The organism is Orrella marina, from assembly GCF_003058465.1.
Taxonomy (GTDB): Bacteria; Pseudomonadota; Gammaproteobacteria; order Burkholderiales; family Burkholderiaceae_B; genus Algicoccus; species Algicoccus marinus.
Genome location: NZ_CP028901.1, coordinates 807,401 through 864,416, shown reverse-complemented (window position 1 = coordinate 864,416; position 57,016 = coordinate 807,401). Strand labels below are relative to the sequence as shown.

The window sequence follows — 57,016 nt, the reverse complement described above, 5'->3', positions numbered from 1 at the left end:
CGTCCTTTCGAATGAAAGAGAGACTGAAAAGTGAAATGGAAATGAGCACCTGGATACCGTCTATCAGTACGGCACAGCAAGCCGAAGCCAGTGCTCAGTGAGTGCAGTGAGCACAGTGGGTGCAGTGAGGGGGTTTGGTGTGCGGCGTACTGTGTACGGTTAGGCGCTAAACGTTGAATCGCCGAACTTGACTGCCCGATGCCAGGCGTTCGAGACAAAAGTGCAGAACAAAAGCATCTCGCCCTTCATCTGCTGTCAGGGCTGACTCGACGGGACGCAGCAAGACAAGTACGGGGAAACGCTGGGAAGCAAATCGAACCCAGGGGAACTGAAGGGCATCGGTGGGGGTTGAGTGGATCAGGAGACTGTAGCGATTCAGGGAACCTGGGTACAGGGGTACAGGGGTACAGGGCAATCCATTGTGGATCTAGATCGAGTTTGCATTCGGCCAGCGCCAGACCGCAAACAGTTCAGGCATTCGCCCAAAGCCACGACACACACCAGTCACATCCATCTCAGTTGCGCCAGGCAACAGGCGGACCCGGAAAACAGTGTCGAGACCTCTTCTCGATACACGCTGCTTCAGGTTCACGCTAGTGCTGATGCCGCACGGACTGGAGTTGCACGGACGGTGTGATGGTGTGATGTGGGCGTCGCTGGTCAGACAGCTTGCCAGACAATTTGCCAGGGTTTGATCGCACTACCCTGCGCATTACTACCGTCTTGATGCTTGCAGATTGTGAGACAGCACAATGGTTGCCTCCCAGTCTGCAAGCAGTCAGTCATGAGTCGAGAGAAGATTGCAAACGAACGCAATCAACAGTCTGACTGGCTTCAGTCACGGTATGACTTGTCGCGTCTGTCGAGCATGCGCAGCATTGCGGGCCACTCCATCAGACCATACGGACGACGGGTCTCGGGCTTGTAGAGATGCACGGTCTTCTCTACGACAGCCGGATCCGGCATGTTCAGCTCCGTGTTGCACGACATGGCATCGACCTGCGCCTTGCAGGCCATTTCCAGCCAGTACATCTTGTTGAATGCCTCGGCCACATTGGGTGCTGCGACCAGCAAGCCGTGGTTACGCAGGATCATGGCATCACCCTGCCCCAGATCGGCCACCAGGCGTGCTCGCTCATCCAGATCGACAGCCGGACCTTCGTAGTCGTGATAAGTGATGCTCCCACAAAAGCGCATGGCCGTCTGGGTCAGTGGCAACAAACCACACTTGAGCGCAGAGACTGCCATGCCTGCTCTGGAGTGTGTGTGAATCACACAACCGACATCGTGACGGGCGCCGTGCACCGCACTGTGAATGACGTACCCGGCCCGGTTCACACCGTAGTCCTCGTTCGGGTTCAGAATCACATCCCCCTCGAGATTGATGGTGATGAGGCTCGACGCAGTGACCTCTTCGTACATGAATCCGAACGGATTGATCAGGATTCGCTCCTCATCTCCCGGCACACGCAAGGTGATATGGTTGTAGACCAGGTCACTCATGCCAAACATCGGCATCAGACGGTAGCACGCGGCCAGATCGACGCGGGCCTGCCACTCTGCCTCGGAAACCATGGAGCGTACATCTTCCAGTACGACGTTATTCATTGGTGCATTCATGTCATCCTCTCAAAAATCAGATACTCATTCAAATCAAATCGGGTGAGTCCCGTTCAGGTCAGTTCACTCGGTTCTTCCTGCCGATCAAACCATCACTTCACGAACATCAGCGAGAACTGCGGCACGTAGGTCACCAGCATCAACACAACCAGCATCACCAGAATCTGGGGCCAGATCGCTCTGGAGATGGCCAGCAGACTCTGGCCACTGACGGACGCACCCACAAAGAGGCAGTAGCCCACAGGAGGGGTCGCCATACCAATGGCCACGTTGGTCACAATCATGGCGCCAAAGTGGATCGGATCAATGCCGAACTGATTACCAATGGCGATCAGCATCGGCCCAAAGATCAGCATGAGCGCAACCTCGTCCATGACTGCCGCCAGCAAAAAGAAGCCCAGGTTCAAGAGCAGCAGCATCACCCAGGGCTCGGCCACCAGTGAGCCCATCAACGCAGCGAACTTGGTGGCCAGTTGCTCCTGCGCCACGATGACACCGAGCCCACCTGAAACCGCCACAATCGCCATCACCACTGCGCTGACCTTCATGGCGTGCAGCATCACAGCGGGCAATTCACCCCATGCGAGCTTTTTCTCGATGAACACGCCAACGATGAAGCTGTAGAGACAGGCCACGGCCGCGGCTTCGGTCGGTGTAAAGATCCCGCCGTAAATGCCACCGAGCACCAGCACAGGTGTGAGCAATGCCCAGATTCCTTTACGCAGAGCATCTTTGACTTCGGCAAACGTCGCTTTTTCCAGGCGGGGAATGTTCTCCCTGTGCGCGCGCCAGAGCACAAGCGAGGAGAGTCCGATCGCGAGCGCAAGGCCTGGCACGATTCCGGCAAGGAACAAGGTGGCAATTGACTGTTCGGCAATCACCCCCCAGATGATGAAGGCAATCGAGGGCGGAATCAGAGGGGCGAGTACACCGGTACTGACCACGAGCGACGTGGCATACGCCCTGGAGTAGCCCCGCTCTGCCATCGCCGGAATCATGGCTGACCCAATCGCTGCCGTCGTAGCCGGTGCCGAGCCAGAGATCGATGCAAAAATGCACGAGGCGACAATGGTGACATGTCCCAGTCCACCCAGGAGATGCCGGACAAACACATCGGCCACGGCAATCAGACGGCGTGACAGACCGCCGCGCAACATCAGCTCACCGGCCAGCATAAAAAACGGAATACCCAGCAGACTGAAAGACTGTGAGCTGGCCACCAGTGTCTGTGGCAGCAGCATACCCGGCAGGTCCACTGCGATGAGAACCAGCACAACGGCCATCCCGATGGCGAATACAAACGGAAACCCGAATATCACCATGCCGGTAAAGCCCAGCGTCAAAATCCAGATCGCCTCGGTCATGACCTGCCCTCGCTACGCTCGAGTCGTCTGGGATCAAACAACAGTTCCAGACTAAACAAAAAAATCAGTACACCACTGACAGGCGCTGCGCTATAGAGCATGGTGATCGGGTACGCAATTGCAGCTGAGGTGGAGCCCACCATCATCAGGCAGTACTCCACCCCCATCCACGCCAGATACCCGCCAAACGCGGCCGTACAGAGATCAATGAAACGCTCCAGCAACTGGTTGCCCAGCCTGGGCAACCAGTTCAGAATCAGATCCATGCGCACGTGAAACGCTTCGCGCACCCCCACTGCCAGCATCAGCAACATGCTCCAGCTAAAAAACAGCAAAGCGAGCTCCTCGGACCAGGAAGGTGGGCTATTGAACACATAGCGCATAAACACCTGGTACAGAATCGAGAGTGTCATCCCCAGCCCCAGCAACACGACAATGCCTTTGACCAGCAAGGCAATCGCCGCATTCAAACGCTGGAGCACCCTGTAGAGGACCGAGAGCAGCGTCTGCATTTACTGAACCTCGACCAGTGCCTTGTCCAGGATCTCTGCACCGATCTGTGGACGGAACTTCTCATACACCGGCTTGACCTTCTCGCGGAACTGGGCGGGATTGCCAATCTCGTTAACCTGCATACCCTTGTCGGCGAGCACACTCACCAGTTTCCTGGCAGATTCGTCGCTCACGATGCGTTGCTCTTTGGTGGCCACTTCGGCTGCCTTGACGATGGCATCACGCTGCGCAGGCTCCAGACGGTCGAGCCAGCGTTTGTTGAACAGGAACTCGATCACCGAGAAGGTGTGATTGGTCAGCGACAGATACTTGGTGATCTCGTATGACTTGGTAGAGTCAATCACCGACAGAGGAATCTCCAGGCCATCCAGTGCGCCCTGCTGAACAGCAGTGTAGGTCTCGCCCCAGGCCATCGGAACGGGATTGCCACCGAGCGATTCGTACATACCGATGTACATCGGACTTTGCATGACACGGTACTTCACACCCGAAACGTCTTCCGGCTTGCTGACCGGGCGCACGTTGTTGATCATGTTGCGGAATCCGCCGCCCATGTACCCGAGCACCGCAATGCCTTTGGATGCGAGTTTTTCGGCCAGCATGTCACCGACTTCGCCATCGAGCAGATCGTATGCCTGATTCGAGGAGGCATACAGGAATGGCAGATCGTTCAACAGGAACGCGGGTTCGATCTGGGCAGTCACGGCATTGGTGATGATGGCGGCCTGGGCGGTCCCCATTCTCAAGCCTTCGAGAAGTGCTTTCTCGTCACCGAGCTGGCGGTTCGGGTAGAACTGCACGTCAAACACTTTGCCGGCCGGATCTTGCTCGAGTGCCTTGGCAAACGCCCGGGCACCGACTGCGTACGGGTCAGTCGGACCGTCGGTGGTGGTCCAGCCGAGCTTGATGGGAATCTTGGTTTGCGCTGCAACCTGAACGGGTACGCTCAAGACTGCACAGACTGCTGCCAGGGGCAAGAGTTTTGTGAAAAGTTTCATGGTTATGTCTCCTTTGTGTACGACTGTGATGACTGAACTGAAGATTGATCGATTGACTGATTGTCTGGCGCTTGCATCCATTCAGACGAAACCGAATGGATCATCCATGCCTGCTATGAGAATCTCCGGGGCCGCCAACAACCGCTATCGGCTGCCACGAGCACGATGAAGCAATCCGTGAGCGGTCAGACGCGATGGCCGACTGACATGGATCGCGAGCCCGTGATGCAGTGACGCAGTGACATCTGGTCAGCTTCGCCTTAATCCGACCAGTACAGTCGGGTGGGGTTATCGACCAGTATCTTCTGACGCAGCTGAGGGTCTGGCAACCAGTCAAAAATCAGGTCGACCAGATCCCCGTCGTTTGGCATGGCGTCGATATGCGGGTGCGGCCAGTCGGTTCCCCACACAGCGCGATCAGAGTTAGCGTGCAGCAGAGCGTCGATAACCGGACGCAGATCCGGGTATTTGGGCATCTGGTTCGACGATCGATACGGGCCGGACAGTTTGAGCCACGCCTGACCTTCACGCATGAGGGCCAGCAGATCCTTGAAAGGCTCACTCGAAATCAAGGCATCGGCTGGAGCGTAGCCGAGGTGGTCGACTACGACTGACACACCGCGATCGGCGATCCGCCTGATCAGTCCTGGCTCCTGAAGCAGCGGTGCAAATACCTGGGCATGCCAGCCCAGCGGCTTGATCTTGTCGATGATGGTGTCGATGTCCTGATCTGACGGGCCATTGGCAAACGCACGGTTGATCCGCGTTCCCCGGGTCCCTAGCGCATGCCAGCGCTCCAGGCTGGCGGCATCGACGTTTGCAGGCGCAACCGCCACGCCGCGAAGCCAGTCCTGATTGGCAGCCATGAACACTTCATAGCTTGAGTGATCTGCACCATAGACGCTCGGATGCACCAGCACGCCACGGTCAACGCCATACGCCTTGCACATCCGGCGATAGTCTTCAATGGTCGCAGGTGTCGGTACATAGGCGGCAGCCGACGACACAGGGAACCGTTCAAATTCCTGAAAGAAATGAAAGTGGCAGTCGCAAGCGCCTTCCGGAAGGCGCTCACGTGCTGGCCGAAGATCTGCGTCAAAAGGTAAGTAACTCAATGTCCCCTCTCTTTGTTATGCCCATCGCGTCAGCTCTGTGTCTCTGTGTTTCTGTGAGCGGCGATGGATTCGTTTGTACGCACGTCAAATGAAATCGGTAGAGCTGCCCGTTCGCCTGGGCAATCCGTGCTCAGGCAATCCCTGTCTGGCAAACATCGCCTCAGGTTGATTTTTCTCAAACACCGCCCGGTTTCTGTGTGCACCGAATCAATTTCATGTGCTAAACGATACCTGTCTGTCGAACTAAAATCCTACACATTCTGACGCACCCTGTCACTAAAGTTTCAATATGTGAAACTTCTCATGAAGAGACTTCAGTCCCTAGGGACTAACCCTGATCGGCTTACCGTATAAGCGGACAGGCTCCTGGCTTCATCGCCGAGCGCAATTTCCCGCGCACTACTGCTATTGATAGCCTTACGGGCACAAGTCGCGACGATACCTTTGCTGGTGACAATACAGGCGCTTCGGCAACTGTTACGGCCGGTGATCAGATTGACGGTGTCGCTGGAAACGTCACCTTCAATTACTACGGCGCCGCGGCAGCTGTCGTTCCGCCTCAAATGAAAAACGGCGCAACTCTGAATCAGTACGCTCCGACAGCAACTACTGGTTTGAATATGTCGGCAGTGGCAGGGCTTCAAAATGTCAACGACATAAATTCGGTTTTTGGTGCGAATAACCTGACTGGCCTATTTTTGGTCGCCAGTCGAGAGCTTGGGTTTAATAACGTGGCCCAAGACGCCGCTCAAACTGTCACCGCTAGTTTTGGCACTTCTGCTACCGCAGCGATACAGAACTTTAGCAATGGCTCCAACACTGGCACTGTTAATCTTGACGGTGCAGCAGTCAAGACTCTGAACGTTGAATCTGCTGGTAGCAAGGCAAACACGGTAGACGGCCTGGGTAGCACCTGGCAGCGGGTGTTGTTAACCTGCTTCGCCTTAGGCAAGAGGAGACGGATGGCGAATGGGTGTTCCCGAATCCGAAAACAGGGAAACCGTACCACTCATGCCAAAACGCGTGGGATACCTTTCGTCGCAGGGCTGCCATGCCCGATCTCAAGATGCATGATCTGCGGCACACATTTGCCTCAATGATGCTCGACAGCGGTGCAGATATCGCGGGCGTACAGCATGCGCTGGCACACACGCAGCTGAAGACCACGGTGGTTTACCTGCATCTGACAGAAGCCCGAAAACGGACATACACGAACGCAGCAGCACAGGCCACCGGCGTTTCGCCTGATTCATCTCAATCCTGATTTCTGCCCTCCTGGCCACCCAGGAAGGTTTTTTGATACGCATCTATGGGAACACCAGACGATAGTTTTTCAGGTCTTCCTCAAATGCATGGCACTGTTTCAGAGCCTGGTACAGCTCAGGCCGGGGCCTGGCGTAGTCAAACGCGGCTGTCCAGGCCTGGATGCGAACCATTGCGCGGACATAGGGCGCGGCGTCAGCGTGGCTCGACAGGCTTTTCAGCGGCAGCAGATAATCTTCGCGGTACACCGTTGGCACAATGATGCGCGACTGACCAGCGGCGCTCAGCATGCAGTTCATCGCCAAACGGGCAGTTCTGCCGTTGCCATCCTTGAAAGGGTGAACCTCAGACACCACGAACATCGTCATCAAGGCGCGGGCCAAGGCAGTTTCAAGTGCTTGAATCCGCTCAAACCCTTCCCGCAGCGTACCTTGCACCAGTTCACGAGCGACGAACAGAGTGGACCCCGTCTGATTGTTTTCGTTCTTCCATTCCCCAGGATTCTTGTCAATGCGAGACCGCATCACCAGCGCGTTGACGCTTTTCAGCCAGAGGAGAAAATCGTCGCTCGTGCGGGGCGGCTGGTCGCGCCAAGGCGGCTGCATCGCCGCCTGAAACGTACCCAGAATGTCATGAGAGTCTTCCGCCCGGTTTGGAATGAGCTTGCCCTCAAAGACAATTTCCTCGGCTTCGCTCACCAAAAACGTGGTGCCTTCGATGTAATTTGAAAAGTAAGACTCGAAGAAAGCGAAGTTCCCGCGGGCGGTACCCATTTCTGCGCCAGCGGCGACTTCCGGCAGGGGCTGCGCTCGCAGATAGCTGAAGAGAGCGTCGAACAGCACGAGGCGGTCGGGGTCATAGGGGCGGCCAGCGGCCCGAGCGAGCGCCTGCTTGCTGTGCAGTTTCCTGTTGTCGTAGGTGCCCTGCAATGCGCCCATGATGCCGTCCAGGCGTTTGAACTCCTTTTCCCGCCCCATCTTGACAGCCAGGGTGCGACAGGTATCTCGCAGCTGGTTGAAGCGATGTTCCCCTCGGATGGACAGCAGTTTGTCCAGCTCGGACTCCAGAGCGTACCGTGACAGCACACGCTCGCTGACACCGCGCCCCGTCGCCAGATTCTCCAGTATCCAGCGGGGTTGGCTGGCTAGGAAGAGCCGCTTATAGGGTGTATCGCCGTCGACCGCTCCCGGCCCCGGAATCACTTTGATCGTGAGCCCAGGCAGCTCGATTGTGCGCGCCCGGTTGCCGCGAGTGACATACAGGGATCCCTCAAAAGGCTTTGTGTCGTAGCCACTGCGATAACTCAATACCCCGTCTGGCAGAAGGTGGCTGACAATACTGGACCAATGACGCAAGACCACCATTTGCGCAGGGCTCGTCAGGTCACTGGTGTAGACCCCCGCATGCAGCTTTCGAAGCTGTCCTGAACTCGCCATCCGGAGAACGGCGCGGTCCGCTGCAGGGTCGCCTGCCCCTGTAAAAAGGATTTCCGGGAGGAGACTGTCGGCATTCTGTCCGATTGGCATGCTGGAATCGTTCGTTTTGTCTGAAATTTGATCTATTGTTGCATATTTTGTCTGAAAATATGATGATTCATCTTTATGAGATATGTCGGATATCGTGTCGACTCCTCGACAGGACAAGGCAGTTTTGTCTGAAAAATGTCTAATTCATCAGTTTTTTATCGGAAATTCTGTTGATTTTATTGTTTATGGCGATTTTCTGACGAGGAAAGTCAAGGTTGCTGACTTGCTGACCAGCGGACCCGGATGCCCCCTGTCAGGGGTATCGGAAGCCTTTGAGCCGCTTTTGGTCAGCGCAACTGAAGACCACGGTGGTTTACCTGCATCTGACTGAAGCCGCTCGTACGAAACCCACGCCAGCATCTACCGCAACCACCTGCAGCATGTTTTCGGCGGTCTGCGGCTCGATGACAGCGCACAGGAGGTAGTTCTGGAGTTCTGAAGTTCTGGAGTTCATCAGTTCCATGGCTACCAGGCACGTAACGTTCATGAATGCTGGTAACCGCACGCAGCCTGAGGGCACCGTGAAGCGCATCATGATTTTGCCCAGACGCATCGTGAACGAGACGGTTACTGAACCACCCCATGGCTAAAGCCAGGGGCTTGCGCTCACAGTTGCTCAGGTCACGTATCAGATCGCAGACTCACACCTGCCGTTTGCTCGATGAGCTGTGCAATGGCCGTGTGATCCCGATCCCCCATGCCTGCGGACACCCCCATCTTCCAGAGCTCGTTCACTGAGGACGACACCGGCATGGACAGTCCGGCTTGCTGGCCCATGCCCAATGCGATCCCGAGGTCCTTGGCCATCAGAGCCATCGTGAAACCGCGGTCGTATCGACCCGACAGGATCTGCTGCGGAAACTTCACCTCACTGGACGCACTGCGTGCGCTACCTTGATTGATCACTTCCAGCAGGCGCTCTGGATCAAGACCCATTCGCACACCGAGCGCCATCGCTTCGGCTGTGACAGTCAGTGTTGTCGCTGTGATCAGGTTGTTCAACGCTTTGGCAGTGTGGCCTGATCCGATCGGACCCACATGAACAATCACTCGTGCAAGCACCTCAAGGGGCTCACGCACTCGCTCCAGGACGGTCATGTCGCCACCGACCATGATCGTGAGCGTTCCCGCCTGGGCTCCGGAAATCCCGCCAGTCACAGGCGCATCCAGCATCGCCACACCCCGCTCGGTGAGCTGTCTCGAGATCGCCCGGGTAACATCCGGCAGCGAGCTGGTCATGTCGACCACCACACTGTTGCTGCGCAAGCCATCGATCAATCCACCCCCGGATACGCCACCCGACGCGGATGGCTGGCCCAGAACGACCTTCTGGACAACATTCGCATCTGGCAGCACCGTCAGGACGACATCCGACTCGCTCGCCAGTTCTGCAGGCAGTCTGAACCCCCTTGCACCCAGTTTCTCAAACTGATCAAGCACCTCATCCCGGGTGTCACAGACCGCCAGGTCAAAGCCTGCCTCGATCAGACGTTGTGCCATCCGGGCTCCCATGTTTCCAAGCCCGACCAGTCCTACTCTCATTTCACGCTGCCGATCCATCGGCTGTTGATCCATCTTTTGCTGTTCCATCTTTTGTTGATTCCATGTTTTGTCGTTCAGCCGTCTGACTCAGAGAGTTGCCCAAGGCTCAAGCCTGGGCATGCGGAATCCGGACAACCAGACCGTCCAGATCGTCAGTCACCTGAATCTGACAAGTCAGTCTCGAGTGTGCATTGGTGTCGAGTGCGAACTCGAGCATGTCTTGCTCGAGGGCACGAATGGCCGGAAGTCGTTCGGCCCACTGGGGATCGATATAAGCATGACAGGTAGCGCAGGTACACGACCCCCCACAATCTGCTTCGATCCCGCGCACGCCGTTCTGAACAGCCGCCTGCATCAGCGACTGACCGGTCACAGACGTGACTGACTTTTGCTGTCCGTCGGGTTCAATAAATACAATCGTTGGCATTGCCAAACTCCTCGTTAAATGCTGTTTCACCTTTTACGCAACTGCCTGCTGCAAGGTCGTTGCTCTCCTCACGGCTGCACGTCGTGTTGTGCAATGACTGGTTCAGTGTTCTGTAAAAAGACCTGTCACAAAATGAGCTGTACAAGAAGACACTACCCAGGCTCACCGACCCCTGCCCCGGATTGCAGCAGACTGAGCGACGACAGGGGGATCGCTGGATCAGCGAGATCCTCAGGCATTGGACTGAGCCCGGCGGCAATCCAGCGCTTGCCCAGCATGAACGCCCTGGCATCATTGAATGCATCGACTGCAATCAGTGTCTGGTTCCTGAAGTACCAGACACTTGAGATCACCCCCGGCGTCAAGGCTGTTGTGTGGTCGGTATGGTCGGGATGGACAGGGTCAGCCGTGTCCGCCTCTTTCTGCACTCGGGGCCGCACGACCACATGCGTGTATCCCGTATTGAGCCCGGCCATCTGAAGTTTCAAGTCGTATTGATCCGACCAGAACCAGGGCAAGGCGCTGTAGCCCTTCGGGCGCTCCATCAAGGTGTGAGCCGCCACATCGGCCATTTCAAGTGCATTTGGAACCGATTCCAGACGAACACGACGACCTTGCCATGCGAAGTTTGCACAGTCTCCAATCGCCAGGATGTGTGGATTCGACGTACGCAGTCGTTCATCGGTCACAACGCCGTTATCAATTACCAGATCGACCATTCGTGCCAGATCAACAGACGGTGTCACGCCGATGCCAACCAGCACCTGATCAACCATCAGGCGTTCCCCCGAGTCCAGAATGGCCGCAGTTGCACACATTGCCTGCGTTTGTGTCTGCATGTCCGCGCCTTTGGGGCTCGTTTCAAGGCACTTGAGCCCTGTTGATGTCAGGATTCGCACGCCGCGAGACTGATGCATGCTCTGCAGAACTTCTGCGGTTTGTGCGCAGGCAACGCGACTCAGGATTCGATCAGAGTTTTCGATCAAAGTGACCTGCATTCCGAGATCCCTGGCCACTGCAGCAGCTTCCAGCCCGACATACCCCCCACCAACAACCAGAAGGTGCTGCCCAGGCATCCAGGCATCGCGCAGCCTTCGTGCATGGTTCAGGTCTCGCAGTACATGAACATTGGCCAGCTCACCTGTGGCGCCGACCTGAGAACTCGTGAGCATGCGAGGCCGCGATCCAGTCGCAAGAACCAGTCTGCCGTAGGGAAGGATTTCGCCGTTTGCCAGATGTACGAACTGGTTGCGTGCGTCGATATCGGCGACACGCACACCTGATCGCAGCGTAATTCTCCGCGATGCATAGAGATCAGGCGCCTTCAGATGCAGCGCCTCATCTGCAACATCAGACAAGAGATACGCTTTGGACAAGAGCGGTCTGTGATACGGGTGATGCGGCTCTTCGCCGACCAGCACGACATCGCCCTCATACCCCAGGTCTCGCAACCGGAAGGCAAGGGCGGTGCCCGCATGCCCGGCGCCGATGATGATGGTGGAATCACTCATGCGCGCGGCTCTCCACTCAACGCCACTCGACCGGTCATCCGCCCCAGCTCGCTGGATTGCTTCTGTCCGTGCTGTGCGATTCGCTGTGCTGACATCTGTTGCATCGTCTGCACTTTCATTTCTCTCATCGCTTTCATTTTTCACCTCTCTATTGCCAGACACCCCATGGATCAGTCGATCAACCGGGCAGTTCATCCACAGGCTGTCCGGATGATCCGGTGATGCCGAGGCTCGCGTTCGTCTGGTCGTGCCGGATGCATGGGCATCCGTGTCGGCGTCGGCGCTGGCGTCAGTGCCAGCGTGACGCCTGTTACATGTTCCGCTACTCAAAGCGCGACAAACACCTCACCGTCCCGGACGGTCACGGGATAGGTCTTGACCTTGGCGTCGCTCACCCCGAACAGACACTTTCCGGTCTCGATGCTGAACTCCCAGCCGTGCCATGGGCACTTGAGAATCTGGTCCTGCATGCCATAGTTCAGTTCGCCTGCACAAGACGTGGGCAGCATGGTTCCATCGATCGTGCCAAAGGCCAGCGGTGCGCGTTTATGCGGGCACATGTTCTTGAAGGCGTAAACCGTGTCTTGCGCGCGCATCACACCAATCGGTCTGCCCTGCACCTCCAGGGCCAGGCCGGTGCCGTGGGGGATGTCATCAATGTGGCAAAGTCTGTGTTCCATTCCAGTCTCCTGATCGTCTCGGGCGGCGTCACGCCGCAGGTTTCAAGTTAAAGAGCTCGGCCGCGTTGTCATGAAAGACCTTCTGGCGAAGTTCAGTGGACATGGACGTGAACGTGGTCTGCGGGTAGTCCGAATCCCAGTGGGGATAGTCAGTGCTAAATAGCAGTGTCCGGTCCGCGTGCATCATCTCCAGGATCTGATCGAGGTATTCATCTTTCTCGGGTTCCTCGACTGGCTGGCTGGTAAACCGCACGTGGTCCAGCACGTATTGACTGGGCGGTTGTTCGAGCCAGGGCACTTCCCTGCGAAACTGTTTCCAGTTCTGATCCACTCGCCACAGCATGTGCGGCACCCAGCCATAACCGAACTCGGCTGCAAGCAGCTTCAGTTTCGGGAACCGGATGAATACCCCTTCAAACAGGAGACTCGCCAGATTGCCGATCGCGATCTGCGGAAAGCTGGTGTGACGCTCGATGTATGTACTTGGAACACCACCGGCAAACGACGCACTGGTCTGAAACGCCCCTTCAGTTCCGGTGGGATGGATGAAGATCGGCAGACCCATCTCCTGGGCTGCTTCGTAGATCGGGTAGTAATGCGGGTTACCCATCAGGATGTTCATGAGTGGCATATAGACTGCAACCACTTCTGGCAGGCCACCAACCCTGCGAATCTCGGCCGCAGCCGCAACTGGATCATGGACAGCCACACAGATCGCCAGCCGGTAGCGGCCGTCAACCGGCAACCAGCGATCGATGAAGTAGTCATTGAACGCGCTCGCCAGCACCGTGGCTTCAGCGGCATTCGGGTAGGCCACCAGCTTGCCCGCCTGAATCGAAGACAGCACGGCATACTCGATGTTGAGTTTGTCGAGATGGTCCTCGCGCAGAAAGTGTGGGCAGGAACCCCCCGGCTCACCGGCTGGCGTGGTCGTATCCTGGCGAATGGACGTGTTCCCGGCCAGTGGTGGACGCAAGGGATGATCGGGCAGGATGGCTCGCTTGCCATCAAAACGCTTTTGCCAGCTGTGACTCATGTAGGGCTTGAGTCCTTCGATGTCACCTGGCACCCAGGGATGCACATCGGCATCAATGATCTGAAGATCCTGTTTCACAATACACTCCTCTTCGAACCGGCGAAAAAAGCAATCAGACTATGCAGGTAGCAGAGTTGAGGGATGATAAAAACCGGTTTCCCACACTACCGTCGATCTGCAGACACAAAAGCCGGCAAATTCAACCTACCTCTCTCAAACTGCTCTCATCCCGATTCATTTCTGTTGTTTGTGAAATGATGGTACGCTCCGGTTCTCGTTCGGAAAATCTTGAATATCAAGCAGGGGGTTTCAGCAAAACCGAACGCTGGAGGGTTGCTGAAGGCAAGAGACCGGGATCAGGATCGAGAATGGTGTTGCCGTTGCTGTTGCCGTTGTCGTTGTCGTTGCCGTTGCTGTTTCCAGACCCTGGGCGAGACTGCTGCGACGAAACACGCACGTCACCGAAACACGCACGTCAACGCAACCATGCCGTGTGACATTTGAAGACGGGCGTCTGCCCGATGGAACCTATCATGCATTTTGAACTGTCTGATCTGCGTATTTTTGTTGCCGTCGCACAATCTCCCAGCCTGACACAGGGTGCGAAACGTGCACACTTGTCGGTTGCCGCCACCAGCGCCCGGATCAAGTCACTTGAGGGCCAGCTCAACGCCAGACTGCTCTACCGGGACAGCCGCGGCGTCACACTCACCCCGGCCGGCGAGACGTTACTCAAACATGCGAGACTGATCCTGCGCCAGGTCGACTACGCAAAACATGAGTTTGCCCAGCAAGCCAGTGGCATGGTCGGTCATATCCGGATTTTTTCCAATACGACGGCGATCACCGAGTTCATGCCGGAGGTGCTGGCCAGATTCCTGTCTGACCATCCAGCAGTGACGGTTGACCTGCAGGAGCGGCTGTCGCGCGACATCGTGAGAGGCGTGCTCGAAGGCTCAGCCGACCTTGGACTGATCGCGGGACCCGTGGGTGCGCAAGAGATTGATGTGATTCATTACAGCACCGACCGCCTCCTGCTGGCGGTCCCCAAAGGCCATCCACTGGCCAGTGCAACCGACGCTCAACGCAGTACGCCCGCAAGCACGGATGCGACTTCTGACGATGAGCCGAAGGTGCGAAACCAGCACGGCGTGAGTTTCACCAAAACCCTGAATTACCCACACATCGGCTTGCGCGAAGGCAGCACGCTGTACGACCTGGTCACCCGGCAAGTCAGCCGTCTGGGTAAGGCCCTGCCCTTGCGGGTTCAGGCATCGAGCTATGAAGGGATCTGTCGAATGATCGAGGCAGGTGTTGGAATCGGCATCATTCCGGAATCGGCTGCCGTTCGGCATCAGGCCACCATGCAGTTCGAAACAGTACCCCTGAAAGACGCCTGGGCCATTCGGGAACGCAGCATTCTGGTGCGCGAACTCGACGCGGTTCCGGAATGTGTCAGAGCACTGGTGACGGCGATTTCTGCATCAGGCAACAGTGCCAGCAAACAGGCAGACTAGCGCAAGGAGGATCAATCAAAGAGGACACCGCTGTTCCCTGCCTTCAGAGTCGACTGACCTGTTCGCACTGACACTGTGCGTAACCAGACGATGGCCTTGGAGTCAGATGCGTAAAGATTTATTTATACTCGTCATTCAGTCCAGACGACAACATCAGGGCTGGAAAACGCACTTGATGTATTTCACTAGACGCATTCACTCGATGCATTCACTCGATGTATTCAGTCCATCATTCGGTGCACTCTGTACACTTTCTGACCAGTTTTGCTCTTGCCGTCTGTTTACACTGACAGACTGACAGACTGACATGACATCAACCTCCAGGACCCGACACGCCCCATGCAGCAAGCCTTTCCCACCCTGCAACTCAAAACCGAGTTGCCATTCATCGACATCTTTGCCCATCTGATCATCTGGCTCCTGCTTATCCTGGTCACGCTAGGTCTTGCCGTGTTTGTGTTCCCCTACTACATGCAGAAACTGGTCCTTAATCAGACCTACGCGTACGATGCCAACAATATCAAAGTTGGTCGACTGCATTGCACGATTGACCTGGCAAGTATCATCGGCAACGTCATTATCTGGACTATTCTGTCGATCCTGACGCTTGGGCTGGCCTACTTCGTGTTTCTGTACAAGATTTCGGCGCACTGCTCCAACCATACCCGCATCGTGCCGCTGGACTCCAGACTCCAACAGGCTGGCTGAGCTTGGAACTCACCTTCTGGCTGGCGCTTGAGCAGGCATCTGGGTGACGCACTCTCACACCAACTGTTTCAGCCGCTCCTGTAGCATCTGTACGATCGGGCTCAGCAAGGCATGAATCCGGTCCGTGGCTTCACCTGGATAGTCATTTGAGGCTCCGATGAGGCAGACCGACCCATAGACTTCGCCATGCTGATCCCGAACTGGCATGGCGAATGCGTGGGACCCGGGCACCAGAAACCCAAGATTGACGCCAAATCCATGGGCGGCTGACATGTCCAGCATTTTCTGGATTGATTCGAGACGAACATGGCCATGACGTGCCTGCTCACGCATTAGGTTGTCACGAAGCACCCGCTGCTGCTCATCTGGCGACAAAGCCAGCAGGATCGCCGCACCACCTGCCGAAGTGATCATCGGTCTTCTGGCGCCCGGGTACAACATGGTCGAGCTGGTTTGTCCCGTCAGATTAATGTGCAGACTGCACACGAAGTCTGTATCGCTGCGCAGCAAAAGCAGCACGGTGCCCGCATGTTGCCTGGCGAACTCCTCGAGCACCTTCTCGGCATAGCGCTGGAACTGGTGACGAGCAGGCAATGCCATTCCGAGTTCAAACAGCATGGAACCCGGCAAGTAGTGCTTGTCACTGGCCCGCTGCTCGACCAGACCCTCTTTGATCAGGCACATCAGCATCCGGTGCACCGTCGCCTTGTCCAGGTCACAGGCATGAGCAAGGTCCGATAGACGCCAGCCGATATCCGGGCGGCTCGCCACCACTCGTAACAATTGAATGCCCCGACTGAGGGTGCGGGTTCCCGATACCGACCGATCAGACCCGGGCAGAACAGGCTCACTGGACAGACTCGACAAACTCGGCAAACTCATCAGACTCCCGAGGCCGGCTTTCATGCGGCCACTCATCAAACTCGAATAAACGATCCAAAGGATTCAAGGGCTCCTCTGGTCAGGCACCACGACAAGGTACTCGCTGGCCGACCATTACAACAGAGCGGACGCCTTCACTTAATCCGTACCTGCCTGATTGACTCGACCGCGATGTGATGTGATGTGATGGGCCAAGCGGACCGTGCTGACCTGATGAACCTGGCCATCTGACTGTACTGATGGCCAGAGCGTCCTGGGCGTGGTAGTTTGACGGTAAGCGATAAGGTGCCAGACCGGATACGTTGGTGGACGAGATCGTACAAGCACCACTTGCCTCCCCACTTGCCTCCCACTTGCCCCCCACTTGATCCCCCATTCAAACAGCCGTCTGGCCCTTTCATACTAGCCAAACCCAATCAGGAGGTTTCACCATGTTGCCACTTGTACCATTTATCGCAGGCGTTCTGACCGGTGTTGCCGTGGTCAAACTTCTACGTGACCGAACCACTCGGGATAAGCTTGATCGCGCTCAGCAAAGGCTATCCGATGGTGCGAATCGCGTGGTCCGAAAAGCCCGCGCCGGTACCGCATCAGGACTCAGAGCCGTTGAAAAAACGGCATCCGCCATGCGCGAACGACTCGATGAAGGTGAGATTTCGGGTGGAGACGCAGACGGCAGCACAAAAGAATCCCGAACCAGTCGGTCAACTAGCGCAACGGCTCGCGGGTCCGCACGCGCGACCAAGTCTTCGCGAACCACCACCCGCCAGAGAGCGTCATCCAGGACACGTACGACAGCCCCCCCTCGCAAGGCCGCCCGAACGGCCAACGCCAGCACGACGAACTCGGATGCGGGCATCAAGACAACGGCAAACACAGAGAACGCCGGGAGCACACACGACAATCCGGACGCATGAGTCTTTTGAAGCCTGTGCACACCAGGCTTGCCTGGCGCGGACCCCTTGCAGATGGGCTGGCGCCGCACGGGTTTCATGCTGGTCCAGCGTTGCGACGATCCATTACACTCGGGCCATGTGGGGATGTGGTCAGTCGAACGATGCCAGCCTGAACGGACAGGCCCAGGCTGAATGCAACCGGTCAACCCGTCACCCCACCCGTCAACCCGGCCTGTGCGGCTGGTGATCTGCCCATCCTTGATTATCCGCAACACGTTTAAGACAGAATCTCATGAGCACCATCAAGATCTATCACAATCCATCGTGCAGCACGTCCCGCAAAGTGCTTGACCTGATTCGCGAGAATGGATTTGAACCCACCGTCATTCAGTACCTTAAAACCCCACCTGAGCGGGAAACGCTGGTCGCCTTGATCCAGAAGATGGGGGTTTCGGTCAGAGATATTCTTCGCGAGCGCGGAACCCCTTACGCAGAACTCGGTCTGGATGATGCCAAATGGACCGATGATCAGTTGATCGACTTTATCGTCGAGCATCCGATCCTGCTCAACCGTCCGATCGTCGACAGTGACCGTGGCGCAAAGCTGTGCAGACCAATCGAATCGGTTCTGGAGCTGCTCCCAAGCAAATAAGCAAGCAGTCATCAGAAAACAGTAGCCCCATCACCACTCAGGCGCCACCCAGTCGCCACTAAGGCGCAACCACAGCCAAGCCGCGCTATGGCTGCGAGGTGTTGGGATCCTGCGTTGGCAACCTGCGCTTGCGACCTGCACAGTCGACATAATTCCTGAAGACTGTCGGGCAACCGTCGACGGACCGCCAACGCCTGGACGTCATCCAGTGGGCGCTACTGGCCGTTTCATCGTGCAACTGATCAGTATGTTAAATTCTGCTTGACTTGCTCGCCTGGCGATAGGGCGCACCACAGGACGCACCACAGGACGCACCGATTCTGGCCGTTCCGGCTCACCAGAAAGGTGTCCTGCAATCCAGTCAGCAGCCAGGCAAGCTCCTGGAGTGTTCCGGACAGGGACGAATTTTCGCGCTATCCAGGCGTGTCACGCCGGGATAGCGTGAAAGATGGCTTGTTTCATGCACTGATTCGATTTTTTCGTGTGACTGGCCTCATTAAGTCGGAGCGAATACTGCCTGACTGAATCGTCATAAAGGGATGAGGGATAGGTGCGTAGCGACGTCAACATCATGGGATTGTTTTTTGTCAGTATCGTGATTTACATGATTCTGACCATCCCGGTGTTCGTCATCGTCCGGCGTACGCTGTTCAAGTGCGGCTTCTATCGGTATGTCTGGCATCCCAATTTGTTTGAAGTCGCGCTTTACCTTTGCCTGGTTTGCGTGTTTGTCCTTCTGTTTCCAATATGAACACCTCATCCTCGTCGCGTGACACAGGCGAACCTGATTTGGAACCCACCCACACCGGCCCTTCGAGCGCCCATGCGTCCAGGGGCACTGTCACGAACGCAGACAAACCCACGCCACCCTCACTGTCTGGACGCATACTTCGTCGGCTCGTACCTTACGTGGTCACCCTTGCACTGGTGATGGCGGCCGGGTGGCTGGTCTGGGAGGTCTGGTATCTGTACATGCGCACGCCGTGGACACGCGACGCATTTGTCCGGGTCGAAGTAACGGAAGTCGCACCTGAAGGCGTCTCCGGATACGTGACCGAACTGCCTATCGCTGAAAACCAGTGGGTGGACCAAGGTGAATTGCTCTTGCGAATTGATCCCACTCGCTACCAGCTCACCGTCAACCAGGTACGCAGTGAGCTCGAGGTGGCCAGAGTCACCGCACAGATGGATCGGGATTTTGCGCAAAGCCGGGTGACGGCTGGTGACGCGGTCTCCTCCGAAGAAACCCAGGCTTACCAGACACGGGCACGCGCCAGCGAGCTTGAAGTGGAACGTCTGGAAGCCGCACTTGCGCTGGTGCAGTTCAATCTGGACCGAACCCGTTTATATGCACCCGTCAGTGGGTATGTGACAAACCTGAACCTGCGACAGGGAAACTTTCTGGGGTCGGGTCAGACTGCGGTCATCCTCCTTGATGCCAGCAGCTTCTGGGTCGAGGCATACTTTCAGGAGACACACCTGGCGGACATCCAGCCCGGCGCAAAGGCAGCCATCGATCTGATGGCATACGACAGACCACTGACAGGTACTGTGGTCAGTGTCTCCAAAGGCATCGCCAACCCGAACAACAACCCAGGTTACCTGGGTCTGCAATCTGTCGACCCGGTCGATGCCTGGGTGCGACTGGCCCAGCGAATTCCTGTATATGTACGCATTGACGAGATCCCTGACGATCTGCCGCTCTCAGCGGGCATGACCGCGGCGGTGGCCGTGGGCGAGGCCGCGCAGCAGGTGCTCAATCCCGTCTCCCTCTCGGACAGGCTGCGCAAGTGGCTGGGGCAAAGACTATGACGAATGGTGGTCTTTCAGCCCGAAACTCACACGCCTTATTGAGCGCCCTGCTTGTATTGTCGATGGCAGGTTGCGCGCTACATGACACCGACTCAGCAACCGACCCCAATCAGGCTGGCGCGCTTAATGGGCTGCCACCCACTTTTGACACGTTCACACAGACTGACGTGACCCCCACACAGGACCTGACCACACTCGATGCCGATCAGCTGGCACGCACCCTGGGAAGCTGGTGGGAGATATTTGATGACAAGACACTTGATGCCTTGGTTCTGCGGGCCATCGAGGCCAACTGGCGCTTGCAGGCCGCCCTGGAAAACATCGAACAGGCAAGGAGTCAGATCGTCCGTGTCAACGCCAGTGCCCTGCCCAGCCTGAACGCTGGTGTGACGGCCAGCCGCCAGCAAACCGGTACCACTAGCAAGCTGGGTTTCGGGTTGTATGACCTTTACGGGTTCAATGCATCGCTGGCCTGGGAGCCAGACGTGTTTGGACAAGTGCAAGCACGCGTCGATACCGCAAGTCGTGATGCCCAGGCGCTGGCGTTCGATCGACGGGCACTGATGGTATCGATCACAGCCGAACTGGTTGATGCCTACGCGCAGTTGCGTGCTGTTCAGCAACAACTGTCCCTGACCCGGCAATACGCCGGTTTGCTGGAGCAACAGATCCGTCTCACAGGCAGACTGGCTGACTCGGGCCTGGTTGCGCCGGCGCAAGTGGCGCAGACGCGTCAGGCCTACCTGACCACTCAGGCACAAATCCCTGTACTGCAAGCACGGATTGAATCGCTGATCACCACCTGCTCGATTCTGACGGGTGGATTTCCTGCCGATCTGTCCAAAACACTGCGCAAGCCCGCGCCGATGCTCAGCGTGCATCATCCGGTTCCCGAGACCCTGCCCTCTCAGGTGCTGATGCAACGGCCTGACATCGCCGCACAACAGGCCAGAATACTGGCCTCGGCCGCTGGCGTTCAGGCGGCCGAGGCTGATTTCATGCCAAGCTTCAGCATTCCGCTCGGCACGGGGTACTCGACAACGCCATTCGATTTGCTGCTCAATCCGGCAAGCTTTATCTGGAGCCTGGGCGCAGGCCTCACCGCCCCACTCTATACAGGCGAGGAACTTCAAGCCAGTCTGGCCATTGCCCAGTCTGTCAACCGTGAAGATCAACTGCTTTACGAGCAGACGGTTCGTCAAGCGCTCAAGGAAGTCGAGGACGCCGTCACGGATTACCAGATGAGCCAGCAAAGCCTTTCCAGTACACAGGGCATGGCCCAGGCGCAGGCGGCGACTGTCGTCCAGCAAAAAAGCCTGTTCACGACGGGCCAGGCGTCCAGACTGCAATTAAACCAGGCATTGCTCGACCAGTTGCTCGCCAGCCAGTCCGTCATTGATGCGCGATACGCCAGCGCCGCCAGTTTGGTGATGCTCTACCGCGCGCTCGGTGGTGGCTGGCACACTGAGCTCGATCGCAGTCCGACACCTCCCCTGACCACTGAATCCAGTGATGCACACTTGACTGACAACCCGGTGCGCACGGCTCCGGTCGAACGAGCACAAGTCTCATGATGCCGTTGAGCGCAAGCGGACAAAAGCAGATGGCATGGCATGGTCTGTCACCACTGACCATCAAGATCATCCGATTCTGGTTGCAGACCACGGCTGCCATTGGAATCTGTCTTTGGGTGGGCTACGAACTGGCATTGACGCTGGTCTCAAGCGCCGCGATCACCGTGTGCATTGTGGCCGATCCGAATTCAGGCTCGGTCTTCTCAAAGAGCAAATGGCGTTTGATCGGCTCACTGGCCGGCGGCCTGGTGATCGCCCTTCTCGCACTGTGGTTCGCCCAGGCACCCTGGATCTTTCTGACCGGGCTTGCGATCTGGACTGCGATCTGCTCGTATATCAGCGCCTGTTTTCGGTACTTTCAGGCGTATGCGGCAGCACTGTCAGGCTACACAGCGACCATCATCCTGGTAGAGATTCACAATGTCTTTGATCTGGTTGCGTTCAGCACGGTTCAGCGGGTGGCCGAGATCATTCTTGGTGTCCTCAGCGTCGCCCTGGTGTTTGGCCTGACTCATGTTCGCAAGGGCATTGCCCGACTTGAACCCGAGATGCACACCCAGGGCAGGCGCACGCTCGATCTGGCAAGCACTATCCTGGATAATCCGACACGTGACCATATGGTGGCTCAACTGCGTCTCTGGGTCAGACAGACCGAAGATCTCCAGCACAATTTACTCCTGCTCGGCGAGGAAGAGGCTATCTTTGCAAAACAGGCACGCAGCATCCGGATCGCGTTATCAGACCTGTACGGCCCGCTGAGCCACTTCAGCGAATCCTTGCTCGCGCTGTCTCAGACTCCAGACACAGAGCAGACGCGTGTGGCCCGCCAGGCGGTGCTCGACTGCATGACGCACCTCACCACCGCAACCAACAGTGCGCAAGCCGTGCAACAGATCATCGACGAGGTGTTGCCGGCACTGCGCGAGCCGATCGAGCGGGCCGCCGCGAAACAGGCTAACGCGGGTATCCGGCGCCAGATACGCGCGATCCCGGATTCTCTCAGGACGTTGCTGATCAGTCTGCAGAACTATCGCCAGATTCGACACGAACCACTGAGTGCCCCCAGCCGTAAAACAGGACATCTGGTCGAGAACCGGATTGCGAAGTTTCAGGCTGTGGGTGTCGGTATCGGATATCTGGCATTTTGTGCGTTCTGGATCGAGTCCGGCTGGACTGGCGGCGATGTGGCCCTGCTGATGTTCGTGGCGGTGTCAATGCTGCAGATGAGTAGCGACCAACCGGTGCTGAATCTGCTCTCGATGTTCAAGGGGCTGGCGATCGCAAGCCTGGTCGCATTACCACTGAAGTTTCTGATGCTGCCCGCATCGGAAGGGTTCGGTTGGCTGATGTTCTTGCTGGCATTCGGTCTGTTGCCAGGATGCGCTTTCAAGAGCATCCCTAAAACCGCCTCCATCGGATCAGGCTACCTGCTGTTCTTTCCGCTTCTGCTCGGACTCGACAATCAGATGAGCTATGACATCCAGGCGTTTGCCAGTGAAGTGGTGTCCATGTGTGTCAGCATTTTTGCGGCGATCGTTCTGATGGCTGCCGTGCATCCGTGGCGTGCCGAATCACGCCTGAAGCTGCTGCTGACCCAGGCGCAACGGGATTACGAGCAAACCCTGGTTTCGTTACGTCACGGTCAATTTGACGCCATTCATCAGTGGGAGGACCGTCAGATGCTACGGGTGCTGCAAATGGATCACGTGGTTATGCTGTCCGATCCTGCGATGGCCGATCGGGCGGCCGGTGACTTGCTGAGATTGAGTGCTGCTGCACGCCACTCACTTAATCGTTACCAGCAACACGCTACCCTGTTACCCGGCAACAGACATTCCGAGCGTCTGTCCTGAGCATTTTCTTCTGAATGGCGTGGCGATCACGCCGTCGACACGGACGGGATAAGTGATCACTAATTGATGGATTGAATCTTTTAATGGAACGACTTCGGGCTGCTCAAGTCAAAACGAGTCGACAGCGCCCGTTCCCATGGGTGTTCAGGCACTCTGATGCCCTGTTTTTTCCAGTCAACCGCCGCTGCCTGTGTGAAATGCGCGCGGTTAACTTTCTCTCAACCTGCACCGTCAAACCAATAGGTCATTTCATAGATGTCTTCCCTGTTTCAACCGTTCAAGCTCAAAGATGTCCAACTGCGCAACCGGATCGCTGTCCCGCCGATGTGTCAGTACAGCGCGGACAATGGTTTTACGAATGACTGGCACCAGGTGCACTATCCGGGCATGGCCCGCGGTGGTGCTGGTCTGGTGATTGTCGAAGCCACTGCTGTGTCGCCGGAAGGACGGATTTCGCCCCGATGCACCGGTCTCTGGGATGATGCCCATATCGAAGGGATGGCAACCATTGCAGCGAGCATCAAAGCCGCAGGTGCGGTTGCCGGCATCCAGATCGCGCACGCCGGACGCAAGGCCAGTGCCAACCCGCCCTGGCTGGGAGACGATCATATTGCGGCACAGGATCCAGATGGATGGCAGCCGATTGCGCCCTCACCACTCGCGTTTGGTGCCAACCTGCCGCGCACGCCCAAAGAGATGACGCTGGCAGACATCGAGCGCGTGAAGCAGGACTTTGTCGATGCGGCCCGACGAGCTTTGGCGGCTGGTTTCGAATGGCTCGAACTGCACTTCGCTCACGGCTATCTGGCCCAGAGTTTTCTGTCGGCGCACTCGAATCACCGTACTGATCAGTACGGTGGCAGCTTTGAGAACCGGTCGCGCTTTCTGCTGGAAACTCTGGCCGCCGTCCGCGCCGTGTGGCCAGACAACCTGCCGCTGACAGCGAGAATGGGCGTGATCGAATACGACGGGAAGGACGAGGAAACAGTCGCTGAATCGATCACATTGACCCACCTGATGCGTCAGGGCGGCCTGGACCTTCTGAACGTCAGCGTGAATTTTGTCATTCCCGATGGCAACATCCCGTGGGCCACACCCGCCTTCCTGGCACCCGTCGCGCAACGCATCCGGCAGGAAACCGGTATTGCAGTGGCCTGCGGATGGGGCATCGACGATCCATTGGTGGCTCAGCGTGTCATTGACCAGCAGCAGATGGATCTGGTCATGATCGGTCGTGCCCACCTGGCCAATCCCCATTACACCTACGCCGTTGCACAAACACTTGGCGTCAAGTCACCAACCGGATTGCTGCCGACCCAGTACGGTCACTGGCTGGCTCGGTATCGCGGCCCTGCCAGCGAAACCCGGAGCTAAACCCTAGTCCTTCCTGCGCTCTGGCCGCTGTTCCGGGACCTGAGGATCCGGAATCGATCTGCTGACCGAGCACAAATGCCCGGCTCAGCAGATCGAGTCAGTCAAGTCCAGAGTGTTGCCCACTTTCTGAATCTCAGACAACCTTCAGTGCGAGCGGGATTTGTGACGTTTGTTACCATTCCGCAGTAGCGCTTAATTTCAGCGCTGACCGCCCGGATCTGACTGTCCAATGAACCCACCCAGCATGAATCAATCCACACCACCCACAAAGCGCACCAGGCGATTCAGACTCCATCGCCGCTATACGCCAGTCGTCTTTGCTTTCTACATGGCTGGCATCATGGCGCTGCTGATGTGTGCCGTAATTGTCGGGTTCAATCAGGGCATCACCGAGGACTTCCTCGCACGTGTCATCCATGCTTACATTGTTGCCATGCCTGTAGCATTTGTGTGCGTCCTGTTTGTCAGACCGCTGGTCATGAAGCTCGTGGGACTGACAATCGACCAATCCACGTGAACGGGTTCACTTTCTCGGTCAACCCCCTCTCTTCCTTGCATTCTCGATCATCCACGCCCGGCACGAGTCGATACCAAATCGCCTGAATTTGGTGGATGTCCTGCCCGCGCCCTTCATCGTCAGGCCTGGCCGCAAATCAACGCGACGCGCTTTAACTGAACACCGCCACACCGCTGACCGCCGACGCAATTTAAAGATTGTTGGCGCCCGGGGCTGCGCTGCGCTCTGATCACCGGGCCCAGTCCATTGCGGGCGGTGGTGTACCGCCATGGTAGATGGCTGACCCAGGCCCTGTTGACAACAGGACACGACAGGCTCGAACTCAAACTGGATAATTTATTGATTTTTTAAACTATATCCGTATAATTTATTCTTATTAGTTATTTTTTTAGATAATTATAAGCCAATGAACAGCTTAGACCATCAAATCATCGGTCTTCTTTCAGAGGATGCGAAGCGTTCACTGGCCGACATTGGACAGCATGTCGGCCTTTCCCCGTCGAGCGTGAACGAGCGTATTCGCCGCCTGACCGAGACAGGAACGATTCGTCGTTTCACCGTTGATCTTGATCCAGGAAAGCTCGATCGCTCAACCCTGGCGTTTGTATGGATCGCACTACGCGATGATGCAGACGAATCGGCATTCAGACAGTACGCGGTCGATCACCCGTTAATTCTGGAATGCCACCATGTAACCGGTTCATGGTCATATCTCATCAAGATCCGGGTCGGCGCGATCACTGAAGTGGAATCATTTATTTCGGATCTCAAGGCACACCGGTTTCTGGGACGCAGCGAAACCGTCATCGCCCTGTCCTCCGCCGTCGATGGCGGGTTTCTGAGAAAGAACAGACTGTAATGGATAGCATCCTCTTTGCCAAAAGCCTCTTGCTGGGACTGGCTATCGCAGCACCGCTTGGACCAATCGGCGCCTTGTGCATCCATCGAACACTGGAAAATGGTCTGGCGGCTGGCGTGGCTGGCGGTCTGGGAACTGCACTGGCCGATGCACTGTACGCCAGCCTTGCTGCGATCGGCTTTGCGACATTTGCCGGTGTACTCAGCAGCCTCGATACGCCACTTCGCCTTGCTGGCGCAATGTTCATGCTCTGGCTAGGCATACAGAGTCTTCGTGCGTCGCCAAGCAAACCGGCTGCCCGGGTGAGCGCGCGCAATCTGCTTGGTACAACAGCCGCTACCTTCGCACTCACGATCGCCAACCCGGTGACGATCCTTGCTTTCGCAGCGCTGTTTGCAGGGCTTGGTCTGGCCGCGACAGACAGCGCCCTGGACGCTGTTCTGGTGGTGAGCGGGGTGTTTGCGGGTTCAATGCTGTGGTGGATTCTTTTGAGTGGCGGGGTGTCAATCGCCAGGCACCGTCTACCGGACACATTTGCCAGGTGGGTTGCACGAATGTCCGGAATTCTCCTGATCGGATTCGGCATCTGGACACTTGGTACAGTGATCGGCCAGCTTATGTAGCAAATCAATGGAGTCACCATGATGACTGCACAACTGGCACCCTACGAGTCTGCCGCTGTGCCCACCTGCCTTGGCACCAGACCTACAAAAGCAGCAAACTCTCTGTCTGATTTGAAGGCTTTAGGATCACCGATCACGACAACCGCTGCGGTCGCAGTCAGTAGACCAATTCCAGGGATTTCTGCGATCCTGCGGCATACGTCTTCTTGCTTGCGCCACAGATTGATACGCTGCTCAATCATGTCAATCTCTTCGTCCATCCTGGTAATGCGTGCCCACTGATCTCGCAGGGTATCAATGACTATAGATGGTAAACGTTCAGACAATCTGGCCAGAGCCTCTGCGATACCTTTGAGCAGGTTGGCTTTACCTTGTGGCATCACCTCTTCATATTCAGTGAGCAATCCCCTCAGACAATTGATCTGTGCCGTTCGAAACTTCACGAGTTGGCTTCTCATGCGGTGTAAAGCCAGCATGGCTTGTTGCTCTTCAGTCTTGATCGCTGCCGCTTTGACATGCGGCTGCTGTACGGCAGTCCAGATGACTCGCGCATCGTGACGGTCATTCTTGTTGCCAGTCACAAAGGGTTTGACCGACCTGGCCGGCAAAAGCTTGACCTCATGCCCCATCATCGCCAGTTGCCTGGCCCAGTGCTGTGCTCCACCACAGCACTCCATGCCAATCAGGCACTGCTGGCGGTTGGCAAAGTGCTCCAGCAACACATCACGCTTGAGTTACAGGCTCACAATCTGGCCTGTGTCCACATCAACCCAGTGCAACTGAAACACGCGCTTGGCGATATCGATTCCGACAACAGCTTTGCTAACATTCATGTTGGACCCTCCGGTTTGCCTGTGGAGATCACCGCGACCATCCACCCTGGGCACTTTGATGCCGTCGGCACGAGAGGGTCCTCTTAACCTTCATGCCGGCTCGGAGTTATCCACGGCGCCGCCGTGGCGCCCCGCTATGGCGCAAAGCGAGCGGCGCGGTGGGTAACTCTTGCATCAATCAGCCCCCTTGGGTGGGAGGCGTCCATTCCATTTCCTTAGCATTTCAACAGCAAAAAACTCAATACCATCGAAAGCACCAAATTCAGCATGACGCTTGATCGTGCCCAACAATACCAGACACTACCTGAATATCCGCTCAGCGCTGTGCTGGTTTGCTACGCGTCGGCTCCTTCGAGTCAGGCGGATTCGGCCCGATGTAGACGGATTTACCATCCTTCCACACCACGGCGTACTGGCCTAAACGGCGCTTGCGATCCAGTGCCTTGGCCACTGAATTACGCAGGCTTTCCAGTGCCTTGCGCGTGTCTTCATCATATTGGGGAGTCATAGGCCAGCCTCACTGCGTAGGTGCCGATAGACGGCGTCATCAAAAATTTCAACATGATTCCCTTGCTGAGTAAACACAAGATCCGGGTCATCCAAGCTGTTCAGGTAGCAGCGCGTCAAGCTGACCCGCGGGGCATACAGTTCAAACAAGTTGCGCAGGCTGCGGGCAAAACGTCGCTCAATCGCCTGCGCCGGGATACTGTGGCCGCCGTGAGCGACACGCTCGGCCACCCGGTCATGAGACAGCTGCACATTGGGCAGGGCCAAGTATGACATCTCCACACACCATCCGCTTTGCATCAGGCGATCCACTAATCGCAAGTAGCCGCGCCCAGACAAAGTTGTCTCGAAGGCGAAGTCCTGGCGCGCCCGTTCGCACCGGTCGATTTCCGCTAGATACAGCTTGGACGCAGTTGTTAGTGGCCAACTAAACTGACCCAGTACTGGCCATTAATTTTGACCCACCTCCGGGTGGCCTTCTGGCCACAGAAACAGTTACTGTCTCCCGCGTTTATCTACCGCCGGAGGCATGTCAGTGAAGGAGTGGGTTGTGATACACAAAATCAAGGCACTGCACGATAACGGCAAAGGGTTGTCTATTCGCGCCACCAGTCAGGAACTGGGGTTGTCGCGCAACACGGTTCGCAAGTACCTTCGCATGCCGGTCGAGGCTATTTCGGATCAGTTGGCTGATCCGTCTCGCAGCAAACGCCTCGATGACCATCGGGGTTATCTCGAGCATTTGCTCCAAAGTTTCCCTAAGTTGAGTGCGGTCAAGATCGCACGTAAGCTTCAGGCCAAGGTAGGAGAGTTACCCGCCTCGGATCGTTCCATCCGTCGCTATGTGCGTACGCTCAAGGCGCAAGTTGCCACGGCACAGGTGCGCTACTACGAGCCCATGCTTGATGATCCGCCTGGCGTTCAATGTCAGGTCGATCCGGGTGAGTTGCGCAAAGTGATGGTGGGTGACCAGGAGCGCACACTGCACTTCGTGGTGTTCGTGCTGTCCTACTCCCGGTTGATGTACGTTGGAGTGGTATTTCGCCCGTTGGACACCCAGCTTTTTATCCAACTCCATGATGAGGCGATGCGGTACTTTGGTGGCCTGCCCCAGGAGTGTGTTTACGATCAGACCAAGTTGGTGGTGATCAACGAACAGTACCGGGAGTTGACGCTGAACCAGCGCTTCCATGCGTATGCGACGACAGCCGGATTCCGGATACACGCCTGTGAAGGATATGACCCTGAGAGCAAAGGCAAGGTCGAAGCGGGCGTGAAGTACGTCAAGCAAGACTGTTTGTATGGAGAGGTCTTCCGGGATCAGGAGCATGTGCGTGAGCATGTGCAGCAGTGGCTCGACAATGTCGCCAATGACCGCGTGCAAGGCACCACCGGCGAGTCGCCCCGTGAGAGGTTCGAGCGCGATGAGCGTGAACACCTGAACGGTTACCTGTCACCGGCTTGCGTGCAGCCTGTGGCCGGGCAAACACGAAGAGCCGACAAGACGGGTCTGATTGCCTGGAAGGCCAACAAGTACTCGGTACCGATGCGTTGGCAACAGGCCCGGGTGGGGGTTCTGGAGTCCAACGATCAACTGCACATCAGCGACTTGAGTACCGATGAGGTCATTGCCAGTCACGCCCTATGTCATGACAAGGGCAAGGTGATCAAAAACACCCACCATTACCGGGATCATGCCCAGCGTGTGAGCAAGCTCGAAGCTGACATCGATGCCCTGATTGGCTCGCAGACTGGCGGTCAGTTGTGCCAGCAACTCAAGCGATCCGAGCCTAAGATCTATAAGGATCAGTTGGTGGTGGTACGCGAGTTGCTCAAGCGCCACAAGACCGTGAATCTGGCGTTAATCGCTACGTTGGCACAGCGCCCTGGCATGACGGCAACCCGGCTGCAAGGCTACCTGGAGGCAGCCACGGCAGCGGTCTTGCGGGAGCGACACCCAGAGCCGATACGGCCATCGCGACATGCACTGGATCTGAGCGCTTATCAGCAACTTGGCCACTGCACTGGCCAGGAGGTGACCCATGAGCCAGCTTGAACGAACCGTGGCCCGCTATCGCAGTCTGCGACTGAGCGCGACTGCCGATGAACTCACCAATTTATTGGCCGAGGCAGAGGCCAATGAAATGTCCTATCTCAACTTTGCCGATCGGCTTGCCGAACACGAACTGATTCAGCGCCAGGATAACCGCGTGCGTCGCAACCAGAAGCTGGCGTCATTCCCGTCAGACAAGCGCCTGGAGGGCTTTGATTACCGACATCAGACCACCATCACCAAGCGTCAGGTCAATGCCTTGCTGGACTTCCAGTTCATCGACGAACGAAACAACCTCGTGTTCATCGGACCACCCGGTGTGGGCAAGACCCACCTGGCCATCGGTATCGGTCACAAGGCTGTGCAAGCTGGATACAGGGTACTGTTTCGCAACGCCCTGGATTTGGTCGAAGAGCTTGAACTGGCCGAGATGAAAGGAGAGCTCAAAAGGCGGGTCAGTTCCCTGGCCAAATACGACCTTCTGATCATTGATGAGCTAGGTTACCTGCCAATGACACGACAGGCCCGCTACAACCTGTTCCAGCTAATCAACAGCCTGTATGAATACCGGTCCATCATCCTGACCACCAATAAAGACTTCACCAGTTGGGGTGAGTTCTTCCATGACGACAACGTGGCGGTGCCGATCATTGACCGGGTCATTCACCATTCACAGATCTTTATGCTGGGAGGAGAGAGTTATCGCTTGAAACAGAAAACCGCAAATTAATCTTAGAAAGGTGGGTCAATTTTATTGGCCAAAGGTGGGTCAAAATTAATGGCCATTGACAGACGCAGCCAACTGCTCACGCTCAGGATTCAAGGGTGACAGACCCGCAGCGATCAGGTCGGCATTAATGAACGTCTGGCATTGAGCCACTGCAGGCAAGTAATCCAGCGCAAAAGTCGTTTTCCCGGCACCGTTGGGGCCAGCAATGATCCAGCAAGTCGGTGTGGTAGTCATTCCGCCCTACCCTCCAGATAAGCAAGAAGCTTGCCGACGTACACGCTCCTGGTCGGCGATCTCGCCCAATTGCAATGCAAGCTCGGTATCCCCCATACGCTCTAACACGTCGCGCAGACGCCCCGTGCAGGCAATGGGTGGCGGCTCGAACTCGTAGCCAGCGGCGAGCATCACGGCCTCAATTTCTTCAGTGATGAAAAACGGTTCGGTAGCGTCTTGCTGCTTCACGCGCTGCTGCTCCGATAGTCGTGGATCGGTAATGGCTTGTTCGATTTCTACAGCATTCATTTCAAAACCGATCTCGTCGGAATCATTGCTATACGTCTTTCCAGGGATTGATAACGGCCATGCCAACTGCATCATAGGGAGCGGCGTCGCGCGACGCCACCATGAAGCCCCGCGATGCGGCAATGGCTGCGATGTAACCGTCTGGCGTCGGGAAACCACGCCTGCCGTTCTTGGCTGTCACGGCAAGGTCCGCATAGTGGCAGGCCGCATCCGTGTCGAACGGCAAGACTCGATCCTTGAACAACTCCAGCAGCTCGGTAAGAGCACGGTCGAGCATGTTCTTGCGCTTGCCCTGCGGCAGCGCCCCGATGCCGAACAGCAGTTCGGCCAAGGTAATGCTCGATAGATACAAGGTTTCCGCTGCCTGCTCGTTCAGCCAGGCTATTACGGTCGCATCCGGTTCCGGCTTCATCGCCTCTGAAACGACATTGGTATCCAGGATGATCATTTAGTCGAAACTCACAGGCTTGGCCGGCGTCTTGTCGCGCACATTCTCGAAGACAGCAAATTCTTCGTCAGTCAGGCCAACCTTGCGACCGATGGCGGCCAGCGCATCCCCTACACGCACACGCTTCTCTGGCTTGACCGCTGCCGCCAGAATCTCGCGCACCTCGGCTTCCGTGCTGCGACCGTGCTCGGCTGCCCGCACACGCAAAGCACGATGCACGTCATCCGGCACGTTTCTTACAGTCAGGATTGCCATAATTCAAACTCTGTAATTTGCTATCTATGACAGCAATTATATTTCAATGCAGTCACTCAAACAAATCAAAAACACTACCAGTTGAAGCAGTTTAATGAAATGCGAAAAAGATCACTCATAGTGCTTTTTCCATCAAAGAAACTGAACGACATCCGGTGAAGAGCGAAACATGCGGTGGTACAGGCATGCGATAGTGGCGGCAGGCCATAAGAAAAATAGGAGTCAGGTGATTTCGGACAGCGCTTATCCGCTCATCCAGCGGATACTCCTTCATCACACGGTTCAGTAGGCTAAAAACGGCCTCTAGCGAGTCATTGAGTGGCAGACCTGGTACCGACACCCCGTGATCTCGATCACCATCCCAGAAAACCTCATCCGTTCGTGCGTCGGGAATCCAGATTTGGTGGGTCATGTGCGGAGCGTACTCTAACAGCGTGCTGCGCAACTGCTCTGCTCGCTCCTGATCTCCTATCATCGCAAGCCAAGCGAGCACGAAAGTGTAAAGAATCCCCGCACGCGTATGCTCTTCGAAGTATGCATCGCTGCGGTCCCTCGGATGTGAGAGGACATCACGATATTCTGTCGTCGGCGTCGGATAATGCCGCCGAGCCCTCAGTCCGTAGCAGAGATGGTCGGACATGCTGCGGATGTAGTCGGCGACATTAGATAGGCGTCCGCGCACAGCTGCGAGACGCATAAACAGAGCCAGTTCAATCGTGAAATCGTCACGAACGGGAACGGCAAGCGTCGGATTCGCATTCAGCATCCCAATCGCTATGTTGAGCACCTTGTCCGCCCTTTCACTCATTGCCTGCGCGAATGACTCGTCCTCCCCGGCACTTATAGCATCCAGCCATAGCCCGTGGAGAGACAACCTCCCCAGCGCCTCGAATAGCGCGATGTTAATGTCGACTGCGTTGCGTGAATTCACGGCCATTGAAAGCGCATAGCGCTTGTCAGCGAACGGGCCAATCTTCTCGACAAGTAGAAGGTGAGCGATGATGAAGTGCAGCTGCAAGACTTGATCGAAATGAGCTAGCCGCTCGTGTTGCGTCGCTCCCTTGCGCAGACGGGTAATATCACAGTGAGGCCAACTGCGTAGCAGCACCAACTCGGATGCTCGATACGCGGCCTCAAGATTATCGGCATCGCGAGCCCAGACAAAGAGTATCCAAAGGCACAGGTAGGCCTTGCGTAGCTGACGTGTGCGCTCGGTCTGATTCTTCGGCTCAGTGAAAATGACATTGAGTAAGTGACGGAAATGCCGATAAGCGACCTCGGGCTGATCAAGCATCGCTAGTGCCTTCTGAAACAGCCCTCGATTCTCGCTCTCAATTAACTCAGCACGCAACATACCGCTAAGGATCAGATCTGAAAGACGATCCCCGTTCCATTCGGCAAAGTGAATTTCAGCTCTCTCGTTCTTCCGACAGTAACCGCTCCACTGTGCCCGAACATCCTCACGCATCTCACCGCCCATGCAGACGCATATAACGACAGGCAGATCCGCAAAATGGGGCGGGATGCGATTCGGGATATAGTCATCCAAAACCTCATTCAGCGACGGACGCACGGCCTGCTGGCCGGTATCCCAATGCTCTCGTGTCAAATCACCGGACTTGATCGTGAATAGGAACAGACTTCGAGTGCCATCCCGATCTGGATTGGGGCCAACTGCTGCTACGTCGACACCAGCTTGCCGGGTGCCGCGACGGGGACGGGTTAGAACTTCAAAACCACTTTCAGCCAAAAGATCAGGCAGAATAGCGTCGAGTTCGTCACGCTCGCGTAGCGAGCGCAGATAGTGCATCACGACAAGTTTCATCTCTGCTCTCGCTGCTCAAGCCTAAACTGGAGGAGCATATGATCGAGTCCAACTGGGTCAACGACGTTGAGGATGGGCAACTCGGACGAGACCGAGAACGAATGCATCGCAGTCTCGGTGAGATGTGTGGTGCCCTCTCCGGTGTGGATCGGCGTCAACGACGATCGGCCATACAGGATGTATTGTTTGGCGACGAGATCCTCAAAAATAGATTCCCGGCGCCCCTGCTCCATGCCCCGTTCCATCTGCTCGTGCCATAGAACGTGTGCCGCCTCGCGCTGCATTTCACTAGGGTGCAGCTCGACTAAACGCTCAATACCTTCCATCGCATCTTGAAGTGCTGCCTTTCGTGTGAGCACTTCAGCAAGGTCCGGGATGCTCTCAGCGTAACGCTCAAGGTAGTCCTTCAACTTTCCCCCATAGCTCACGAGCAAGGGGTGATAGATCAGATCGAGGACATCATTTTTGATATCTGAAGACCCATCGCGAAGTACCGCTAACGGTATAGCAACTGCGGCCAGAGGATCAATGAAGAACCACCCAATGGCCTTGCGGCAGAGATATAGTTGATCCAATGGCTCCAATGGAAGAGATGACGTAGGGATGGAGAAGGGAGGATCATCGTTTCCGACACCGCAAACTTCGCTAGCCACGCATTGGTGGGTGTACATAATCCCGTTCAGCAGCCAATACACAACCGCGTCACCCATCACATCAGAGCCGGCATTTTTCAGCGTGTAGCAAGTGCTCTGGAACGCGTTCAGCGTAATCCGGCCTTTTGAACGATCAAATAACTCACGAAGCAGGAAAATCACTTTCTTAGCATGCCCAGCGCCCACAAGCTGATATGCTGCGTGGTCGAGGTGCGAAATCGTTCCTGCGCTATCTGGGTCAACATCCGCAGCGGCATCAAGGCACAGGTTCATAGCGTTTTCTGTGAGCCCGACCTGGTGACGCCACAGCAGGTCCACTGCCAAGTGGATCGAGATGGGACTTCTCGTCTAAACGACCCGTTCAAGTTGTTCGTCAAAACCGACTGGTGCAAGTGTTTTTCGCTGTGCAGCAGCACGATAGCCCGCTTCGAGGGACCGGAGTGCGATGTCTTCGTCATTACTGGACGCCTCTTGGAGCAGGATGTTGAGCACCTCATCGTAGCGTTCACCCAGCTCCATGGCACCCAAAGCAGAGAGGGCGGCGAGCTTCGCCTCCCTCTCGTGAGCCTGCGCAAAAATGAGGCTTTCCTCGATATCGTCGTTCATTACGAGAACCGTGAATAGTTGACGCAGAGCCAGGCCATCACCGGCACGTACTGCTTCGTAGACCTTGAAAGGCCTGGCTGCGCTCTTCTTAGTCCAATCCCCAAAAGCAGTACTAGGGGTGCCTGCAGCCAGGTCGTTGCCGCCCGCGTCAAGCAGGCGCGTGATGAAGGCAAGAAGGACATCCTGATCTACGCTCAGAAGGGGTATCAGATCGCATAGAACATGCTGGACAAAGAAGAAGCGTGGTCCCTTCAACTCCGCCAGCGCTTCTTCGATATTGAGGTCAATCGGTGGCGCATCAGTAGCGTTCAATATTATTGCAAGAGTCTCGAGCAATGCAGAATGGCTATCATCCAAGCGACGATACCCACGATCCGCAACAGTACGAACCAAACCGCATGTGCGAAGCTGCGCAGCCAATTCCGTCTCGTCTACCGCTGCCCCATCCGCTGTCATTAATTTACCCATTGGATCCGTAGCGTGAAGACTGCTTGTTTTGTCGGCGCTTGCGTTCCTGCTCTGCGATCTCGCCTGGCTGCAATGCCAGCTCGGCAACGGTCATGCGCTCCAGTATGTCACCCAGTCGGATGGAGCAAGGAATGAGCGGCGGCTCGAACTCGTAGCCGCCGGCGATCATTTGAGCCGCAACTTCCTTGGTGATGAAAAAAGGCCCATCTTGGTTGTACTGGTGCGGCTTCGTCATGCTCATTCCCGTTTCGTTCGTCCTGGCTAAGGACTTTTTGTGCTATTTAGTCCATTCTTCAAGCATGGTTATCCAGCCATCAAATTGAGGGCACTGCTGGCGAATCGTGGTAAGCCCGATGGCGTCAGCGATCACCGGGCCATGTTCAGTCTTGCTGTAGCTTCCATCAGGAAAGGAGGCAAGTATCCGTTTGGATGGAGCCGTCTGACGACTGTTGTTGATATCTTCTGGGGTCTGGAACTGCTCTCGAATGTTAATCAGCGTCTGGCGAACGTCGGCATCCCAGCCGTCAAGCACATACTGAAACTGTTCAACATCGGAGAATAACAACCCTTCAAACTCATGCATCTGCACGTACGGGCGAACAAACCTTGGATCAACGCCAGCGGCATACCTTACAACGCAATCAAGAATATCTCGCTCCAACTCATTGCGTGTGCGGCCCTCCGCATCCTGAAAGCCATAATAATCTACCAATGTAGTCAGCCGGTCTGCTGCGTGGTACTCATGTGAAATAAAGCGCGCAAGCCGGTCGACAGTCACACGACCACCACGGTGCCGACCTGACGGCGCTTGTACGATGGAGGGGTATGCATTTACGCCGTGATTGAGTAAATGCGGCACCAAGCAGGACTTGACGAATTCAACTTCTGTCGCACCTTCGCAAACGATACACACTCGAATCATACAGACAGTCCAACGGGCGTTTTCAACCAAATATCCGATAGGAGATAGTCATCGTCCAGCCATTGCTGATATTGCTCTCTCGGTAGGTTGCGCAGCGTGGTTGCTCCATCCCTGGCTTCGGCAACAATCATGTTCTCCAGATCGAAACAGTCCACCATGAAAGGTGACTGGGTAGCGATGAACACCTGTCGCGTTTTTGCTACACGCTTGAGCATTTCCGATACTAATGTAATGGCATGTGGATGCAAACCAAGCTCAGGTTCGTCAAAGAACAATATATCCGGCAGACGCTCGTCGGGTAGGCTTAGGAGGGTCAATAGGCAAAACAGCCGTAAGGAGCCATCTGAGGTGAGATGTGCACCAAAAACTTTGTCGCTGTACTTGCTCTTCCAGCGCAGTAGCACCTTACCTGCCACTGGTTCCAGCACGAAATCCTCCAGCGTCGGAAACACACGCTGAATTTGTTGCACGAGCTGGCGATAACGTGGACTATCGTTCTCACGCAAATCCAGCAGCACAGCAGCCAAATTTCCACCGTCCGAGCGCAGATAAGCCGAATCAGAGATATCCCAACGCTGATGCAGCATTGCATTGGCTGACGTATCGTGAAACTGATAAGTCGAGCATTGCCGCAGCAACGTGTATATCGTTTTTGCAGTTTTATTCTTCTGATCTGGCAGCATGGATTCTCTGCCGACGCCCGACAAATTGCTCCAACTCGCCTGCCTGCCTTTGCTGGCGTCTGAATACCGATACGCCTCATGCGTTAGCATCAACGTATCGCCGGCCGATAGATGCGCCATATCAAACCGGTAATCGTTGAATCCTTTGTCGGTAGCGATACGAATTTCCGCCTTGATCTCTGGCGTGGTACGAGTCCCCATGAAAAACTGATCGTCGCCACCACCTTTTCGTACGACAAACTCTTGTAGCCTGTGGGCACGTAACATCCAGCCTAACATCTCAAAGAAGCGAATGAAGCTGGACTTACCTACACCATTCGCACCTATTAACACCGTTAACTGCGGAATTTGTAGTTTCTCGATGCATTCAAGGCTACGGAAGCCTTTAATAGAAACTTCAGCAATGCGCCCTTGCAAGCGATGTGGTTTACGTTGAGTAATCATCAGATATTCTCGCCTTATATTTCCAAGTGCTGCATGGCGCAAACATGGTCAAGTTGTTGCAGCATTCTCACTCCTCGGCATTCTTGGCGTGACAACACCAACGTGTTTGTAAAGTGTGGTGCGGGACACTCCGTAACGACGAGCCACGTCTGCCACCTGCATGCCAGGGTCGCGCAAAAGCGCCCTGATCTCCCGTACCTGCTGGTCATCCAGCTTAGGCTTACGGCCACCTGCCCGACCACGGGCACGAGCGGCAGCTAGTCTGGCTTGAGTCCGCTCCCGGATCAAACCGCGCTCAAACTCAGCCAGCGCCGCAAATACATGGAAAACCAACTTGCCTGATGCGCTGCCCGTCTCAATCTTCTCTGTCAGGCTCTCGAAACCGACGCCGCGCTGCTCCAATTCGGACACGATCTGCACCAAGTCGGGCAAACTGCGGCCGAGGCGATCCAGCCGCCACACTACCAAGGTATCACCTGCCCGTAGCGCCTTACGACACTGCTCAAGTTCTGGTCGGGCCGTATTCTTGCCGCTGGCCGCTTCCTCATAGATAACGCCGCACTCAGCCTGCGTCAGCGCATCGCGCTGCAGGTCTAGGTGCTGGTCATCAGTCGATATGCGAGCGTATCCAATACGTTGATTCATGGACGCAACCATAACATTGAAAAGTTGACGACTATGTTAACACTCGAAAGTGGCTTTCACGACAGAAAAGTTGTCATTTTCAGAAGACGATTGCACACAATGTCAAAAGTCGGCTGCACGGTCTTTTCTGATGCTGGGGATGTTTCAGAAAACGGAAAATAAAGCACGCTAAGGCGTCTCCGACCTTGCCAAGCTTGTTTCGCCCTGTAGCGACGCAATCAGCGGGCACGAAACATTCCCCTTTCGGGCATGGCAGGCGCACACAAGATTAGACAGGACGGCCTCCATGCGCGCCAGGTCGGCCATCTTTTCGCGCACGTCTTGGAGCTTGTGCTCAGCCAAGCTGCTGGCTTCCTCGCAGTGGGTGCCATCGTCGAGCCGCAACAGCTCGGCAATCTCATCCAGGCTGAAGCCCAGCCGCTGGGCCGACTTTACAAAGCGCACCCGCGTTACATCCGCCGCGCCATAGCGGCGAATGCTGCCGTAAGGCTTGTCCGGTTCCGGCAACAAGCCCTTGCGCTGGTAGAACCGGATGGTCTCTACATTGACCCCGGCCGCCTTGGCAAAAACGCCAATGGTCAGGTTTTCCAAATTCTTTTCCATACCACTTGACTCCGTACATGACTACGGAAGTAAGGTTACGCTATCCAATTCAAATTCGAAAGGACAAGCGCATGTCTGAACCACAAAACGGGCGCGGCGCGCTCTTCGCTGGCGGGCTAGCTGCCATCCTCGCCTCGACCTGCTGCCTCGGGCCGCTGGTTCTGGTTGCCTTGGGCTTCAGCGGGGCATGGATCGGCAACCTGACCGTGCTGGAGCCGTATCGCCCGATTTTCATCGGCGCAGCGCTGGTGGCGTTGTTCTTCGCCTGGCGGCGCATCTACCGCCCTACGCAAGCCTGCAAACCGGGTGAGGTCTGCGCGATTCCCCAAGTGCGAGCGACTTACAAGCTCATTTTCTGGGTCGTGGCCGTGCTGGTCCTGGTCGCACTCGGATTTCCCTACGTCATGCCATTTTTCTACTGATCGGAGTTCACCATGAAAACGCAAGTTTCGGCGCAAGCCAAAAAACTGTTTGCCTCCCTCGCCCTCGCCGCCATTGTTGCCCCCGTGTGGGCCGCCACTCAGACCGTCACGCTGTCCGTACCGGGCATGACCTGCTCCGCCTGCCCGATCACCGTCAAGAAGGCGATTTCCAAGGTCGAAGGCGTCAGCAAGGTTGACGTGACCTTCGAGACCCGCGAAGCGGTTGTCACTTTCGATGATGCCAAGACCAGCGTCCAGAAGCTCACCAAAGCAACCACCGATGCGGGCTATCCCTCCAGCGTCAAGCAGTGAACCACTGAACCCGAACCTGGGGCGCTCGGCAGCGTTGTTTCCGCGATGGGTTGCGCCGCGTGCTTTCCGGCCATCGCCAGCTTGGGCGCGGCCATCGGCCTGGGCTTTCTACAGGAATACGAAGGATTGTTCATCTCCAAGCTGCTGCCGCTGTTCGCTGTCGTGGCTTTGCTGGCGAACGCATTGGGCTGGCTCAGTCATCGCCAATGGCACCGCAGTCTGCTCGGCATGATCGGGCCAGCCATCGTGTTCGCCGGAACTGTCTGGCTGCTTGGCAACTGGTGGGCAGCACACCTCGTATACACCGGCCTGGCGCTGATGGTCGGCGTGTCGATCTGGGACTTGGTTTCGCCGGCAAATCGCCGTTGCGGCCCGGACGGTTGCGAACTTCCCACGAAACAAGGCTGACGGCGGGAGCCGGCAGCCAATACAGAAAAGGAACGATTAATGACCACCCTCAAGATTACCGGCATGACCTGCGACTCCTGCGCGGTTCACGTCAAGGAGGCTCTGGAGAAAGTGCCCGGCGTGCAATCGGCGGAGGTTTCCTATGCCAAGGGCAGCGCCAGGCTCGCCATCGAGGCCGGCACATTGCCGGATACGCTGACCGCTGCCGTGGCCGGACTCGGCTATCGGGCTACGCTTGCCGATGCGCCCGTGGCTCCGGCGGGCGGCGGATTGCTCGGCAAGGTGCGCGAATGGCTGGGCAGTGATGACAAGGCTGGCGGGGATAGTGGAAAGCTCCATGTCGCCGTGATCGGCAGCGGCGGGGCCGCAATGGCGGCAGCACTGAAGGCCGTCGAGCAGGGCGCACGCGTCACGCTGATCGAGCGCGGCACGATTGGCGGCACCTGCGTCAATGTCGGCTGCGTGCCGTCGAAGATCATGATCCGCGCCGCCCATATCGCCCACCTGCGCCGGGAAAGCCCGTTCGACAACGGCATCCAAGCGGTAGCGCCGGTCATCCAGCGCACGGCGCTGCTGGCCCAGCAGCAGGCCCGCGTCGATGAACTGCGTCACGCCAAATACGAAGGCATCCTGGAGGGCAACCCGGCCATTACCGTGCTGCATGGCGCTGCCCGCTTCAAAGACAACCGCAACCTGGTCGTGCAACTCAACGGCGGCAGTGAGCGCATGGTGACGTTTGACCGCTGTCTGGTCGCCACCGGCGCGAGTCCGGCCGTGCCGCCGATTCCCGGCCTGAAAGACACCCCTTACTGGACTTCCACTGAGGCACTGGTCAGCGAAACGATCCCTAAGCGCCTGGCCGTAATTGGCTCATCGGTGGTGGCGCTGGAGCTGGCGCAGGCGTTCGCTCGACTCGGAGCGAAGGTGACGATCCTGGCGCGCAGCACGCTGTTCTTCCGCGAAGACCCGGCCATCGGCGAAGCCGTCACGGCCGCGTTCCGTGCCGAAGGCATCGAGGTGAGGGAACACACCCAGGCCAGCCAGGTCGCGTACATCAATGGTGAAAGGGACGGCGAATTCGTGCTCACCACGGCGCACGGCGAACTGCGCGCCGACAAGCTGCTGGTCGCCACCGGCCGTGCACCCAACACGCGCAGCCTGGCACTGGACGTGGCAGGCGTGATGGTGAACAAGCAAGATGCGATCGTCATCGACCAAGGAATGCACACGAGTAGCTCCAACATCTACGCCGCCGGCGACTGCACCGATCAGCCGCAGTTCGTCTATGTGGCAGCGGCGGCCGGCACCCGTGCCGCGATCAACATGACCGGTGGCGACGCTACCCTGAACCTGACCGCCATGCCGGCCGTGGTGTTCACCGACCCGCAGGTGGCCACCGTGGGCTACAGCGAGGCGGAAGCGCACCACGACGGCATCGAGACCGACAGCCGTACGCTCACGCTGGACAACGTGCCGCGCGCGCTCGCCAACTTCGACACACGCGGCTTCATCAAGCTGGTCGTTGAAGAAGGCAGCGGACGGCTCATCGGCGTGCAGGCGGTTGCACCGGAAGCCGGCGAGCTGATCCAGACGGCGGCCCTGGCCATTCGCAACCGCATGACGGTGCAGGAACTGGCCGACCAGTTGTTCCCCTACCTGACGATGGTCGAGGGCTTGAAGCTCGCGGCGCAGACCTTCAACAAGGATGTGAAGCAGCTTTCCTGCTGCGCCGGGTGAGAAAAAGGAGGTGTTCGATGAACGCCTACACGGTGTCCCGGCTGGCCCTTGATGCCGGGGTGAGCGTGCATATCGTGCGCGACTACCTGCTGCGCGGACTGCTGCGGCCGGTGGCGTGCACGCCAGGCGGCTACGGCCTGTTCGACGAGGCGGCCTTGCAGCGTCTGTGCTTCGTGCGATCCGCCTTCGAAGCGGGCATCGGCCTCGATGCGCTGGCGAGGCTGTGCCGGGCGCTGGATGCAGCGGACGGCGGCGAAGCGGCCACGCAGCTTGCCGTGCTGCGCCAGTTCGTCGAACACCGGCGCGAAGCGTTGGCCGATCTGGAAGCGCAGTTGGCCACCCTGCCGACCGAGCCGGCACAGCACGCGGAGAGTCTGCCATGAACGGCCCGGAACGCCTGCCGACCAAGACACGCAAGCCGTTCACCGGCTACCTGTGGGGCGCGCTGGCCGTGCTCACCTGTCCCTGTCATTTGCCGATTCTCGCCGTTGTGCTGGCCGGAACGACAGCCGGCGCATTCATCGGGGAGCATTGGGGTATTGCAGCCCTCACGCTGACCGGCTTGTTTGCTCTGTCCGTGACGCGGCTACTGCGGGCCTTCCGGGGCGGATCATGACGACCTCGCAGCCCGCCGGATGGACGGCGACCGAGTTGGCGCAGGCGGTTGTGCGCGGGCAGCTTGAGTTGCACTACCAGCCGATAGTCGATCTGCGCAGTGACCAGATTGTCGGTGCGGAAGCCCTGTTGCGCTGGCGGCACCCAAGGCTCGGCTTGTTGCTGCCGGGCCAGTTTCTCCCCTTGGTCGAATCGTCCGGCTTGATGCCTGAAATCGGTGCTTGGGTGCTGGGCGCAGCCTGCCGCCAGATGCGCGAGTGGCGGATGCTGGCATGGCAACCGTTCCGGCTGGCCGTCAATGTTTCGGCGAGCCAAGTGAGACCGGATTTCGACGGATGGGTAAAGGGCGTGCTGGCTGACGCCGAGTTGCCCGCCGAGTCTCTTGAAATCGAGCTGACCGAATCGGTCGCGTTCGGTGATCCGGCGATCTTCCCCGCCCTGGAAGCCTTGCGACAAATCGGTGTGCGCTTCGCCGCCGATGATTTCGGGACGGGGTATTCCTGCCTGCAACACCTGAAGTGCTGCCCGATTACTACGCTCAAGATCGACCAGTCCTTCGTCGCCGGACTCGCCGACGACCACCGCGACCGAACCATCGTGCGCTCCGTCATTCAGCTTGCGCACGGGCTGGGCATGGACGTGGTGGCCGAGGGCGTGGAAACGCCGACCAGTCTCGCACTGTTGCGGCAAGCGGCGTGCGATACGGGACAAGGCTTCCTGTTCGCCAAGCCAATGCCGGCGGCGGCATTCGCCGCCTTTGTCAGTCAATGGAGGGGTGCCACCATGAATGCAAATGATCCGACTGCCACCAGTTGCTGCGTGTGCTGCAAGGAAATCCCGCTCGATGCCGCCTTTACCCCGGAAGGCGTGGAGTACGTCGAGCACTTCTGCGGACTGGAGTGCTATCAGCGCTTCCAGGCACGCGCCAAGGCCGCGACCGAAACCAGCGCCGAACAAAACACTTGCGATTCGCCGCCGTCAGGTTGATGCCGACCGCTCAGATACGGTTGAGTAGTTTCGTCCCATCTGGGCGCAATTCGCCTTTTGGGGAAATGTGTCTGTAGAGCGTCTGCCGCGTGATGCCGAGTTCCTGACAGAGATCGCCGACCTTGGTTTCAGGCTGCCCCATCGCCGCCATCGCCAGCCGCAGCTTGGCGGCGGTCATCTTGAACGGCCGGCCGCCTTTTCGGCCGCGTGCCCGCGCCGATGCCAGACCGGCAATCGTGCGCTCGGCGATCAATTCGCGCTCGAACTCGGCCAGCGCAGCAAAAATGCCGAAGACCAGTTTGCCGGCGGCGGTTGTGGTGTCGATGGCCGCCCCGTGCCCGGTCAGCACCTTCAGGCCGATACCGCGCCCGGTCAGGTCGTGCACGGTATTGATTAGATGCCGCAGGTCGCGCCCGAGCCGATCCAGTTTCCACACGACCAGCGTATCTCCCGGCCGCAATGCCTTCAGGCAGGCCACCAAGCCGGGGCGGTCTTCGCGCTTGCCAGATGCCTGATCTTCGTAGAGATGCACCGGATCGACATCGGCGGCGATCAGCGCGTCGCGCTGCAAATCGGTTGCTTGGGAGCCGTCCGCCTTCGACACCCGCATGTAGCCAATCAGCATCTTGCACCTGTCACATATACGTTCGATTATGTGACAGTGTGCACCGGAAAGTTCTGGTCGTCAAAATTTGTCACTTAACCCGTCATTCTGTCTAAGACATGCAAAGGGTCCATCAGGCACGTAATGTGACAGGAATTCCGGGGGATGCCTTCCTTTGCGAAGGTGGCGCGCAACTGTTCCAGGGAAGCGGGGTCGCGCCGACCATAGGAAGCCAACGCGAACAGCGAGCGTGCCGTCTCGGGGTCGTGCCGCGCTTCAATGATGGCCTCATCGATGGCCTGGATTGCCCGTTGCCAGTGATCGACGGGTTCGGGCTTCGGCGTTTTCGCCGACAGGCCACTGGTGAAACCGGTTTGGGGTTCGGACCAGAACAGCTTTGCATGCTCGCCCGGCGGGCTTATATCCCTCACCTCAATCAAGCTGATTGCCGTTGCCGCCGCCTCCAGCATCTGCAACCGTACTGCCGGGTTCAGGGTTTCATACGGTCGCCACAGACTTTGCCCAGCACGCAGCGGATGCCCGCAGCCTTCCCAGACTTGGCGGAGATACCCCGCGCAGGTTCCGCACGTCGAAAGCGGGGTGTTCAGCTCATCGAGCAGCGTGCGTAGTAGCCGAAACCACAATCCAGCGTGGATGCGTCGGCGCGGCAGCTCCACATGGCCGGTCGTCAGTGCCTGCCAGGTGCGCCGGTCCATCACCGCAATCGCGTCGCTGGCGGTGCGCGGCGCAGTGTCGGCGTTCTCCCAGCCGAGAAACCGCCCAGGCACGCCCCAATAGGATTCCAGCCAGCAGCCATGCAGCGGGCAGCTCAGCATCAGGGGCAGCTTCCATGCAAGCAGTACGGCTTGGTTTGCCGGGTCGTTCAGACAGAGCGGGCAGGCGCGATGTATCGGCTGGCTGGGCAGCCAGGCACGCCAGCTCGTGATGGATCGCGTCCTACGGCGGAGTTTCGGCAGCAGCACCGAGAGCTGGAACGCATAGGTTTCCAATGCGTCTGGAATCTGATCATCAAGGCTGTCCAGTAGCCAAGGCACCCAGCCGGCGAAACTCATGCAACGCAGCCGGTCCGGCTCGATGCCGCTCCGCTGGGAGAGCATCGCCAGCAGCGCCAGTGGTGGCGCGGTGTCCAGGTCATCAACCTGGCCGTGACCAAGATCGTGCTCCAGCAGCTCGGACACCTCCATGTGATAGCAAAGGGCCACGCGGTTGAGCCACGAAGACAAGGCTTCGCCTTCCCTGGGAGCCGGATGCAGTGGCCAGTGTGGCGCTGGCTTCACATCAGTTCCCGCTCGAATTGCCGCCGCCGCTCGCTGGGACCGGTGTAATCGGCCATGCTGAGCGTGCGATGGTTGATCGCTTCCTCACCGCTCTCCACGGCAGCGACGGCCGCCGCCATCAACAGGTGCGCCAGCTCGCCGATGGTGCCCTCGCTGCGCGTGAGCAGGTAGCGGGCCATATCCAGCGTGGCAATCGACGAGGGTCGCCGCAGCGGGAGCGAAGCCGCGAAGCTGGCCAGCAGTGAGCAGCAATCGTCGTTGGCCTCCCACACCGGCAGCATCATCGGCTCGAAGCGGTTTTCCAACTGGTCGTCCGAGCGGATCGCCAAGTAGGCATCGCGTGTGCCGACCCCGACCAGCGGGATGCGCAGCTCGTTGCCGAGGAAACGCAGCAGGTTGAGGAATTCCCGGCGGTTGACGCTGTTGCCGGCCAGGACGTTGTGCAATTCGTCGATCACCAGCATGCGCACGCCGACCTTGCGTAGCAGTGCCAGCGCCAATTGCTCCATTTCCGGCAGCCGTGGGCGCGGGCGCAATGGCGCGCCCATCGCGGCAAGTAGCGCGACGTAGAAGCGGATTACCGACGGTTCGGATGGCATCTGCACGACCAGTACCGGAATGTGCTCCTGGTCGGCGTCGGAGCTGGCCGGGTGGGTGCGGCGGAATTTCTCGACGATCATCGACTTGCCGTTGTTGGTTGGACCGACCAACAGCAGGTTGGGCATGCGTTGTTTGTTCGGCCACGCATACAGGGCTTCCAGCCGATTCAGCGCCTCGACTGCTCGCGGATAGCCGATCCAGCGGTCAGCGCGAAGGCGATGGATGCGTTCGTCCGCCGGAAGACGGGCCAAGCCCTGGGCCACCGGCATCAGGTGGGACAAGTCGATGATGGGATATTCTTCCACGGCTACCACTCCTCAATCTGGTCGAACGGTTTGGCAGGTGGCTGGTTGTCTGCCTGCGGGTCAGCCATGTCCGCGTCCGGTGGTGGCGTGGTTTTGAAAAGAACTGCCGTTGCCTTGAGATGCTGGCGTCGATCCGCGTCGCGCCGCGCCTTGCGCGTAGCTTTCTGCGCGGTGGACACGATTTCGCGCATCTGGCCGATCATGCGAAACAGCGCCGACTCATCCACCTGTTCGCGCCCTTGCTGCCGCAATTTCGCCAGCGCCTGTCGTTGTTCCCAGAGGGTGACAGCCGGGTGCGACAAGGTGCGGTATGGAATTTCCAGATAGTGCTGCCCCTCCGGCTCCAGCACCCAAATGCGGCTGATGTCGCGCGGGTCGCGCCGGATCAGGAACGCAGGCAAGCGGTCGCGCCGAGCTATCCACGGCTTGAGCGCATCGGCGTAGTAATGGATGTGGTCGATGACGAAGCCGGTGCGGGTCAGCGTGCGGCGGATGATGGGCAGAAAATCGACCAGAAAAGCCGTGGTGCGAGTGATGACGGTTGGCACGCCGGTCCGCGCGATAGCTTCGGCCCAGCGCGCTGCCGGCGGCTGGAGCAGGCCGTTGTGCACGGAGCCGTGGTAGGTGCCGACCGCCAATGTGAGCCAGCGCTCCAGCTCACGCAGCGTCAGGGCGGCCTTGTTTTCGGAATCGTAGTCGCCGCGCTGGTCAGGGTTGGAGAAGGTCGTCCCTGGCAATTCGTCGTGGATCATCTGCATCGCCGTGCCGATGATCCGTTCCACGATGCCGCCGTAGTGCGGCTGCCCGAGCGGGCGATAGTCAAGCCGGATGCCATGCTGCTCGCAGCCTCGGCGTAGCGCTTCGCTCTTGAACTCGGCCGCGTTGTCCAGGTAGAGCAGCCTGGGCTTGCCGCTCATCGGCCACTCCATTTCTATGTTCAGACCCTCCAGCCAGGGACGCTTGTCGCAGGCGACATGCACAAGGCACAGGCCGACCGAAACAGATGACGGCGCTTCCAGCGTGACGACCATGCCGAGCACGCAGCGGGTAAACACGTCGATGGCGATGGTCAGATACGGACGGCCAATCGGTTGCCGGTCGCGCTCGTCCACCACGATCAGGTCGATGACCGTGTGATCAATCTGCACTTGTTCCAGTGGCGCGGTCACGGCGGGAGGCTCACCACCGACACCTTGCAGGCTGCGGGACGCATCCTGACCTTCCCGGCGGCGAGTGGCCTTGAGCGGATCGAGGCCGGCGATCCGCAGAGCCACGGTGTTGCGCGCCGGCGCCCGCAGCTTTTGCGCTTTGCAAGCCTGCGCGACCTCGCGGTGGAACGCTGCCAGGCTACGCTTCTGCTTGGTCAGGAAGCGCTTTTGCAGCAACTCGCGGATGATGCGCTCAACTGATTCCGGCAAGCGTCCCTTGCCTTTTCCGCCGCCGGATCGGCTGCGAGCCAGGTCCGTCACAAGCCCAGCACCTTGCCGGGCACGGCGGATTAGGACATACACCTGCCGCCTGGACAGGCCAAGCGCGTGAGCAGCGGCATCGGCGGCTTCATGCCCGACCACATCAAGCGCTGCCAGCGGCCCGATGATTTCCGCCCGTTGCCGGGCCTGCGCCCAAGCCGCATCGGGCAGGGTGGCCACGCCTTGCTCGGCAATCAATGATGTGTCTGACGCCATGCTCACACCTCGCTTTGGTGCACACGAGTATTGAGCATAGTCGAGATTGGTGCAGATGACTTCTGATATTGCGTTGTCAGGAGTCGCCTGCACATCTGGCGTTACGCCCCGTCAATTGGTGCAGTCGTCTTCTGAAAATGACAAAAGTGTGCACCTTAACCTGTTCAGAAAACTACCGTTTTCTGGACGCGGGTGCTTATCAAGTGGCAACCCATCCCGTCCATGTCGAGGGTAGGCGATCATGGATACTCAGCCATTGCCCGAGTTGGGGATCAATCCAGTTGATGACTGTCACGCCGACAGCGTGCTGATCGAGCAGCGTTGGTGTCAGCCACAACAATGGCTCGTGATGAAAGACACGGTTTCGTAGGTCACGAATCTGGTTCAGTGCTGCCGAGATGTTATGCCGTTGCCGTTGTGGTTTCGGGCAACGAGTAAACACAAGGCGAAGGTCTTTCCAGAGGGCCGTCTGAAACTGCGTATTAAAAAGCGAACTCCAGAAGCCGAAAGTCAACTCTGCCAGCACCTTGTCTGGGGTCTGTGCTTCATGCCTTCGGGCCAGTTTCGCTTTGGCGTTGACTACTTCCTTGTTCTGCCATCTAAAGGCCGGATCACCCACCCAGGACTCCCACCAATCTGTCCGGCCATAGAGCCTGCTCAGGCGGGCATGGATGCCGTTTCGCAAGGCGATTTCCAAGACATTGAGTAGCGGCACCATCGCTTCAGACAGCAGGACGTTGCTGGAATAGTCAGTCGCCGCCCTGGCGACATCGCCACCTCTTTCAGCCCGATAGCGCCCCAGTCGGGCAGGGGAAAAGTGTTTCTCTAGGTCGTTCCAGTTCATTCTTCGTCACTTTGACTCATCGCGCAGTGCTGCTATACTGTTTGTGCAGCCCTAGGCTCAGCCCTCTCCCAGCCACCATACTGGTGATGACACTAGGTTCGTTCTGGCCCTGTTTGTGCAGGGCTACCCCAATTCCTCGACAGACCCGCCTACTGGCGGGTCTGTCGTTTCTGGTCCATCCCCAGCAAAGCCAGCTAGATAGCTAGTTATCATAGCAGCGCCGTCAGGTACGGTAGCGCCTGCGCCGCAAGCACGCCACCTGCCGCGTTTTCCAACACGGCTTTGATGCTCCCTGCGGTCGCCTTGATGATGGCCCACTTGGGCTTCGGCGATGCAGCCTGAGCCTGCAATGTTGCCAGCTCTGCCTGCAATTCATCGCGCACCTCGGCTTCGATGCGTCCCTGCTGGATAGCATCGCGCAGCAGCTCAATCAAGGCTGACAGCGCAGCCATGTCACCACCTGTTTGAGTCTGGGTCTGGTTAGAGCTATTCGATCCGATCTGGATTTGGGAGCCGCTTACGTCTCCGAAGTGGTAATGCTGCTGCACAGTCTGCTTCTCCTGCTGAGTGAACGTCATGCCTTCCCCGAGCACGCCTTTGGCCTCCAGATCAAGCGCCCATTCGAGCACCCGACTCCGCACCTTCTCGATGACACCCTGCACCTGGACGGTGGAAAACCTAAGCGCCGGGCGCATCGTCACACCGTTCGCCTCGCGCATCATTTGCATCAGCGTGTGCTCGATGTTGACCGGAAAGTGGCTGTAAATTCCGGTTGTGCTCTGAGCAAGCTGCATCAGCTCCGGCACCGACTGTCGTACAGCGAAGTCCGACAGCAGCTCGGCCATGTCTGGCGGCGCAAAAAACGGGATCGGGCCATGAATCGGGTTCTCGGCCATCAACTGCCCCTGTACCCGACGATAGTCCGGCACTTCCCCTGAGTAGTAGCCGTTCAGTTCGCTGCTGATCCAATCGACCAGCTCAGGCACGGCCAGACGCCGCGCAACAACCAGCGCCCGGCGTAACAAATCGCTGGGCGAGACTGAGGCATCAATTGCCGCATTTACCAGTTCCGGGACAAGAGTGGGCATCCTTCCTCCAAATTCTATCTATATGGCTAGATCGTTATATTCCGTTATTTTGGGAGTGGCTGCACCGTTTGATGAACACTCTTTTAGCGGCTAAAGAAAAGGGCGGCCAACAAGCCACCCTTTTGATCGCTGCATGCATCTCAAAAAATGCCCACAAATTCGGCGCAAGCTTGTTGCTCTCTTGGTCACCGGGATCGACACCCTTTCACCAGCGAGAGCTAGAAAAACCAGCTGCCTCAGCATACGGAGTATTGCCCGTACTCCCTCCAGCGAAAGATTCCATCACTCGGGCTACTTCTCGTTCAGTTTGAACGCCAGGCGTATAAGCAGATCGGTGCACAAAAGCGGCCACTTCCGTAGTGGCGTCCCGTTTGAGGCCATCAAACCAATCTCGGGCCATGATATTGGGGCATTTGCCAATCAGTGGCTCAATCAGCAAGCCATCCGCCACGGCTTGCCGCTCCCCAGCGGTAAGGTATCTACCGAGGGCGTGCAAGCGTTGATGAATCGCGACGAGGGGGTCTTCGGCTGGTAGATAGATCACCCTACCTGTAGGCGGCTCGCCTACTTCAAGCAGATCAGGGCCGCCGGCAACCATATTGGGTGAAACATAATCAATTGGCGGCGGCGAATCAGTGAACGCCGCCATCAAGTCAAGGACCATCTCAAGCCCTCACGTCGCCGGGGCGATCGGCCTGAATGCCAGACGCTTTACGCGCTTCGATCCACTCTTCGACCTCCGATAAATCCCACGCCACGTTCCTGCATGTAAGCGCAATACGGCGAGGAAACTGGCCGCGCTGTTCAAGGTTGTAGATCGTTCGCGTCGAGAGCGGAATGATCTCCAGAAGCTTTTTTCTGTTGATGAGTACTTTGCAAGTTGCAGCCTGCATGGCCCTAGCTCCAATTACTAACGAGTGCCTTATGGTGCCTAGCAATTCAACTTGACTACGCGCAATTGTTGTCCAAAATGATTGACATGATAAAAATACAGCCCATCGTCATCTGGGAAAACTGCGACCCTTCCGTAGCAGATGCCATTCGCGATTTTGAGGAGCGATGGCAGCCATACTCTGTAGCCAAAGGAAGGCACTCCATCACCCGACTAATTCGGGATATCATCGACCCTGCCGTGAACACCTTCGTAGCAACCCTCCCAGCACGATATTCAGGCCATATTCCAGGCGCAGGGACAGGGGTCGGCCTCAGCGAGATCATTCAACTGGTGGGCCTTGAGGCGATGATTCGCCTGCAGCGTCAGTTACTACGCCAGTTCATCAAAACTGAAGACAGGCAGACCCCTAGAGACCTACGTTTTGTCGCGACCTTGGAGTCTTTAATCGGATTGATATGGGACTGCGCCTGCAAACGCCCCAAAAGATCGACCGCACAAACGGGCGTCAACTTAAATGAACAACGCAAGCACAGCTTTTGTGAGCTATGCGGAGAACTGACAGAATTCGCAGCCTTCATGGAGACAGTATCTGGTGACCAGATCAATGATGTGGAGCTGGAAAATCATAAAAAACTCGAACTAAGCCACAGGTACTGCACAGCGCATCGACCCAGGCTTGCAAATGGGGAGTGGAATGCGACATATCGGAAAGCGAAACGCTCGTTCGCGTGGCTCAAATCGGGCTATGCTGGTTGGCCGCACCAGCTCCGCAGGGTTCTCAACCTTCTGCCCACGCTCGATTGCCCAGCGGAAGACCTGAAGCACAATTTTACGCACATGAACGGCGGTGGCCGGTGCCCCTCGCTCGACGATGGCATCAGTCAGCGCACGCAAGTCCTCATGGGTGATCTCCACCAACTTCTGATTGCTGAATTTAGGCTTCAGCTCGCGTTCATAGACCGAACGGCGCATATCGCGTGTGGAGTCGGCCATCTGGTAACCGCGCAGCCACTTCTCCGCCCAGGCACCAAACGTCTCCGCATCTTTCACCCGCGCCTTGTCGCGGGCCTTCTCCTTGGCCGGTGACTTGCCCGCCGCAACCATCTTCTTGGCGTCACCCAACTGTTCTCGGGCTTCTGCCAAGGTGATGCCACCGACGCCGTAACGACCAAAGGTGATGGTTTCCTGCCGTCCGTTGATTGAGTAGTTGTAACGGAACGAGATGGAGCCGGCTGGAGTCACGGCCACATAGAGACCTTCTCGGTCATTCACCTTGTAGAGCTTGTCCCTGGGCTTGAGATTTCGCAGCTTGGTATCGGCATCAATCATGGCATCATCAACGGATAGTACCAGCTTTAATGCCATGCTCAAATGGTGCTTGGCGCTTCCTTCAGTTGCCAGACCATGCCAGACGAAATCACAAAAAAGCCCGCAATTACGCGGGCTTAGCAGCTTTTTACGCCATCAGATGCCTGGCTATGCCAGACGTGGAATCATTCCCACTCAATCGTTGCAGGAGGTTTGCTCGACACATCGTAGACAACCCGGTTGATTCCCTTGACCTCATTGATGATGCGAGAAGACACTTTTGCCAGGAGATCGTACGGTAACGGTGCCCAGCCTGCAGTCATAAAGTCAGACGTCTGAACCGCACGCAGGGCAACCACATACTCGTAGGTACGTCCGTCACCCATCACCCCGACCGACTTGACGGGCAGAAACACCGCAAATGCCTGTGAAGTCAGGTCGTACCAGCTCTTGCCAGTTTTTTCATCGAAAGTCATTCTGAGTTCATCAATGAAAATCGCATCCGCCTGACGCAGCCAGTCTGCAAATTCCTTGTTCACAGCACCCAGGATTCGCACACCGAGCCCTGGACCTGGAAACGGATGGCGATACACCATTGATGGCGGCAATCCCAGAGCAATCCCGAGTTTGCGAACTTCGTCCTTGAACAGTTCGCGCAACGGCTCCAGCAGTTTGAGGTTCAAGGTATCAGGCAGTCCACCCACATTGTGATGTGACTTGATGGCCACGGCCTTGCCAGTCTTGGCACCCGCAGATTCAATCACATCCGGATAGATCGTGCCCTGGGCCAGCCAGCGCGCATCCTGAATCTTCGCAGATTCCGCCTGAAAAACCTCTACGAACTCCCGACCGATGATCTTGCGCTTGGCTTCGGGATCCGTCACACCATCGAGTTTGGACATGAACTGCTCGGTCGCATCGACGTGAATGACATTCACGCCCATGTGCTCGGCAAACGTGCTCATGACCTGCTGCGCTTCGTTCAGTCTGAGCAAACCATGATCAACAAAGACACAAGTGAGCTGATCACCAATCGCCTTGTGAATCAGTGCTGCCGCCACAGACGAATCAACACCACCTGAGAGGCCCAGAATGACATGGTCCTGACCCACCTGTTCACGGATTCTGGTGATAGCCTCTTGTACATAATCCGGCATGTTCCAGTCACCGTGACATCCGCAGATTTCACGAACGAAACGAGTCAGGATATGCTGCCCCTTGAGCGTATGAGTGACTTCCGGATGAAACTGCACACCATAGAAACCGCGTTTCTCATCTGCCATACCCGCAATCGGACACGAAGCGGTCGATGCCATCAGCTTGAAACCGTCCGGCAGGCGGGTAACCTGATCACCATGACTCATCCAGACCTTCAGAATGCCATGACCGTCAGCCGTCTTGAAATCATCGATATCACGCAACAGATGGGTATGGCCCCTGGCACGCACTTCGGCGTAACCGAACTCACGATGGTCGGCATGACTGACTTCGCCACCGAGTTGTTGTGCCATTGCCTGCATTCCGTAACAGATACCCAGCACAGGCACGCCTTGCTCGAAGACCGCATGCGGTACTTTCAGGGCTTGCGGATCGTAAGCCGAGAGGTGACTTCCCGACAGGATAATGCCCTTCAAACCAAGCGTCTTCTGCTCTTGCAGAAACTCGGTTGACACATCCCCGGGATGCAGCTCACAGTAAACACCTGCCTCGCGAACACGGCGGGCAATCAATTGTGTGACCTGGGAGCCATAATCCAGGATCAGAATTCGTTCATGCATAGGTATAAGGACCTGTCGTGGAATATCAAAAAATGAGCTTATAGCCAGTAAACTGCCATCGTGCGATGCGTGCGATGCGTTCACTACACCAACACGGCACCATCGCCGGGTCATCAATCTGTCATGACACAGGGCGATCAACCCGACCCGAGACGACTTGTCTGCGGTATCAATTGATCGCCCTGCCCGGTTGACCGTCTGGCAACTTACACTAAACAAACTTGCATCGTGCCTGCCAAGTCAGTCAGCGCGGTAGTTAGGTGCTTCTTTGGTGATTTGTACATCGTGAACGTGAGATTCACGCACACCGGCTGCCGTGATCTGGACAAACTCGGGTTTGGTACGCATTTCTTCAATCGTCGCACAACCGCAGTAACCCATGGAAGCGCGCAGGCCACCCACCAGTTGGTAGATAATTGCCAATACGCTACCCTTGTAAGCCACGCGCCCTTCAATACCTTCGGGCACGTACTTGTCAGCGTTGTTCGAAGGGTCCTGGAAATAACGATCAGCCGAGCCATCTGCCATGGCACCGAGACTACCCATTCCTCGATACGACTTGTAGGAACGCCCCTGAAACAGCACTACTTCACCGGGTGCCTCTTCTGTGCCAGCAAACATGCTGCCCATCATGACTGAGGAGGCACCTGCAGCGATTGCCTTGGAAATGTCACCAGAAAACCGCACACCCCCATCCGCCACCAGCGGCACGCCAGTGCCCTTGAGTGCATCAGACACATCTGAAATTGCAGTGATCTGGGGCACGCCCACACCCGCCACAATTCGGGTGGTACAAATCGATCCGGGACCGATACCGACCTTGACGCCATCAGCACCCGCCTCGAGCAGATCTCTGGCGGCCTGAGCTGTGGCAATGTTGCCACCAATCACATCCACCTTGCTGTAGTGCTGCTTGATCCACCGCACCCGCTCGATCACACCGGCAGAATGCCCGTGCGCAGTGTCCACAATCAGCAGGTCAACACCAGCATTGACCAGTTTCTCGACGCGTTCCTCGGTACCAGGACCAACACCGACTGCCGCACCAACGCGCAACTGCCCGAAACTGTCTTTGCAGGCCATCGGGTGTTCGGTGTTCTTGACGATATCCTTGACGGTTGCAAGGCCTCTCAGCTCAAACGCATCATTAACTATCAGCACACGTTCTAGACGGTGGCGATGCATCAGTGTCTGGGCTTTTTCGAGGGTTGCACCCTCTTTCATGACGACCAGTTTCTCCTGGGGGGTCATGATATTGCGCAGTGGTTCGTCCTGACGGTCTTCAAACCGCAGGTCGCGATTGGTCACGATACCAACCACTTTGCCACCTTCAACCACCGGCAATCCGGAGATACCGTGCTGGCGCTGCAGCGCGATGGCATCTCGCACGCGCATGGTCGGTGTAACCGTGACCGGATCGATCACGATACCGAATTCATGCCGCTTGACCCTGGCCACTTCACGTGCCTGTTCATCGGCATCAAGGTTCTTGTGGATGATCCCGATACCACCTTCCTGGGCCATGGCAATCGCCAGACGCGATTCAGTCACCGTGTCCATGGCGGCAGACACCAGAGGAATATTCAGGGAAATGTTTTTAGTCAGCTGAGTCGTAAGACTGGTGTCGCGGGGAAGAACCTGCGAATACGCAGGTACCAGCAACACATCATCAAACGTAAGCGCAGTTTGAGTCAGACGCATATAAAGCTCCGGGCGCAAAGCAAGATTATACGCGAGCAAACGTGACTGTGCATCCCATGCTCAGGCCAACAGCATGGGTAAACCCTGAAACAACCCGCACATGCCCGCACATGCCCGCACATGCCCGTCTTCTTCAGGCATGTGCCACGTAAAACAAGCAGGCATGAAAGTGCATCAGCCATCATCAGCCCAGCGAACGACGGGCGTTCTGAAAGAATCGCATCCAGGGTGTGCAGGCGCCTCCCGAATCTTCCTGGCCCCAGCGCGCAGGATGCCATGACATCATGACATTGCGGGTCACACGCTCAGGGTGCGGCATCATGGCTGTAAAACGTCCATCCGCGGTCGTCACCCCGGTCAGGCCATCTGGACTGCCATTCGGATTGAGCGGATAAGCCTCGGTTGGCTGACCGCGATGGTCCACATAGCGAACTGCACGCAACACACTGGACGGATCACCCTGCTCCCTGAAGTCGGCATACCCTTCTCCGTGCGCCACAGCCACCGGAATCCGCGTTCCCGCCATACCGTGGGTGAAGATCGAGGGCGACTCGGCGATCTCGACCAGTGACAGGCGCGCCTCATACTTCTCGGACTGGTTACGGGTAAAACGCGGCCAGTGCTGCGCACCGGGAATCATAGGTGCCAGTGCAGCCATCATCTGACAACCATTGCACACGCCCAGCGCAAAACTGTCATCGCGCGCAAAGAACCCGGCGAACATGTCTGACAACTTGCTGTTGAACAAGATGGTTCTGGCCCATCCTTCGCCTGCGCCCAGCACGTCTCCATAGCTGAATCCGCCCACTGCCACCAACCCGGCAAACGGCACCAGGCTGGTCCGATCCTGCAGCAAATCCGTCATGTGCACGTCATAAGCCTCAAATCCGGCCTGATCGAAGGCCCAGGCCATTTCCACGTGACTGTTGCAGCCCTGCTCGCGAAGAATCGCCACCTTGGGACGCGCACCACTCTGTACGTACGGGGCTGCGACGTCTTTCTGTGGATCAAAATCCACCTGAACGCTCATACCAGGATCGGCTGCATCATCCCACAAATCAAACTCTGCCTGAGCGCAGACAGGATTGTCCCGACGCGATGCAACTCGCCAGCTGACCTCTGACCAGATCTTGCCGAGCTCAGCGCGTGGACGACCCCAGATGCGCTTGCCATCGCGGTAGATCTCGATCTCGTCACTGGTGTTTGGCATACCAACCACATGCGCGTGTCTGGAAAGACCTGCGCCACGCAACACCTGCATGACCGCGTCACGTTCAGCAGCTGGCACCTGGATCACCGCACCCGCTTCCTCACAAAACAGCGCCTTGAGCGTGATTTCGTCACGCTGCACGGCCACCTGCTCAGGACGG

59 protein-coding genes and 4 pseudogenes (1 of these 63 only partly in view) are annotated in these 57,016 nt (G+C 57.3%); 24 read left to right on the top strand and 39 right to left on the bottom strand.

Translation table 11 applies throughout. From position 1 onward, the window contains the following. Positions 1–834: 834 nt before the first annotated feature. The 5 genes from DBV39_RS03825 to DBV39_RS03805 form a co-directional block, all read right to left on the bottom strand. On the bottom strand, positions 835–1,620 hold the full coding sequence (locus DBV39_RS03825; protein ID WP_227870801.1) for a class II aldolase/adducin family protein: 786 nt from the start codon (positions 1,618–1,620) through the stop codon (positions 835–837). A 92-nt stretch (positions 1,621–1,712) separates the two neighbouring features. Beyond that, a complete protein-coding gene (locus tag DBV39_RS03820; RefSeq protein WP_108620419.1) occupies positions 1,713–2,984 on the bottom strand; it encodes a TRAP transporter large permease in 1,272 nt (423 codons plus the stop codon). Beyond that, positions 2,981–3,496: a TRAP transporter small permease gene (locus tag DBV39_RS03815; protein ID WP_108620418.1), complete on the bottom strand. Its 516-nt coding sequence runs from the start codon at positions 3,494–3,496 to the stop codon at positions 2,981–2,983. Before DBV39_RS03815 ends, DBV39_RS03820 begins: the two co-directional genes overlap by 4 nt. Next, positions 3,497–4,495 (bottom strand): TRAP transporter substrate-binding protein, encoded by a 999-nt coding sequence (locus DBV39_RS03810; RefSeq protein ID WP_108623074.1) that lies wholly within the window; start codon positions 4,493–4,495, stop codon positions 3,497–3,499. 260 nt (positions 4,496–4,755) lie between these two features. After that, entirely contained in the window at positions 4,756–5,610 is an 855-nt protein-coding gene (locus DBV39_RS03805; RefSeq protein WP_108620417.1) for an amidohydrolase family protein, read from the bottom strand. A 973-nt stretch (positions 5,611–6,583) separates the two neighbouring features. Between DBV39_RS03805 and DBV39_RS03800 the strand changes: the two genes are divergently transcribed. Then, positions 6,584–6,874, top strand: a complete 291-nt coding sequence (locus DBV39_RS03800; RefSeq protein WP_159078782.1) for a tyrosine-type recombinase/integrase — start codon at positions 6,584–6,586, stop codon at positions 6,872–6,874. Positions 6,875–6,917: 43 nt separating this feature from the next. Here DBV39_RS03800 and DBV39_RS03795 read toward each other — a convergent pair whose 3' ends face one another. Then, on the bottom strand, positions 6,918–8,399 hold the full coding sequence (locus DBV39_RS03795; protein ID WP_108620415.1) for a Fic family protein: 1,482 nt from the start codon (positions 8,397–8,399) through the stop codon (positions 6,918–6,920). Positions 8,400–8,481: 82 nt separating this feature from the next. Between DBV39_RS03795 and DBV39_RS03790 the strand changes: the two genes are divergently transcribed. Next, complete coding sequence (locus DBV39_RS03790; RefSeq protein WP_108620414.1) at positions 8,482–8,730, top strand: hypothetical protein; 249 nt, start codon at positions 8,482–8,484, stop codon at positions 8,728–8,730. Positions 8,731–8,860: 130 nt separating this feature from the next. After that, positions 8,861–8,989: a hypothetical protein gene (locus DBV39_RS20230; protein WP_265416031.1), complete on the top strand. Its 129-nt coding sequence runs from the start codon at positions 8,861–8,863 to the stop codon at positions 8,987–8,989. A gap of 31 nt (positions 8,990–9,020) precedes the next feature. On the opposite strand, the gene DBV39_RS03785 is transcribed toward DBV39_RS20230, so the two are convergent. From DBV39_RS03785 to DBV39_RS03765, 6 genes are all read right to left on the bottom strand, one after another. Next, the gene (locus DBV39_RS03785; RefSeq protein ID WP_108620413.1) at positions 9,021–9,989 is read right to left on the bottom strand and encodes an NAD(P)-dependent oxidoreductase; all 969 of its coding nucleotides are present in this window, start codon (positions 9,987–9,989) and stop codon (positions 9,021–9,023) included. Between the two features lie 58 nt (positions 9,990–10,047). Further along, positions 10,048–10,368, bottom strand: coding sequence for a 2Fe-2S iron-sulfur cluster-binding protein (locus tag DBV39_RS03780; protein ID WP_108620412.1), 321 nt, complete (start codon positions 10,366–10,368; stop codon positions 10,048–10,050). A gap of 152 nt (positions 10,369–10,520) precedes the next feature. Then, positions 10,521–11,879, bottom strand: coding sequence for an NAD(P)/FAD-dependent oxidoreductase (locus tag DBV39_RS03775; RefSeq protein ID WP_159078781.1), 1,359 nt, complete (start codon positions 11,877–11,879; stop codon positions 10,521–10,523). Beyond that, on the bottom strand, positions 11,876–12,016 hold the full coding sequence (locus DBV39_RS19395) for a hypothetical protein (protein WP_159078780.1): 141 nt from the start codon (positions 12,014–12,016) through the stop codon (positions 11,876–11,878). The genes DBV39_RS03775 and DBV39_RS19395 overlap by 4 nt, the downstream gene beginning before the upstream one ends. Before the next feature lie 189 nt (positions 12,017–12,205). Beyond that, positions 12,206–12,559: a Rieske (2Fe-2S) protein gene (locus DBV39_RS03770; RefSeq protein ID WP_108620410.1), complete on the bottom strand. Its 354-nt coding sequence runs from the start codon at positions 12,557–12,559 to the stop codon at positions 12,206–12,208. Positions 12,560–12,587: 28 nt separating this feature from the next. Further along, positions 12,588–13,673, bottom strand: a complete 1,086-nt coding sequence (locus DBV39_RS03765) for an amidohydrolase family protein (protein WP_159078779.1) — start codon at positions 13,671–13,673, stop codon at positions 12,588–12,590. Positions 13,674–14,128: 455 nt separating this feature from the next. Between DBV39_RS03765 and DBV39_RS03755 the strand changes: the two genes are divergently transcribed. Together DBV39_RS03755 and DBV39_RS03750 are read left to right on the top strand one after the other, a co-directional pair. Further along, on the top strand, positions 14,129–15,112 hold the full coding sequence (locus DBV39_RS03755) for a LysR family transcriptional regulator (RefSeq protein ID WP_108620407.1): 984 nt from the start codon (positions 14,129–14,131) through the stop codon (positions 15,110–15,112). A 339-nt stretch (positions 15,113–15,451) separates the two neighbouring features. Continuing rightward, complete coding sequence (locus tag DBV39_RS03750) at positions 15,452–15,820, top strand: DUF6693 family protein (protein ID WP_108620406.1); 369 nt, start codon at positions 15,452–15,454, stop codon at positions 15,818–15,820. A gap of 54 nt (positions 15,821–15,874) precedes the next feature. On the opposite strand, the gene DBV39_RS03745 is transcribed toward DBV39_RS03750, so the two are convergent. Beyond that, positions 15,875–16,726 (bottom strand): IclR family transcriptional regulator, encoded by an 852-nt coding sequence (locus DBV39_RS03745; protein ID WP_159078778.1) that lies wholly within the window; start codon positions 16,724–16,726, stop codon positions 15,875–15,877. 407 nt (positions 16,727–17,133) lie between these two features. Here DBV39_RS03745 and DBV39_RS03740 point away from each other — a divergent pair, with 407 nt between their 5' ends. From DBV39_RS03740 to DBV39_RS03695, 10 genes are all read left to right on the top strand, one after another. Continuing rightward, positions 17,134–17,619 (top strand): hypothetical protein, encoded by a 486-nt coding sequence (locus DBV39_RS03740; protein WP_108620404.1) that lies wholly within the window; start codon positions 17,134–17,136, stop codon positions 17,617–17,619. A 271-nt stretch (positions 17,620–17,890) separates the two neighbouring features. Then, positions 17,891–18,250, top strand: coding sequence for an arsenate reductase (glutaredoxin) (arsC, locus tag DBV39_RS03735; protein WP_108620403.1), 360 nt, complete (start codon positions 17,891–17,893; stop codon positions 18,248–18,250). A gap of 550 nt (positions 18,251–18,800) precedes the next feature. Next, the gene (locus DBV39_RS03730; protein WP_108620402.1) at positions 18,801–19,001 is read left to right on the top strand and encodes a DUF1656 domain-containing protein; all 201 of its coding nucleotides are present in this window, start codon (positions 18,801–18,803) and stop codon (positions 18,999–19,001) included. Positions 19,002–19,039: 38 nt separating this feature from the next. Next, positions 19,040–20,062: an HlyD family efflux transporter periplasmic adaptor subunit gene (locus DBV39_RS03725; RefSeq protein WP_159078777.1), complete on the top strand. Its 1,023-nt coding sequence runs from the start codon at positions 19,040–19,042 to the stop codon at positions 20,060–20,062. Further along, the gene (locus DBV39_RS03720) at positions 20,059–21,636 is read left to right on the top strand and encodes an efflux transporter outer membrane subunit (RefSeq protein ID WP_108620400.1); all 1,578 of its coding nucleotides are present in this window, start codon (positions 20,059–20,061) and stop codon (positions 21,634–21,636) included. The genes DBV39_RS03725 and DBV39_RS03720 overlap by 4 nt, the downstream gene beginning before the upstream one ends. Then, the gene (locus tag DBV39_RS03715; RefSeq protein WP_108620399.1) at positions 21,633–23,489 is read left to right on the top strand and encodes an FUSC family protein; all 1,857 of its coding nucleotides are present in this window, start codon (positions 21,633–21,635) and stop codon (positions 23,487–23,489) included. Before DBV39_RS03720 ends, DBV39_RS03715 begins: the two co-directional genes overlap by 4 nt. 255 nt (positions 23,490–23,744) lie before the next feature. After that, positions 23,745–24,863: an NADH:flavin oxidoreductase/NADH oxidase gene (locus DBV39_RS03710; protein WP_108620398.1), complete on the top strand. Its 1,119-nt coding sequence runs from the start codon at positions 23,745–23,747 to the stop codon at positions 24,861–24,863. A gap of 244 nt (positions 24,864–25,107) precedes the next feature. Continuing rightward, entirely contained in the window at positions 25,108–25,380 is a 273-nt protein-coding gene (locus tag DBV39_RS03705) for a DUF2798 domain-containing protein (protein WP_108620397.1), read from the top strand. A gap of 406 nt (positions 25,381–25,786) precedes the next feature. Further along, on the top strand, positions 25,787–26,239 hold the full coding sequence (locus tag DBV39_RS03700) for an Lrp/AsnC family transcriptional regulator (protein ID WP_108620396.1): 453 nt from the start codon (positions 25,787–25,789) through the stop codon (positions 26,237–26,239). Further along, positions 26,239–26,862, top strand: coding sequence for a LysE family translocator (locus DBV39_RS03695; protein ID WP_108620395.1), 624 nt, complete (start codon positions 26,239–26,241; stop codon positions 26,860–26,862). Before DBV39_RS03700 ends, DBV39_RS03695 begins: the two co-directional genes overlap by 1 nt. Positions 26,863–26,918: 56 nt before the next feature. Here the strand turns inward: DBV39_RS03695 and DBV39_RS03690 are convergent. The 3 genes and pseudogenes from DBV39_RS03690 to DBV39_RS03680 all read right to left on the bottom strand — a co-directional run. Beyond that, positions 26,919–27,695, bottom strand: a pseudogene (locus tag DBV39_RS03690) (IS110 family RNA-guided transposase); the annotation flags it as partial. A 316-nt stretch (positions 27,696–28,011) separates the two neighbouring features. After that, positions 28,012–28,203, bottom strand: coding sequence for a hypothetical protein (locus tag DBV39_RS03685; RefSeq protein ID WP_108620393.1), 192 nt, complete (start codon positions 28,201–28,203; stop codon positions 28,012–28,014). Continuing rightward, positions 28,200–28,469 carry a hypothetical protein gene (locus DBV39_RS03680; protein ID WP_159078775.1) on the bottom strand — a complete coding sequence of 90 codons (270 nt, stop codon included), beginning with the start codon at positions 28,467–28,469 and terminating at the stop codon, positions 28,200–28,202. Before DBV39_RS03680 ends, DBV39_RS03685 begins: the two co-directional genes overlap by 4 nt. Before the next feature lie 283 nt (positions 28,470–28,752). Between DBV39_RS03680 and istA the strand changes: the two genes are divergently transcribed. Both istA and istB read left to right on the top strand, forming a co-directional pair. Next, positions 28,753–30,258 (top strand): IS21 family transposase, encoded by a 1,506-nt coding sequence (istA, locus tag DBV39_RS03675; protein ID WP_108623073.1) that lies wholly within the window; start codon positions 28,753–28,755, stop codon positions 30,256–30,258. Further along, complete coding sequence (gene istB / locus DBV39_RS03670) at positions 30,245–30,985, top strand: IS21-like element helper ATPase IstB (RefSeq protein ID WP_108620391.1); 741 nt, start codon at positions 30,245–30,247, stop codon at positions 30,983–30,985. Before istA ends, istB begins: the two co-directional genes overlap by 14 nt. A gap of 63 nt (positions 30,986–31,048) precedes the next feature. Here the strand turns inward: istB and DBV39_RS03665 are convergent. From DBV39_RS03665 to merR, 12 genes and pseudogenes are all read right to left on the bottom strand, one after another. Then, positions 31,049–31,219: pseudogene (locus tag DBV39_RS03665) on the bottom strand (Zeta toxin family protein); the annotation flags it as partial. Positions 31,220–31,225: 6 nt separating this feature from the next. Further along, a complete protein-coding gene (locus tag DBV39_RS19685; RefSeq protein ID WP_193853094.1) occupies positions 31,226–31,507 on the bottom strand; it encodes a hypothetical protein in 282 nt (93 codons plus the stop codon). Positions 31,508–31,535: 28 nt separating this feature from the next. Next, the gene (locus DBV39_RS03655; RefSeq protein WP_108620389.1) at positions 31,536–31,955 is read right to left on the bottom strand and encodes a type II toxin-antitoxin system VapC family toxin; all 420 of its coding nucleotides are present in this window, start codon (positions 31,953–31,955) and stop codon (positions 31,536–31,538) included. Beyond that, complete coding sequence (locus DBV39_RS03650) at positions 31,956–32,210, bottom strand: FitA-like ribbon-helix-helix domain-containing protein (protein WP_108620388.1); 255 nt, start codon at positions 32,208–32,210, stop codon at positions 31,956–31,958. A 115-nt stretch (positions 32,211–32,325) separates the two neighbouring features. Continuing rightward, entirely contained in the window at positions 32,326–34,035 is a 1,710-nt protein-coding gene (locus tag DBV39_RS03645) for a hypothetical protein (protein ID WP_108620387.1), read from the bottom strand. Next, positions 34,032–34,961: a hypothetical protein gene (locus DBV39_RS19820; RefSeq protein WP_227870800.1), complete on the bottom strand. Its 930-nt coding sequence runs from the start codon at positions 34,959–34,961 to the stop codon at positions 34,032–34,034. Before DBV39_RS19820 ends, DBV39_RS03645 begins: the two co-directional genes overlap by 4 nt. Before the next feature lie 75 nt (positions 34,962–35,036). Next, positions 35,037–35,651, bottom strand: coding sequence for a hypothetical protein (locus DBV39_RS19815; protein ID WP_227870799.1), 615 nt, complete (start codon positions 35,649–35,651; stop codon positions 35,037–35,039). Positions 35,652–35,754: 103 nt separating this feature from the next. Then, a complete protein-coding gene (locus tag DBV39_RS03635; RefSeq protein ID WP_108623072.1) occupies positions 35,755–35,997 on the bottom strand; it encodes a hypothetical protein in 243 nt (80 codons plus the stop codon). A 42-nt stretch (positions 35,998–36,039) separates the two neighbouring features. Continuing rightward, a complete protein-coding gene (locus DBV39_RS03630) occupies positions 36,040–36,684 on the bottom strand; it encodes a DUF4276 family protein (RefSeq protein WP_108620386.1) in 645 nt (214 codons plus the stop codon). After that, on the bottom strand, positions 36,681–37,811 hold the full coding sequence (locus DBV39_RS03625; RefSeq protein ID WP_108620385.1) for an AAA family ATPase: 1,131 nt from the start codon (positions 37,809–37,811) through the stop codon (positions 36,681–36,683). The genes DBV39_RS03630 and DBV39_RS03625 overlap by 4 nt, the downstream gene beginning before the upstream one ends. 48 nt (positions 37,812–37,859) lie before the next feature. Next, positions 37,860–38,456 carry a recombinase family protein gene (locus tag DBV39_RS03620; protein ID WP_108623071.1) on the bottom strand — a complete coding sequence of 199 codons (597 nt, stop codon included), beginning with the start codon at positions 38,454–38,456 and terminating at the stop codon, positions 37,860–37,862. Positions 38,457–38,624: 168 nt separating this feature from the next. Then, positions 38,625–39,059 carry an Hg(II)-responsive transcriptional regulator gene (gene merR, locus DBV39_RS03615; RefSeq protein ID WP_010791752.1) on the bottom strand — a complete coding sequence of 145 codons (435 nt, stop codon included), beginning with the start codon at positions 39,057–39,059 and terminating at the stop codon, positions 38,625–38,627. Between the two features lie 71 nt (positions 39,060–39,130). Between merR and merT the strand changes: the two genes are divergently transcribed. From merT to DBV39_RS20560, 7 genes are read left to right on the top strand one after another with little or no spacing between them, the layout of a single operon-like run. Further along, positions 39,131–39,481: a mercuric ion transporter MerT gene (gene merT, locus DBV39_RS03610; protein ID WP_108620384.1), complete on the top strand. Its 351-nt coding sequence runs from the start codon at positions 39,131–39,133 to the stop codon at positions 39,479–39,481. 12 nt (positions 39,482–39,493) lie between these two features. Then, on the top strand, positions 39,494–39,793 hold the full coding sequence (merP, locus tag DBV39_RS03605) for a mercury resistance system periplasmic binding protein MerP (RefSeq protein ID WP_010791754.1): 300 nt from the start codon (positions 39,494–39,496) through the stop codon (positions 39,791–39,793). Between the two features lie 45 nt (positions 39,794–39,838). Beyond that, positions 39,839–40,201, top strand: coding sequence for an organomercurial transporter MerC (gene merC / locus DBV39_RS03600; protein WP_003121566.1), 363 nt, complete (start codon positions 39,839–39,841; stop codon positions 40,199–40,201). A gap of 39 nt (positions 40,202–40,240) precedes the next feature. Further along, positions 40,241–41,938 (top strand): mercury(II) reductase, encoded by a 1,698-nt coding sequence (gene merA / locus DBV39_RS03595; RefSeq protein ID WP_108620383.1) that lies wholly within the window; start codon positions 40,241–40,243, stop codon positions 41,936–41,938. 17 nt (positions 41,939–41,955) lie between these two features. Next, on the top strand, positions 41,956–42,321 hold the full coding sequence (merD, locus tag DBV39_RS03590; RefSeq protein ID WP_003124452.1) for a mercury resistance co-regulator MerD: 366 nt from the start codon (positions 41,956–41,958) through the stop codon (positions 42,319–42,321). Then, the gene (gene merE / locus DBV39_RS03585; protein ID WP_003124451.1) at positions 42,318–42,554 is read left to right on the top strand and encodes a broad-spectrum mercury transporter MerE; all 237 of its coding nucleotides are present in this window, start codon (positions 42,318–42,320) and stop codon (positions 42,552–42,554) included. Before merD ends, merE begins: the two co-directional genes overlap by 4 nt. Then, entirely contained in the window at positions 42,551–43,540 is a 990-nt protein-coding gene (locus tag DBV39_RS20560) for a DUF3330 domain-containing protein (RefSeq protein ID WP_010791756.1), read from the top strand. The genes merE and DBV39_RS20560 overlap by 4 nt, the downstream gene beginning before the upstream one ends. Before the next feature lie 10 nt (positions 43,541–43,550). On the opposite strand, the gene DBV39_RS03575 is transcribed toward DBV39_RS20560, so the two are convergent. From DBV39_RS03575 to purL, 11 genes and pseudogenes are all read right to left on the bottom strand, one after another. Further along, complete coding sequence (locus tag DBV39_RS03575) at positions 43,551–44,165, bottom strand: recombinase family protein (protein ID WP_003119931.1); 615 nt, start codon at positions 44,163–44,165, stop codon at positions 43,551–43,553. A 60-nt stretch (positions 44,166–44,225) separates the two neighbouring features. Next, a pseudogene (locus tag DBV39_RS03570) lies at positions 44,226–45,442 on the bottom strand (TniQ family protein). After that, positions 45,439–46,347: a TniB family NTP-binding protein gene (locus tag DBV39_RS03565; protein WP_000393453.1), complete on the bottom strand. Its 909-nt coding sequence runs from the start codon at positions 46,345–46,347 to the stop codon at positions 45,439–45,441. The pseudogene DBV39_RS03570 and the gene DBV39_RS03565 overlap by 4 nt, the downstream one beginning before the upstream one ends. 2 nt (positions 46,348–46,349) lie before the next feature. After that, entirely contained in the window at positions 46,350–48,032 is a 1,683-nt protein-coding gene (locus DBV39_RS03560) for a Mu transposase C-terminal domain-containing protein (RefSeq protein WP_010791757.1), read from the bottom strand. Between the two features lie 199 nt (positions 48,033–48,231). Continuing rightward, complete coding sequence (locus tag DBV39_RS03555) at positions 48,232–48,876, bottom strand: hypothetical protein (RefSeq protein WP_108620382.1); 645 nt, start codon at positions 48,874–48,876, stop codon at positions 48,232–48,234. Between the two features lie 209 nt (positions 48,877–49,085). Continuing rightward, positions 49,086–49,964 carry an AbiTii domain-containing protein gene (locus tag DBV39_RS03550; protein WP_159078774.1) on the bottom strand — a complete coding sequence of 293 codons (879 nt, stop codon included), beginning with the start codon at positions 49,962–49,964 and terminating at the stop codon, positions 49,086–49,088. A 665-nt stretch (positions 49,965–50,629) separates the two neighbouring features. Next, positions 50,630–50,857 (bottom strand): helix-turn-helix transcriptional regulator, encoded by a 228-nt coding sequence (locus DBV39_RS03540; protein ID WP_108620381.1) that lies wholly within the window; start codon positions 50,855–50,857, stop codon positions 50,630–50,632. Between the two features lie 719 nt (positions 50,858–51,576). Continuing rightward, a pseudogene (locus DBV39_RS03535) lies at positions 51,577–52,185 on the bottom strand (tyrosine-type recombinase/integrase); the annotation flags it as partial. A gap of 167 nt (positions 52,186–52,352) precedes the next feature. Continuing rightward, the gene (gene guaA, locus DBV39_RS03530) at positions 52,353–53,945 is read right to left on the bottom strand and encodes a glutamine-hydrolyzing GMP synthase (RefSeq protein ID WP_108620380.1); all 1,593 of its coding nucleotides are present in this window, start codon (positions 53,943–53,945) and stop codon (positions 52,353–52,355) included. Between the two features lie 240 nt (positions 53,946–54,185). Continuing rightward, positions 54,186–55,646 (bottom strand): IMP dehydrogenase, encoded by a 1,461-nt coding sequence (guaB, locus tag DBV39_RS03525; protein ID WP_108620379.1) that lies wholly within the window; start codon positions 55,644–55,646, stop codon positions 54,186–54,188. A gap of 184 nt (positions 55,647–55,830) precedes the next feature. Continuing rightward, positions 55,831–57,016: the 3' end of a phosphoribosylformylglycinamidine synthase gene (gene purL, locus DBV39_RS03520; RefSeq protein WP_227870888.1), read on the bottom strand. It continues 2,822 nt past the right edge of the window; the window shows 1,186 of its 4,008 coding nt (coding positions 2,823–4,008); the start codon falls outside the window, past its right edge; its stop codon occupies positions 55,831–55,833.

Coding starts and splice junctions, on each gene's coding strand:
- DBV39_RS03825 (WP_227870801.1), bottom strand. CDS start 1,620: ATGAATGCACCAATGAATAACGTCGTACTGGAAGATGTACGCTCCATG.
- DBV39_RS03820 (WP_108620419.1), bottom strand. CDS start 2,984: ATGACCGAGGCGATCTGGATTTTGACGCTGGGCTTTACCGGCATGGTG.
- DBV39_RS03815 (WP_108620418.1), bottom strand. CDS start 3,496: ATGCAGACGCTGCTCTCGGTCCTCTACAGGGTGCTCCAGCGTTTGAAT.
- DBV39_RS03810 (WP_108623074.1), bottom strand. CDS start 4,495: ATGAAACTTTTCACAAAACTCTTGCCCCTGGCAGCAGTCTGTGCAGTC.
- DBV39_RS03795 (WP_108620415.1), bottom strand. CDS start 8,399: ATGCCAATCGGACAGAATGCCGACAGTCTCCTCCCGGAAATCCTTTTT.
- DBV39_RS03790 (WP_108620414.1), top strand. CDS start 8,482: ATGTCGGATATCGTGTCGACTCCTCGACAGGACAAGGCAGTTTTGTCT.
- DBV39_RS20230 (WP_265416031.1), top strand. CDS start 8,861: ATGGCTACCAGGCACGTAACGTTCATGAATGCTGGTAACCGCACGCAG.
- DBV39_RS03785 (WP_108620413.1), bottom strand. CDS start 9,989: ATGGAACAGCAAAAGATGGATCAACAGCCGATGGATCGGCAGCGTGAA.
- DBV39_RS03780 (WP_108620412.1), bottom strand. CDS start 10,368: ATGCCAACGATTGTATTTATTGAACCCGACGGACAGCAAAAGTCAGTC.
- DBV39_RS03775 (WP_159078781.1), bottom strand. CDS start 11,879: ATGAGTGATTCCACCATCATCATCGGCGCCGGGCATGCGGGCACCGCC.
- DBV39_RS19395 (WP_159078780.1), bottom strand. CDS start 12,016: ATGAAAGCGATGAGAGAAATGAAAGTGCAGACGATGCAACAGATGTCA.
- DBV39_RS03770 (WP_108620410.1), bottom strand. CDS start 12,559: ATGGAACACAGACTTTGCCACATTGATGACATCCCCCACGGCACCGGC.
- DBV39_RS03755 (WP_108620407.1), top strand. CDS start 14,129: ATGCATTTTGAACTGTCTGATCTGCGTATTTTTGTTGCCGTCGCACAA.
- DBV39_RS03750 (WP_108620406.1), top strand. CDS start 15,452: ATGCAGCAAGCCTTTCCCACCCTGCAACTCAAAACCGAGTTGCCATTC.
- DBV39_RS03745 (WP_159078778.1), bottom strand. CDS start 16,726: ATGAAAGCCGGCCTCGGGAGTCTGATGAGTTTGCCGAGTTTGTCGAGT.
- DBV39_RS03740 (WP_108620404.1), top strand. CDS start 17,134: ATGTTGCCACTTGTACCATTTATCGCAGGCGTTCTGACCGGTGTTGCC.
- arsC (WP_108620403.1), top strand. CDS start 17,891: ATGAGCACCATCAAGATCTATCACAATCCATCGTGCAGCACGTCCCGC.
- DBV39_RS03720 (WP_108620400.1), top strand. CDS start 20,059: ATGACGAATGGTGGTCTTTCAGCCCGAAACTCACACGCCTTATTGAGC.
- DBV39_RS03715 (WP_108620399.1), top strand. CDS start 21,633: ATGATGCCGTTGAGCGCAAGCGGACAAAAGCAGATGGCATGGCATGGT.
- DBV39_RS03710 (WP_108620398.1), top strand. CDS start 23,745: ATGTCTTCCCTGTTTCAACCGTTCAAGCTCAAAGATGTCCAACTGCGC.
- DBV39_RS03705 (WP_108620397.1), top strand. CDS start 25,108: ATGAATCAATCCACACCACCCACAAAGCGCACCAGGCGATTCAGACTC.
- DBV39_RS03700 (WP_108620396.1), top strand. CDS start 25,787: ATGAACAGCTTAGACCATCAAATCATCGGTCTTCTTTCAGAGGATGCG.
- DBV39_RS03695 (WP_108620395.1), top strand. CDS start 26,239: ATGGATAGCATCCTCTTTGCCAAAAGCCTCTTGCTGGGACTGGCTATC.
- DBV39_RS03685 (WP_108620393.1), bottom strand. CDS start 28,203: ATGACTCCCCAATATGATGAAGACACGCGCAAGGCACTGGAAAGCCTG.
- istB (WP_108620391.1), top strand. CDS start 30,245: ATGAGCCAGCTTGAACGAACCGTGGCCCGCTATCGCAGTCTGCGACTG.
- DBV39_RS19685 (WP_193853094.1), bottom strand. CDS start 31,507: ATGAATGCTGTAGAAATCGAACAAGCCATTACCGATCCACGACTATCG.
- DBV39_RS03655 (WP_108620389.1), bottom strand. CDS start 31,955: ATGATCATCCTGGATACCAATGTCGTTTCAGAGGCGATGAAGCCGGAA.
- DBV39_RS03650 (WP_108620388.1), bottom strand. CDS start 32,210: ATGGCAATCCTGACTGTAAGAAACGTGCCGGATGACGTGCATCGTGCT.
- DBV39_RS03645 (WP_108620387.1), bottom strand. CDS start 34,035: ATGAAACTTGTCGTGATGCACTATCTGCGCTCGCTACGCGAGCGTGAC.
- DBV39_RS19820 (WP_227870800.1), bottom strand. CDS start 34,961: ATGAACCTGTGCCTTGATGCCGCTGCGGATGTTGACCCAGATAGCGCA.
- DBV39_RS03635 (WP_108623072.1), bottom strand. CDS start 35,997: ATGACGAAGCCGCACCAGTACAACCAAGATGGGCCTTTTTTCATCACC.
- DBV39_RS03630 (WP_108620386.1), bottom strand. CDS start 36,684: ATGATTCGAGTGTGTATCGTTTGCGAAGGTGCGACAGAAGTTGAATTC.
- DBV39_RS03625 (WP_108620385.1), bottom strand. CDS start 37,811: ATGATTACTCAACGTAAACCACATCGCTTGCAAGGGCGCATTGCTGAA.
- DBV39_RS03620 (WP_108623071.1), bottom strand. CDS start 38,456: ATGAATCAACGTATTGGATACGCTCGCATATCGACTGATGACCAGCAC.
- merR (WP_010791752.1), bottom strand. CDS start 39,059: ATGGAAAAGAATTTGGAAAACCTGACCATTGGCGTTTTTGCCAAGGCG.
- merT (WP_108620384.1), top strand. CDS start 39,131: ATGTCTGAACCACAAAACGGGCGCGGCGCGCTCTTCGCTGGCGGGCTA.
- merP (WP_010791754.1), top strand. CDS start 39,494: ATGAAAACGCAAGTTTCGGCGCAAGCCAAAAAACTGTTTGCCTCCCTC.
- merC (WP_003121566.1), top strand. CDS start 39,839: ATGGGTTGCGCCGCGTGCTTTCCGGCCATCGCCAGCTTGGGCGCGGCC.
- merA (WP_108620383.1), top strand. CDS start 40,241: ATGACCACCCTCAAGATTACCGGCATGACCTGCGACTCCTGCGCGGTT.
- merD (WP_003124452.1), top strand. CDS start 41,956: ATGAACGCCTACACGGTGTCCCGGCTGGCCCTTGATGCCGGGGTGAGC.
- merE (WP_003124451.1), top strand. CDS start 42,318: ATGAACGGCCCGGAACGCCTGCCGACCAAGACACGCAAGCCGTTCACC.
- DBV39_RS20560 (WP_010791756.1), top strand. CDS start 42,551: ATGACGACCTCGCAGCCCGCCGGATGGACGGCGACCGAGTTGGCGCAG.
- DBV39_RS03575 (WP_003119931.1), bottom strand. CDS start 44,165: ATGCTGATTGGCTACATGCGGGTGTCGAAGGCGGACGGCTCCCAAGCA.
- DBV39_RS03560 (WP_010791757.1), bottom strand. CDS start 48,032: ATGGCGTCAGACACATCATTGATTGCCGAGCAAGGCGTGGCCACCCTG.
- DBV39_RS03555 (WP_108620382.1), bottom strand. CDS start 48,876: ATGAACTGGAACGACCTAGAGAAACACTTTTCCCCTGCCCGACTGGGG.
- DBV39_RS03550 (WP_159078774.1), bottom strand. CDS start 49,964: ATGCCCACTCTTGTCCCGGAACTGGTAAATGCGGCAATTGATGCCTCA.
- DBV39_RS03540 (WP_108620381.1), bottom strand. CDS start 50,857: ATGCAGGCTGCAACTTGCAAAGTACTCATCAACAGAAAAAAGCTTCTG.
- guaA (WP_108620380.1), bottom strand. CDS start 53,945: ATGCATGAACGAATTCTGATCCTGGATTATGGCTCCCAGGTCACACAA.
- guaB (WP_108620379.1), bottom strand. CDS start 55,646: ATGCGTCTGACTCAAACTGCGCTTACGTTTGATGATGTGTTGCTGGTA.